The organism is Mariprofundus sp. NF (genome assembly GCF_013387455.1).
GTDB lineage: Bacteria > Pseudomonadota > Zetaproteobacteria > Mariprofundales > Mariprofundaceae > Mariprofundus.
Window position 1 is genome coordinate 173,015 of the sequence record NZ_VWNC01000002.1, and the last position, 57,671, is coordinate 230,685.

Sequence of the window (57,671 nt, forward strand, 5' to 3'; positions counted from 1 at the left end):
TCTACCCTCGAAAGCAGGGTGTGCTTGCTACCACTAGGGCGCCATTTGGTCAAGCATATTGGAGCGCTTTAACCCCATGAAAACTACGGAGAAATTAGCAGGTTATAAATATATTTTTACTATTTTTTGTTGCTAATACTGGTGATAACAACCTGAATTTGTTCGCCTGCAAGATCGGGCCTCTCTTCCCGCAACCAAAGGGCCAACATTCTTACACAATGAGAACCGCAAGATTGTGGCCGCAGGAAATTCAGACCATCACAGCAGGCGTTGTCCGGGGCTCTATATTTGCAGAGCTGTGGGCTGGCGGTCCATTCAGGGAGCAGGGAGAGACTCATAATATAATTATATAGACGAGAAATTTGGGGAGTGCAATTTTTTTGGTTGGTGGGATGAGGGTAATTTGGGCCATTAGTGGGACTACTCGGGGCTCCTGCCCCTCGCCCTTCGGGCCGTCGCTAATGCGACGTTCAATCCTACGATCCTGCTGAATTGTACCTCGAGGATCCTGCCCCTCGCCCTCCTGTCGCAGGCGGCGGGACGGACTGCGGGCATCCTGCCCTTGCCCTTCGGGCGCGGTTTGCGCGTCTAAATCGACAATCCTGTCGATTTATCGAACCGGGCTTCGCAGGCAACTCAGCCCTGACACATCATCCATAAACAAGAAGGGCCTCCCGATGGGAAGCCCTTCTTGTTTATGGTGGAGGCGGCGGGACTCGAACCCGCGTCCGAAAACCATCAGCTCATGGTTCTACATGTGTAGTCCGTTCGAGTAGCACCCTTTGAGAACCAAACGGACAAAATGCCCAAAGGGTCGATTCGTAGCTATTTAACCCTACAGACCACGAGTCTCCGTTCTGTAGTAGCGATTCCATCTAAATGACCCTGGATTCCCAATGGATGGACACCTCAAGAGCAGGGTAACTTACGCAGCGTAAGCTAGTTCTACGTCGTCGTTTGCAATTATTGCAAGTAGCCTTTTTAACGAGAGTGCCATCCCGACATGCCCCACAAGGTTCAGTATCTTCGTCGATACCAAGTCGCCCCCGTGTGAAGCGCGCACTTTATGCCTATTGAATCAGCCAAACAACCCCTGCAACAGCAGGCCCAGTGCAAACAGTGCGCCAACCCAGTGCGCCTTGAGGAAAAATGAGAAGCCCCAGGCTTCACCTTCGCGCAACAGGCGCAGAGAGAGCATCACCTGCAACGCCATGCCAGCCACCCAGCCCACCATCACCCAGAAGCCTCCGGATAGAGAGGTAACCAGCGCCAGCAATACCATCACAGCAAGCCCCAACACCACCACTACCGGCACAGCGCGCTCCCCCAGCCAGATAGCTGTTGATTTCACACCAATCTTCAGATCATCAGCCCGATCCCCGAAGGCATAAGCGGTATCATAGGAGAGCGACCAGCAGACATTGGCCACAAACAGCAACCACGGAATCGGCGAATCAAAGGCTGAACCGGTCTCGGCAGCCCAGGCCATCACCGCACCCCAACCAAAGGCCATACCAAGCCAAGCCTGTGGAAAATGAGTGTAACGCTTCAGGAAAGGGTAGAGAGCAGCCAGCACGGCGCCAACAACGGAGAGAGCCACCACATAGAGCGAGGTCATTGCCACCAGCAGCAGCGCCGCCAGCAGCATTACTACGAAGCCAATCAGTGCCGCACCCGGCGCAATCCGGCCTGCAGCAATCGGACGCGTCTTGGTGCGCTCAACATGTGGATCAAAATTGCGATCGGCATAATCATTTATCACACAACCGGCAGAGCGCATCAGCAACACACCGAGAATAAAAATAACTGAGTTTTTCAGGGAGGGCTGACCACCCGATGCGGCCAGCAGCCCCCACAATGTGGGCCAGAGAAGCAACCAGTAACCCACAGGCCGATCAATGCGCAGCAGCCTGTACCAGTCACCAGCTGAACCAAGCGGCGAAAACTTCATGTCAGGCGATTAACTTTCCCGAACGTTGTAACGACGGGCAGATGATTCCAGACGATTCCACATCTCGGGATGAAACACCTCAACCACAAGTGCGCGCGTTCCGGATGGCGAACGCAATACTGAGCGCCGGGCCCAGCAACCATTAATGCCTCGCTCACTCTCAATCTGTGTCACACAGAGATCTGAACGGGAGAGGGAGAGGCCACGATCCAGCAGCAGGTTACCCAGAGGGCGCTTGCCCTCCTCCAGGTCAGAGATCAGATCGGCAGGCAGGTCTTCCAGTGGCAGTACCGATTCAGCATCAAACAGCACAGAACCACGATGCATCAGAGAGACCTGACGGCGCAGTGATGGCGCATCATTCTCGCAACCCAGCAGAGCCGCCTCTTCTGGTTGCGCCTTATCAACAAACTGATCGTGCAGACGCACCTCCAGTTTGATGCCGAAGTGGCGCTCAAGAAAACGTGTCAATGAACCCGCCGTAGTCAGAACAGCAGCGGGATTACGGCTGAGACCCGCCTCTTCCGCCTTCCAGTAGCGAACAGGTTGCCAGTTTTGTGATTCAAGGGAGCCGAAGAACATATGCGCATCCTGTGGCATGCAGCCTCCGGGTCAAGATGATTCGCACCATCACGTCATGCAACCGACTTGCACATTGCAGACAAATCAGGCCGAATTCCAGCTATGACATGCCGCCTCTATATTGAAGATGAATTAATCCCCGGCAGCAGCATCGAGCTGCCGGCCGATCAGGAACACTACCTGCGCAGTGTCATGCGCCTGGGTGCAGGTGATCCGGTGATTCTGTTTAATGGCTCAGGCGGTGAATACCATGCCGTTGTTAAATCCCTCGCCAGAGGAGAGACCACGCTTGCTATTGAATCTTTTTCAGAGGTGAGCCGCGAAATGGCTTGTCGCATTCATATTGTACAGGCCGCCTGCCGCAGTGAGAAGATCGACTCCATTCTTCAGAAAGGCACGGAGCTGGGTGCGGCCAGCTTTCATATCATGCGCAGTGAGCGCACAGCACTCAAGCTTGATGGCATCAAGCTGAACAGACGCATGGATCGCTGGCAGAAGATTATTATTGAAGCAGCAGAGCAGAGCCAGCGCACCATCGTTCCCGCAATCACCTGGCATGAGAAACTGAGCGACACGCCGGCCCATGGTCTCTGTTATACATTGCATCCTGCAACTGAAACAAGCTGGGCCAATGAGAAGCCAAACATGCTTGCCGCCGATGAGATTACACTGGCCATCGGCCCTGAAGGCGGCTGGAGCGATCGCGACATTGAAACATTGAAGGCAAGCGGCTTTGCCAACCTCACCTTCGGCCCGCGCATCATGCGCACAGAGACAGCCGCCCCCGCCCTGCTGGCTGCAATCGGCTCACTGATCGACAGTTAAGGGTTCAATCTCCTGCAGCGCGTTATTTGATAACAACACCCTTGATCACAACCGGCGTTACAGGCACATCATTGTGACCTCGTGCTGAACTGGTTGGCACCATGGCAATTGCATCAACGACATCCATGCCTGCAGTCACCTTGCCAAATACGGTATAACCCCAACCATTGATATTGCGGGAGCGGAAATTGAGAAAGGCATTATCCTTCAGATTGATGAAAAACTGGGATGTGGCTGAGTGCGGATCTGAGGTGCGCGCCATGGCAACTGTACCACGAAGGTTTTTCAAGCCGTTATCAGCTTCACTATTGATCGGCGCAAGCGTTGTCCTCTCCCTGAAACTGGCTTCGTAACCTCCACCCTGAATCATAAAACCGGGAATAACTCGATGGAAAATGGTGTCATCATATGCAGCAGCCAGCGCATACCTGAGAAAGTTCTTCACACTCTCCGGCGCTTTCTCTGCATAGAGCTCAATCTCGATATTGCCTTTGCTCGTCTGGATTTCAACATGCCTGTTGCCCTCAGCAGCGCCAGCCTGCATAGCCGAAACAGCCAGCAGCGAACAGAAAGCAGCAACCTTAATCAATCGTTTCATACTTACATCTCCTTGTCTGCCAGCCAGCAGAACAGCAAACCTATGGATTAGAGAGAGTCCCATCAATCAGACAAAAAATCTCAAACATCTTGAAAAAGCGTGATCTGGATCACGGTTTGACACCTTTCACTGAGCAGTGTTCCGCGCCCCTTGCCAAGAGGGCAGTAAAATAAAGGAGTAGATCATGATCAAGTTCGACATTGCATACGCAACGCTGACACTCGCCTGTTTTTTCGTAGCCGCCTCAATTTAATAACCTGAAGAGAGGTGTGACCCTGAACACAGCCACACACAACCGATTCATCCGACACTACCTCCATCAACACGACTGGAGGTTTTTTTATGCTTAAATTTGATATCGCCTATACGGCTCTGGCACTAAGCTGCATTTTCATCGGCACATCGATCTGATTTTTCAGAGCACGCTTAACTATTTAACATAGTGTGACATCTGCCACATTGCTGACACGCCAGCACTGCATACTTCCCCCCATCACACGGCTCTGGAGGGAGACATTATGTTTGAATTCGATATTGCTATTTCACTGATTACACTGACCGGTTTTTACGTTGGCGGCGCACTGATCTAAGATGAATGTGGTTAGCTACTGCTAATCATCACAAGGATTCACAACGAGCGCTTGAGGTGGATCGTTAGCTTCCCATCAACAGCAAAAACACGCATGCGATCAGGCACTTAGATGTTGATAACGCGAAGCAAGCGTCTGCAGATCCATCCAGCTTTTCTGTTTCTGGGCTGGTGAGCGCAACAGGTAGGCAGGATGATAGGTCACCCAGACCGGTATGCCCTGATAATCATGCCAGTGGCCACGCAGTGAGCCCAGCGGAGCATCCGTCTCCAGTACAGTCTGTGCTGCCACACGCCCCAACAGACAGATTATCTTCGGCTGCAACAGCTCAAGCTGCTGCTCAAACCATAAATTACAGGATTGCACCTCATCGATACGCGGGTCGCGATTGTTCGGCGGCCTGCATTTGATGGTATTCATAATATAGACCCGGTCCCGATCCAGATCGATTGCAGCCAGCATACGATCAAGCAGCTGACCGGCACGCCCGACAAACGGCTCACCCTTCAGATCCTCATCACGCCCCGGCGCCTCGCCGACAAAGACGATGTCAGCAGTTTCACTACCGACACCAAACACCACCTGCGTACGCGTTTCAGCCAGCCCGCAAAGTCGGCATGTTGCCGCCTTCTCGGCCAGAGCAGAGAGACTGCCAAAGTTCAATTCAGAGGCTGCGGTCTCAGCCTGCGCAACAGGTATAATCGGAAGGTCAACAACCGGAGCTTGCTGTGGCGTTGATGCAGGCAGAGCAGATGCAGCCGCAGACTCCGGCGCTGGAATTTCCGGCCAGGATGTAAAAAGGGAAACCGGTGTCTGCACACCGATTTCCCTCAAATACGTTTTTAGAAATAGCTCGTTTTCGGCCAAAGCCGGAAAACTCTCTTCAGACTTAACCGAGCAGAGCGTCTACATTGGTATTGGAACCAAGATAGACAGGCACACGCTGATGCAGTGCTTCCGGCTCAATGTCGAGCACGTTAATGCCGCAACTCATCGCCTTGCCACCCGCCTGCTCCATCACAAAGCCCATTGGGATCGCTTCATAAAGCAGACGCAGCTTACCAGTCGTGTTTTTCTCATCCGCAGGATAGAGGAATACGCCACCCTTAAGCAGAGTGCGGTGCATATCAGCCACCATAGCGCCAACATAACGCATGCCAAGACCAGTCTCGGATTTCATGTTATCGAGCTTATCACCCATGCCATCCAGCCACTTGTCCTTGTTGGACTCATTGACTGAGTAGTAACCGCCGGTTTCAGGAATACGAATATCCGCATGGCTGAGTTCGAAACGGGCATTGTTAGGGTTAAAGGTGTAACCGTGAACACCTTCACCTACTGAAGCAACCAGCATCAGCGATGGGCCATAAAGCACATAACCTGCTGCGATCACACCCTGACCCGACTGCAGTGTATCAGATACATGCGGACGCTCGGAGTTGGCTGTTTTACGTTTTACAACGGAGAAGATGGTGCCGACCGGACCATCGACATCCAGGTTGGATGAACCATCCAGTGGATCTACCAGCACCAGATAATCGGCGTGGCTATACTCTTCAATCACCAGCAGCTCTTCCTGCTCTTCAGAACCTACCGCACATACAAAACCTGTAGAACGCATCTCATCGAGAAAGATCTCATCGGAGAGCACATCCAGCACCTGCTGCTGCTCACCCTGAATATTTTCGCTACCTGCACCACCGAGTGCGCCTCTGAAAACTGCGCCGCGTAGAACCGCTGCAATCTCAATTGCTGCGCGTCCGACACCTTGAATAATCGGCATCATCGCAGCGCCATTGGCACCCTGTTTGGCAATATTGTTCATTGTCGTTGGCATATCCCCTCCCAATCTTGGCTTTACCGGCCCCCTGTAAGCAGGGTGCCCTGAAGATAAAGCGCGGTCATACTATCCAATCAGAGGCAGAATTACAAAACCCGGAACATCACTGCTGTCAGACCAGCGCCTTCAACAATTTTCCGTGAATCCCCTCGAAACCGCCGTTGGAGAGGACCAGCAGATGATCTCCGGATTCACTTGTTGCTGCGACACAGGCAACAATGGCCTCCACATCTGAGATCATCGATGCATGGCTGCCGATCTGCCGACACACCTCTGCCGCATCCAGCACCTCATCAGCTTGAAGGTTGCGATCTGAGGGGGCTGCAAAAATCACCTTGTCGGCCGCATCGAAACAGAGCGGCAGACGATCCTGATGAATGCGAGTACGCATGGTGTTGGAGCGTGGCTCAACAATCACCCAGAGCTTGCCTTCAGAACCCGCACGCCGCATCGCAGCCTTGGCTGCAGTAACCATATTGGTGATAGCTGTGGGGTGATGCGCAAAATCATCAAACACTTTCACGCCACCAGCCTCACCAACCAGTGTCATACGGCGACGGATACCGGAAAAGCTTGCGAATGCAGCGGCAATATCACTGCGTTCCACACCCATCAACGTGGCCGCAGCAGCAACTGCGCAGGCGTTAGCGGCATTGTGCAGCCCGATCATCTGCCACTCACACTCCAGCCAGGGCTCACCGTTGTGATAGATTCTGAACAGCGCGCCATCGTCACTGAGGGGCTGCCACTGCCACTGGGCGGAAGCATGGGGATAGCGGCCAAAGGTAGTGACCGGCGTCCAGCAACCACGATCCAAGACATCACTGACATCCGGCTCATCAGCGTTAGCAATAATATTGCCGTCAGCAGGCACGGTGCGCAGCAGATGGTGAAACTGTGTTTTGATCGCTTCCAGATCAGGAAATATATCGGCGTGATCATATTCAAGATTATTAAGAATCAATGTGCGGGCATGGTAGTGCAGAAATTTACTGCGTTTATCGAAAAAGGCGGTGTCATACTCATCCCCTTCCAATACAAAGGTTTCGCCCGCACCAAGGCTTGCGCCACCACCGAAATTTTCAGGCACGCCGCCAATCAGGAAACCCGGCTGCCTGCCTGCGATCTGAAGCAGATGCGCCATAATCGAAGCGGTCGTTGTTTTACCATGTGTGCCGGCCACAACCACGGCATGGCGACCCGGCAGAATATGATTACCGACAAACTCAGGTCCTGAGCAGTAGGCCAGACCACGATTGAGAATGGATTCCACCTCAACATTACCACGACTCATAGCATTGCCGATCACACAGAGATCAGGTGCCGGTTGCAGATTTTCGATAGCAAAGGGGGCGATATCAACACCGAGCTCAGCCAGATAATCGGACATCGGCGGGTAAACTCCGGCATCAGAACCGGTGACGCGATAACCACTGGCTTTGGCCAGTGCGGCAATCGCAGCCATGGCGGTACCGCAAACGCCGAGAATATGAATATGTCCTTTTGTTATATCATCTGTCATGAGCAGTGAATCATAGAGGTGTAAGGCAACAAATTAAATCAAAAAGACTTTTAATTTAAAATCGTACATTATTGGCCCATGGTTCTACATACTTTACCGCACATCACAGTCGAAACCGGCCCCAATCCGACCGCCACGATCATCTGGCTGCATGGTCTGGGTGCTGATGGTCACGATTTTGAGCCGATTGTACCGCAACTTGGCCTGCCCTCCGGCCTTGCAGTACGTTTTATCTTTCCACATGCCCCCTCGATGCCGGTAACACTCAATGGCGGCTATATCATGCCCGCCTGGTACGACATCAAACAGACCGATCTCGGCATTGAACATGATCGCAAAGGCATCAAAGAGTCAACTGCCGACATTCAGCTACTGATCGAGCAGGAGCAGATGCGCGGCATTAAAAGCAGTCGCATTATCCTTGCCGGTTTCTCTCAGGGTGCAGCGATGAGCCTGCATGTCGGCCTTAGCCAGAGCCCGCCACTGGCAGGCATCATGGCACTCTCCGGTTATCTGCTGCTGCCTGATCAGATAGAACGATTTAAACCGGCAGCGCTGAACACCCCAATCTTCATGGCTCACGGCATCAATGATCCGGTTGTCCCCTACGCTCTTGGTGACAGCTCACGAAGGAAGCTTATGGCTGCTGGCTGTGCCATTGAATGGCACAGCTATCCGATGCAGCACAACGTCTGCCCAGAAGAGATTCGCCATATCGGCAAGTGGATTAACAGCATCCTGACAACAGAGGATTAACAGACACCGTTAATCCGGGGCTACCTCGTCATGCATATGCCGCTCACCTCTGTAAAAACGGCAGAGCAGAGAGAAGAGAATCGCCGTGCCCAGCATCAGCAGGGTAAAGAAGATAAAGTAGTCGGCACCAGCCAGCAGTGACTCTCCCGTTTCATTGTGAATAAAGAAGTTCACAACACTGGTAAACAGATTACCGACAGAGATCGAGAGCATGAAAAAAGCCATAACAAAAGATTTCATCGATTTCGGTGCCTGCGTATAAGAGAACTCCAGACAGGCGATTGAGATCATCACCTCAGCACAGGTGATGAGAACATAGGCCAGCAGCTGCCAGAGAATGTGCGGACTCAAGCCTTGATCAATCTGCAACTGAATCCAGCAGGGAATAGCAAAAGCAATCACGGTCACAAACATACCAATGGCCATCTTGCCTAGCTCCGTCAGCGCAAAACGAGACTCGATTGCCGGATAAACAAGGTAGGAGAAGATTGGAATCAGCAGCATCACCAGCAGCGGATTGGCCGCCTGCATCTGTGAGGGCAGAATCTCAAAACCAAATAGCATCCGATCCATCTGCTGCGCCTGCAACACCCAACTGGAGCCTGTCTGATCAAACAGTGACCAGAATACCGCCACAAAGAGATAGACCAGCGCCAGTCGCCCCAGTGTCTTAAGCCCAGCGCCACTAAAAGCCTCACGCAGAAAACCCAACCCTGCCGGTGGCAGATGCGCAAAGCGGTTGCGCCCGGACCAGAACAGCAGGGTTGCCACCAGCATCAGAACGCCCGGCACGGCAAAGGCCACCGCTGCACCGTAGTGCTGCAGCAACCACGGCGTGGCCAGCATAGAGAGAAATGCCCCGAGATTAATCGCGAAATAGAACCAGCCGAATACCCGCGAGAGCAGATGTGCATTGGATTTACCAAACTGATCACCCACATGGGATGAGACACACGGCTTTATGCCCCCTGCCCCCAGTGCAATCAACCCCAGCCCAATGGCCAACCCCACTTTGGAGTGATCCAGTGCCAGTGCCAAGTGGCCCAGACAGTAGATGATCGACAGCAGAATAATGGTGCGGTATTTGCCAAGCAGCCCATCGGAGATCAGTGCCCCTAGCAGTGGCGTGAAATAGACCGCCGAAACAAACAGATGAAACCACCCCTTGGCTTGATCCTCACTCATCATTGCAGCCGTTCCATCACCATTGAGCAGGTACTGCGTCATAAAGATAATCAGGATGGCACGCATGCCGTAATAGCTGAATCGCTCAGCCCCTTCATTACCGACAATGAAGCCGATACCCGGTGGCAAATGTTTGATTGCCAGCGGTGCGGCGCGGTATTTATTGCCCTTTGCCATGGCCAGAGAAGCTGCCACTGTAATCAGACATGGGAAGCCCTTGCGATTGCCCACCTTAATCCCTAATATCCGCCGCCCTTGTGAAGCGCACCATTTTCACATGGAACTGGAGAGATGTCTGAGTGGTTGAAGGAGCACGCCTGGAAAGCGTGTGTACGTGAAAGCGTACCGAGGGTTCGAATCCCTCTCTCTCCGCCATTTTATAAACGGATGGCTTTTTGCCATCCATTTATAAAATTTCGGGATCGAGGTCTTGAAGAACCCTCTTGGGTTCGACAAATCGGCACGACAGCCGATTTGAACGCGCATAGCGCGCCCGAAGGGTGGAAGGCATGGATGCCTGACATTAATCCCTCTCGGTGAATAGATCGCCTCTCCCGAGGTTTTAATTGAGACCCCGTCTCGATACCAATTTCCACACCCGTGGAACCCAGGTGTCGTCCGGGTCGGGCCCCGCACGGCGGACCCCTGTGAACCCCGTCAGATCCGGAAGGAAGCAGCGGCAGCAGGACGAAGCGCGTTGCGGATCTGTCCGGCTCGGGCGGCGCATTTTTTTTCAGCGCCCTCAGCCTAAAAAAACAATCCAGCCTGACCTTTTCTATTTGGTAATTTAATTAAGCATCACCAATCAGAATAGCTTCTTCACAAATGCATCAACCTCTGCAGCACTACCCTTCACATAGATCATCTGCTGGTTATTACCCGGATTGATCACTGCTTCTGTCTTGACCTTAAACTTCGTTTCAGTCCTGACTAAACTTATGTCTGAGCGCTTTAAAGTGACTGTGATTTTACGCACGTCAGCGTTTCCTGTGCTGCAAACAAGCGTTGTCTTGGTGACTACACAATCGTTAACGTTGTGCTCTCCATTGGCGAACTCCGCATTAGCCTGCGTAGTCAAAGCAAGAAACATAGGAATAAAGATAATTTTTTTCATGAACGCCCTCCTGGACAGATATGAACACTGTTTTCCAAATGGCGGATCTGGCCGAGAATAGATCCAATCTACGCCTTACTATGATTGTAGACGAGAACGGTGCATTAGCCAAAGTCGATTACCCTCACCTAATGAGTCGAATGCTACTTCCGACCAGACATGGCCATTAAAACCTCGAAAAGCATCAACCATATGAGAGCAACATTTCATTGGAACTAAAGCTTGTGTAGTCGTTATGATGGCTGATTAAGGTGCCATTCTTACACAGTTTTTACCAGCCCGTTTAGCTTCGTAGACACCATTGTCTGCTGCTTTTATCAAGGCATCGCAGTCCACCATGCCTGAGGTTCGCACACCCAGCCCAACACTGATACTTCCACACCAAACACCATCACCCGTTGGCACACGAAGCTCGGACACTTTCAAACAAACTTCCTCTGCAATGCTCGTTGCGCTCTCTTGATCAGTATTCGGGCAAATAATAAAGAACTCATCTCCACCCAGACGACAAACTATATCCATATCTCGCACAGCACGCTGGAGTGTCTTGGCCAACTCACACAGCACACTATCACCAGCATCGTGCCCATAAGTGTCGTTCACTTCTTTAAAGTGATCGGCATCAATCATCATGCAGGCCATAGGAGTGCCATCATACGATGACTTGTCCCACAAAGATTCAAGCTGACGCATGCAGTGGCGCCTGTTAGGAAGCTTGGTTAGCACATCAGTAAGTGAAATCTCCTCCAGATGAATATTTGCTTCTGATAAGGCTTTAGTACGTTCTAAAACCTTCTCCTCCAGAGATTGATTCAATCTATTTAAATCAATGTTTTTTGCCGTTGAGCGACTCAGTAATTCATTAACTGTTTCAAGCAGAGGCTTCATCACGATATTGCTTTGTATCTCCTCCTGGTAAGCATCTGCCGGAGTGACACCCGATTCAATGGATCTAATCTGTCGCGCCAAATTCTGGTCAGTACCAAGAATGTGAAAAGTGAGCCAATGGCACAAGAAGTCTAACAAATAACTGATGGTTTCAGGTTTTTCCAGATCAACTTTTTCACGTATTGAGACTATGCCTTCAAGGAAATCAGTATGTGTTTTGTGATGAACCTCAAGGTATTGCGGATCTAAATTAGACTCACACATGAAATCTTCTTCGCATTGAAAGTGGTAAGCAGAATAGTCTGTCAGCTCTTTGAATATAGGTTCAACTTCTTCCAGTGTAGTAACACCTTCAGCGACCTTCTCCCCTAGCTGGTTAATAATATCCACTAATTTTTTATGCTGCTGGTCTACTTCAGGTAAGCCTGTGATGAAATTTTCATTCCAATAAAATGTATCCATACAGTTATAACCTCACATTGCTACCAATGATGTACTCAGGCAAATGACTGGTCAAAGAAAACCCACTAAGATGATGGCAGATGAACAACGATTTCCCATCCCTTTTCTCCATCTGTTTGTAGCGGAAGTTGGCCGCCAGCAGTCCTTCATACAGCGTATGCAAAACAGGCCGAGTTTTCACCCGACCTGTCTCAATACTGCAATAAACTTTAAACGTTCGAAGCGTTATGCATTGGACATATGCACATCCCTCTGTGGGAACGGGATGGTGATATTGTTGGCATCCAGTGCCATTTTCATCGATTCATTCACTTCAAAGAAAACATCCCAATAATAATCAGGATGGCAGTGTGGTCTGACTGCGAGATTCACAGAGCTATCGGCCAGCTCCAGCACACCCACAAACGGGGCCGGCTCCTGCATCACTTTTTCATGTTTGGTCAGCACATCCATCAACACCGCTTTTGCTTTGCTAATATCTTCGTCATAAGCAATACCAACACTCAGGTCGACTCGAATCTTACCCTCAACGCTATAATTAATAATAGAACCGTTTGAGGTTGCACCATTGGGAATAATGATCTGCTTCATATGCGGGGAGGTAAGGATGGTGTTAAATATCTGCACCTCTTTCACCACACCGAGATGGCCTTGCGACTCAATCAGATCACCCACCTTATAGGGTTTGAAAAACATAATTAACACGCCGCCTGCAAAGTTGGCCAGGCTGCCCTGCAACGCCAGGCCAATCGCCAAACCGGCTGCACCGAGCACGGCCACAAATGAGGTGGTGGCGATACCGATCATCGAGGCAACAGAGATAAACAGCAGCACCTTCAGCACCCATGTCACCAGCCCTGTCATAAATGGAATCAAGGTTGGCTCCACCTTGGACTTCTCCATTGAAAGCTTCATCAACCTGCCAATGCCGCCAATAACCCACAGGCCTACCATCAGCGTGATGATGGTTAACACCAGTTTAGGCGCATACTCCAATCCCAGCTCATAGGCTTTCAGGGTAAGTGCCTGCATCTGTTGCACTGCATTATCTATTTCGTTCATTTGCCACCTCTATCAGTCTGTCATATCTCTTCATTGCTTGATGATTACAGCAACCTTCTGCCTTCACAAGCACCATGACCGAAAGAGTAATCACCCCCTATTTCAAACGCATGTGAAAAAGTTCACACGACATATCCACCTCTCTCCGGCACAATAGCCATTAATTATATCTATTGAGACTGAGGAGCAAGGGGATTCAATGGGGCATCCGCTGATTATAAACTTGATCACCGCACTGCAAATTCCCGGAAACCATTTCCAAACAAACACTGTAACCGGTCTGTTTCGATGAAAAAGGATCATATCAAACACGAATTGATCGTAATATTTGCAATCGTTTCTGTCTCATTTCTTGTTTTTACTCAAATCGATGTTCTTGAAATGATCGTAGCCCTCTCTGCAAAATATGAGCATTATGAAATAGATGAGCTTGTCGCAAGCGCCATCGTTTTCGCAGGCTGCATGGTCTTTTTTTCCATCAGACGCTGGCGAGAGTCGCATCGATACAACAAGCTGCTCACCCTGAAAAACAGTGAACTCCAAACTGCTCTTAACGAGGTTAAAGTACTGCAGGGGATACTTCCTATCTGCTCATACTGCAAAAAAATCAGAGACACAGATGACTCATGGAAACAGCTGGAACATTACATCCACACCCATTCCGATGCCCAATTCAGCCACGGCATTTGCCCGGAATGTAGTGACATCGCCATGAAAGAGTTAAATGAAATGTCCTCAAACAAAGACGAATAAGCTTTCTGCAAAGAATAGTCGTCTCAGCCATGCGGCTTCAACACCTCCCAACCATCGAAATAAACTGTCTCTGACTCCATCGATTACTTGGGATAACAGTCCACGGTAGCGAGAAGAAGACCTTTTTATTCAGACAAAAAAACAGGCCGGGAGGGAAGCCCGGCCTGCTTTATAAACAGAGAAAACAGATTGGAACGTTAAGGAGTTAAGCCTGTTGTACTTCGCCTAAGCCTTCTTCAGCGGTAACTTCATCTGCAATCAACTCTTCGATACGGTAGCTCGAAGGATCGGCAAGCAGTGTGGTTACCAGTTTGTGGTTCATATCATGGCCGGTCAGCTCACCTTCAAAGGCTCCGACAATCGGATAACCTGAAAGGGAGAGATCGCCCAGCGTGTCGAGAATCTTGTGACGAACACATTCATCATCATAACGCAGACCACCTTCGTTAACGACACGATGGGTATCGAGTACGATGGCATTCTCTAATGAACCACCGAGTGCAAGTCCCGCCTTCTGCAGTGCTTCAACTTCATGCAGGAAGCCGAAGGTGCGGGCACGGGAGATTTCACGGGTATAAGCCTGATGGGCAAAATTGATGGCGACTTTGCGTTTGCGCAGCAGCGGATGATCATAGTCCAGCAGATAGCTGATCTTGAAACCTGCCGCAGGATAGAGAGCGCAACGCTTGTCACCCTCTTCAATCTCTACGCGCTTAAGGACACGAAGAACTTTCTTTGCTTTGGTCTGTTCGCGGATTCCGGCACATTGAATCAGAAACACAAACGGGGCGGATGATCCATCCATAATGGGAACTTCTGGACCACTGACTTCAATGCGAGCGTTATCCACGCCCAGACCTGCAAAAGCTGACAACAGATGCTCGATAGTTGAAATCTGAGCACCGTCATGGCCGATGGTTGTGCAGAGTCGCGTATCGGTAACGTATTCGGCCCTTGCAGGGACCTCTACGCCAAGATCGGATCGAATGAAAGTGATGCCTGTGTCTTCAGCTGCCGGGTGTAAGACCAGTTGAATCTTACGACCTGAATGCAAGCCGATGCCACTACATCGAATCGAATGATCCAGTGTTCTCTGTACAATCATGTATGCCTCCTTCTAACAGGGCAAAGCATATGTATGACGTCAATGGTTCGAACATCACCGGAGGGAACTCTATCTAAGATACTGGAATTCAATGTGATTTACCCCACATACCCAGCACTCGCCAGAGTAGACCCCCATCTACAACTGCGTAACCCTGCCATAAAAACCGCAAAAGCCAAATATCCTGCTCAAAAAGGCCGATCAGTCGGCCTGCCTGCGCAGGAATGTTGGTACGGCAAACTCGTCATCATTGAAGTCGATATTACCGAATGGTTTAGGCTGAACCTGTGACTGCCCCTGCGACTGCGGTTGAGCAGCAACAGGTGCCATAACAGGTGCAGGTGCTACCGGCGCCTGAACTGCACCAATATGAGGCGTTGTCATGCGTGGCATGGCAATAGGTTCAGATTTGCTATCGGAGGTCGCCAGATGAATATTGGCTTCAGCGGAGAGACCGGTTGCTACCACTGTCACGCGAATCTCTTCACTCATATCCTGGTCATAAACCATACCACAAATGATGTTGGCCTCTTCATCAGCCATATTATGGATGATGGATACCGCTTCATCATACTCAGCCAGCGTCATATCCTCATTACCGGTCACATTGACCAGAATACCCTGAGCACCGTGGATATCGATATCCTCAAGCAGTGGTGAGGAGATAGCGCGCTCTGCAGCTTCAATGGCACGGCTCTCACCACTGGCAGAACCTGAACCCATCATGGCAACGCCACGGGTTTCACTCATCACCGCTTTCACATCTGCGAAATCTACATTCATGTAACCGGTGTGGGTGATCAGCTCAGCAATACCGCGTACGGCCTGCAGCAATACATCATCAGCTTTGCGAAATGCTTCCAGCATGCTGGTGTTTTTACCCACCGCACCGATCAGCTTCTGATTCGGAATGGTGATCAGAGTATCAACATATTTGCGCAGCTCAGCGATTCCTGCTTCGGCCTGACGCATACGACGCTTGCCTTCAAAGTTGAATGGTTTGGTGACCACTGCCACGGTCAAAACACCCATCTCTTTAGCCGCTTCAGCAATCACAGGTGCCGCTCCGGTTCCGGTACCGCCACCCATGCCTGCAGTAATAAACACCATATCGGTGCCCTGCATAAACTCACGCAGGCGATCCATTTCGGAAGCCGCAGCTTCACGCCCGATCTGTGGATTGGCGCCTGCACCAAGGCCGCGCGTAATATCTGCGCCAAGCTGCAGCTTAATATCAGCATTATTTCTCTCGATCGCCTGTGCATCGGTGTTAGCGACAATAAATTCCACGCCGCGCAGCTTCTGACTGATCATATTGTTCAGCGCGTTACCGCCGCCGCCGCCGACGCCGATCACTTTAATGTTGGCCGATTGGGCCGATGTATCTTCGAATGTAAATAGCGTTGCCATGTTTCTGGTCCTCCTCAGGTTCCCTTTTTTTATTTTCCCGTTTGTGTTTTCACTTCGCTTATTACTACTACTGTTTCCCTTACTTACGTTGTATCACCAAACCAGCCGCGCATCCGCTTCCATAATCGGCCGAACGCATTGCCATCACTTGATTTGATGCTTTGTGAACTCTGACGATAGCGATGTCCGTACAGGATCAATCCAACACCTGTGGCGTACATCGGACTGGATACAACATCCACCAGCCCTCCGACTCCCTGCGGCCGTCCCAACCGCACCGGGATATCAAAAATATCTTCTGCCAGCTCCACCATGCCTTCGAGCAGCGAAGAGCCACCCGTCAGCACCATGCCTGCAGCAACCAGCTCCTGAAAACCGGAGCGCTGCAGCTCATCTCTAATCATCTCGAACAGCTCTTCTACACGCGGCTCGAGAATCTGTGCCATCACCTGCCTCGGCATTGGACGCGGTGAACGTCCGCCAACACTGGGGATCTCAATCTGATCCTCAGGCGGCACGAGGTTGGTCATACATGCACCATATTTGCGTTTAAGTTGATCAGCTTCGCGCGCCGATGTGCGCAGACCGATCACCAGGTCGTTGGTGAGATGATCACCACCGATCGGAATCACATGGGTGTGACGAATCGAACCATTGAGGAAGATGGCGATATCTGTGGTTCCACCACCGATATCAACCAATACCACACCGATATCTTTCTCATCCTGCATCAGTACCGCTTCACTCGATGCCACCTGCTCCAGCACCATGTCGGAGACATCCAGATCACAGCGATTGCAGCACTTAACGATATTCTGAGCCGATGAGACTGCGCCGGTAACCACATGCACCTTGGCCTCAAGACGTACACCGCTCATGCCGATCGGCTCGCGAATACCATCCTGATTATCGATGATGTACTCCTGAGGCAGGATATGCAGAATTTTCTGATCAGCAGGGATATTCATCGCCCGCGCTGCATCCACGACGCGATCGACATCCTCCTGCGTTACCTCATTATTCTTCGTCGCCACCACACCATGAGAGTTGTAGCCACGGATATGAGAACCGGCGATACCGGTAAAGACCGACTGGATATCCACGCCGGCCATCAGCTCCGCCTCTTCAACCGCAAGTCTGATCGATTCAACTGTGCTCTCAATATTTACGACAACACCTTTTCGCAGACCCCGTGACGGGTGTGTACCGATTCCAATGATATCGACTTTTCCATCCGGTGATGCCTCGGCTACGATACAGGCTATCTTGCTTGTACCGATATCCAGACCTACCAGTAGCTGATCTTGCTTGGACATTAGATCACTCCCCCATATTTAGCCGGCCGGATAAACCAGCGCGTCTGCAGACGTGCATCGACTTGCCAGTTACGGTTAGACCAACGCGGTTGTTTTAATAAAGTTGAAAGCTGTGTCATGGCGGATTGCTCCTGACCAAATGGAATCTTCCATGTCACACCTTTCGAAAAATAGATCTGCCAGTAGCGGTTGGCTGCCTTGATCTCACTCAGTGCCGAGATATTTATCATATCCTGCCTGCGCAGTAGCTGCAGCAGCGCATGCGTCTGCGGCAATTGCTCTCTGGCCACACGCAACAGCGGCAGATCCGGTGATTCACCGCGCTGTAGAGCGCGATAGGCATTGCCCTTATCATCAAAGAGCTGCAGCTGACTCTTCTCATCCTGCCAAAGTGCAGCAGGTACACGTGCCACGGCACGAATATGCAGCGCATCGGGCAGCACACGACTGATCTGCACCGAATCCATATCCGGCAGCCGTTGCATCCAAAGCTCACCCAGCGCATCAGGGCGGGTGTTGATAAAATCGCGCTTGGGCATCGCTTCCAACTGCTCGGCAATCGCCAGCTTCAGATCTGCATCACCCTCGATCTGCCATTTAGCGACCGTCATCACGCCATTGAGCCACCAACCGGTAAACAGCGTGGTTCCAATCAGTGCGGTCAGCGCAAACATCTTGCCCAGACGGCCTGCAGTGCGCATGCGTTTGGCCTTCACCACTTCCGGATCAGCACGACGGTGGTTGCTACGGCTCATGTCACCACCTCCGATTCGCGGCTTTGCGGCTGTTGAAGGGCAACATTTTCCAGTGTTGCTGTCTCCAGAATAGCGATGCACAACTGCTCAAAACTGATGCCTGCAGCTGCGGCCGCTTTGGGCAGCAGACTGGTCTCGGTCATACCCGGCAGGGTGTTTACCTCAAGTACCAGCGGCTCACCGCCACTCTCGACGATCATATCCACACGTGGCGCACCACTGCAGTGCAGCGCAGCAACAGCCTCTTCTGCCCGCTGCATGCAGTAACGCAGCGTCTCGGCAGGCAGACGTGCCGGACAATAATAGTCAGTCGCACCACTGGTATATTTGGATGCGTAATCATACACACCTGATTTCGGTGCAACTTCAACCGGCGCCAGCGCTTTGCCATCCAGAACAGAGACAGCGATCTCAACGCCGTGAGCAGGCAGTTCAGCCATCCAGCCCCTGGCATTGTGAATACCCAGCGCCTGCCACTCCAGCTGCGTGGAGAGGCGATGCAGACCAACACTTGAACCCTCAGAGACAGGTTTAAGGAATACCGGATAGCGAATCGGGCCATCTTCAGCGATAGGAATATCCACCGGCGTTTTTAGTCCGGCATGGTTAAGGATCTGCTTGCTCAGCTGTTTGTTCATGCAGAGGGCTGAGGCCATGACACCGGAGCCGGTGTAGGGGATACCCATCACCTCCAGCAGCCCCTGCACACAGCCATCTTCACCAAGCGTGCCATGCAGGAGATTAAAGGCACGATCGATGTCTGCACCTGCAATCTGGTTGCTCCAGTTATCGTTGAGCTCAACCGCCACGGCATCAACGCCCGCGCCTTGCAGTGCATTTAGCACAGCATGGCCAGAGCGCAGAGATATCTCCCGCTCAGCAGAGCTGCCACCCATCAGTACGCCTACGCGGCCGAATCGGGACAACATATTCACAGCCACTCACCCACCATGCGCACTTCTGTCTCCAGTTCGATCTCGAATTTCTCTTTCACCACGCGCTGGGCGCGGTCTATGAGGGCAACAATATCGGCACTGCTCGCCTCACCCTCATTAACAATAAAATTAGCATGCTGGTCTGAGATGCGGGCACCACCGATAGCAAAACCTTTCAAACCTGCCGCTTCAATCAGACGTGCGGCATGGTCACCGTCAGGATTCTTGAACACTGAACCGCAGTTCGGCAGGGCCAGAGGCTGGGTTGCACTGCGACGGGAACGCATGGTGCGCATCCGTTCACGAATCTGATCAGGATGATCCGGACGCAGTTCAAAACAGGCATTGATCACCAGACTCTGCGGCGGCAGCACGGTGTGGCGGTAATCCATCTGCAGATCAGCCGCATCGATCTCAACGACCTCACCACTGCGCAGCATCACCTCAATGTGGGTTAAGACATCGGAAACCTGCTGCGAGAAGCAGCCTGCATTCATCGCCACGCCGCCACCGATATCACCGGGCACGGTAGCCATAAACTCACAACCGGAGAGCCCGTGCTCAGCGCACTGGCGGGCCAGACGACTCATGCGCACACCCGCCTCGGCATGCACCAGACATCCTTCGATATGGGATGCATTAAGCTCACTGAGATCAACCACCAGTGCATTGATGCCGAAATCGGGCACCAGCATATTACTGCCACGTCCAAGCGGCAGAATCGGAACATCCTCAGGGCAGAGCGCTACGGCACTGGCGAGGGCGGCACGATCAGCAGGCCGGAAAAACCAGCGGGCAGGGCCGCCGACACCAAGGGTGGTGTGGCGTGCCATCGACTCCTGTTCACGCAGCGCGCCAAGACCAGCCAACGGTGTCACCCATGCATCTTCTAGCACCGGCGGGACCAGCTGCAGGTCATCAATCTGCGAGGCCATCATGCTGCAGCCTCATCACGCAGCTGCTGAGCCAGAGTGCCGATAGAGCCGGCGCCCATCAGCAGCACAATATCACCACGTTGCAGTGCAGTATTGGCCAATGCATGCCCCTCTTGCAGATCTGCAAGCAACGAAACGCCACGATGACCACGCACAGCCATCCCTTCCATCAGACTCTGACTGCTGACACCTGCGATCTCCGACTCACTGGCGGCATAGATCGGCAGTAGTGCCACATCGTTGGCATTATCAAATGCGCCCATAAACTCATCCATCAGATCACGGGTACGACTGAATCGGTGCGGTTGGAAAATCACTGTCATCTGGCGATCAGGCCAGCAGTCGCGCGCGGCCTGAAGTGTTGCCATCACCTCTTTGGGATGGTGGGCGTAATCATCAACCAGCACACCCTCGCCGATGCGGCTGCGCTGGAAACGGCGCTGAATACCTTCAAAGCTGGCAAGAGAGCTGCGGATGGTCTCAATGTCGATACCCAGATCCAGCAGCACGGTGATTGCGGCCAGCGCATTCTCAGCGTTATGCCTGCCCGGCATAGGCAGTCTGAACTCGCCAAGTGGCCCCAGCTCACGGCTGGCTGCGCGGAACACCTGCCCTTCGCTATCAGCCCTGCTCTCCAGAAGATGGATATCGGCCTGTGGACTGCTGCCATAGGTGGTCACCGGCTTATGCAACCGCTCACGCAGTGCCGCCACATTCGGATGCTCGTGATGCAGAACAACCAGCCCGTAAAATGGTACCAGTGAGACAAAGGTGTGGAACGCTTCCAGCAGTGTTTCAAAATCTCCGTAGTGATCAAGATGTTCAGGATCGATATTGCTGACCACGGCGATGGTAGGACTCAAACGCAGGAAGGAGCCGTCACTCTCATCGGCCTCTGCAACCAGCCATGGACTGGCTCCCAAACGGGCATTGCTACCTGTGGCGGTAAGGCGGCCACCGATAATATAGGTCGGATCAAGGCCTGCCGCTTCCATACCATGAGCAATCAGTGAGGTCATGGTGGTTTTGCCATGGCTGCCTGCCACAGCTACGCCCTGTTTCATACGCATCAATTCAGCCAGCATTTCGGCGCGCGGAATCACCGGAATGCCCTGCAGATGGGCCGCAGCAATTTCCGGATTGCGGCTATCGATGGCAGAAGAGACCACCACCACCTGCGCATCACCCAGATTCTCCGCCGCATGGCCGATGGCAACCTCAATACCGAGGCTGCGCAGGCGCCTGACATTCTGGCTCTCAGCCACATCACTACCCTGCACCTTAAAACCCTGATTAAACAGCAGCTCGCCAATACCGCTCATGCCGATACCGCCGATACCGATCAGGTGAATATGCTGCACACGCATCTTCATAGCTTTTCTCCACAATCGGGCAAAAATTCCGCCAGCACATCCAGTTGCTTCTCTCTGGCATCAAAAGGTGCCCAGGCTCTGGCAGCCTGAGACATGCGGGTAAGTTCGCTCTGATCAAACATCAATGCATCCAGTGCTGCCGCCACTGTTTCGTGAGTCATCTCGGACTGCACCAGCAGACGCGCGCCACCCGCATCAGCCAGGCTCTGGGCATTAAAGCGCTGATGATCATCAGCAGCATGCGGCAGTGGCACAAACAGGCTCGGCATACCGGATATGGCAGCCTCAGTCACACTCATCGCACCGGATCGAGCAATCATCAGATCACCTGAAGCATAAAAAGCGGCCATATCATCACAAAAACCGAGCACCTCGGCTCTGATACCTGCCTCGCTGTATATTCGCTCTGCCTCACTGCGCGCCACTTCATCCTTGCCCGCCACATGACAGACCGTGAACTCGCGCCCCTCTCTGATCAGCTGTGCACATGCTTGCGGTATCGTGCGATTAAGCACCAGCGCGCCCTGGGAGCCGCCCATCACCAGCAGTTTAGGTGGCGTGTGTGGCTGCCACTGCACTTCAGCAATCACATCACGAACAATATTGCCGGTCACCGCGTGACTAACGCCGGATGAGAGATGATGCGATGCCTCGGCAAAGCCGAGCATGATACGACGGCAGAAGCGGGCCAGTGTTCTGTTCACCAGTCCCGGCATCGCATTCTGTTCATAGAGCACAACCGGAATCCGGCTCAGAAGGGCTGCTAAAACACCTGAAATGCTTGCGTAACCACCCACGCCAACCAGCAGGTCAGGCTGCTGATCACGCCATGATCTGCGAATCTGCAGCACCGCTTTGGGAAGTTCCCACAGCAATACACGCAGGCGCTGCACAAAACCGGCACCTTTCACGCCATGCATCGCAAGCAGCAGCACGGACTCACCACGTTCAGGTAACAGTTTCGCCTCAAGTCCACGCTCGGCACCGATAAAGTTCACACGCAAGGCTGGCCAGCGGCTACGCGCCGCATCCGCCAATGCCAGTGCAGGCATGACGTGACCTCCGGTTCCACCACCGGCGATACAGAGAACAGGCGTGTTACTCAAAACAGATGCTCCAGCCCTTCATCCATAGGTTCCATGACTGGCTCCTGGACTTTAGCTTTACGTTTGATCACTGGTTTAGATCTGGATTGTCTCTTCACGGGTGCCTGCCGTGGCAGGCGCTGATTACCCGAGCTGTGGCGCTGCACAGATAGAATCAGACCGATCAACAGACATTCCCCGATCAGTGCACTACCACCATAAGAGACAAACGGCATCGGCATACCTTTGGTAGGCAGCAGCCCCATGGCAGCACCGAGATTAATGATGAAGGCGAGGCCGAGAATCATAACGCAACCGAGAATAAGCAGGCGTGAAAACATCTCCTCACACTGAATTGCCAGCCAGATACCGCGCCCCAGCAGCAGTGCAAAGAGCAGAATCAGTGCTACGATACCAAGCAGCCCCAGCTCTTCGCCAATACTGGCCGAGATAAAGTCGGTAAACACTTCCGGCAGGTAGAAGAGCTTCTGAACACCCTGACCGACTCCGGTTCCAACCAGACCACCACTGCCAAAGGCGATCATCGACTGGATCAGCTGATAACCGCTGCCATAGGGATCATTCCATGGCTCAAGGAAGCTGGTCAGGCGCTGCAAACGGTAGGGTTCAGCAATCAGAACAACCACAGCCAGCGGCAAGAAGGTAAGTAGCAGCAGTGCCAGATGGCGAATCGGCACACCACCGACAAACCACATGGAGAAACAGACGGCAAACAGCAGCGCTGAACTACCAAAATCAGGCTGCAGCAGAAGCATCGCCAGTGAACACATCAGAACTACCAGCATCGGCGCCAGACCACTTGAGAAGCTGTGCAGACGATCTGGAAATGAGCCCATGTAATAGGCCATATAGATGACGATGGCAGGTTTAAGTATCTCAACCGGCTGCAGTGTCAGCCCCAACAGCGAGAACCAGCGCTGGGCCCCGTTGATCTCACGCCCTATTCCCGGTACCAGCACGGCAATCATCATCAGTACAGCAACACCTAGAACCGGTAGGGCAATCGCACGCCACCAGGTCACATCCACACGTGAAACAAACCACATCAACAGCAGTCCTATCGGAATATAGACAAGCCAGTGGCTGATAATGCGCAGCGGATCATTGTAACGCACTTCAGCCACAGAGATGCTGGTGCTGTAGACCATCAACACGCTGAAAGCCAGTAGTGCCAACACACAGCCGGTGAGAATCGGATCGGGCGGCGCAAGGCGTTTGGCTGCTTTCACACTCATGCCTTCACCTCCAGCGCTTTGACAGCATCGACAAAGGCACTGCCGCGTTCGGCATAATCACTGAACTGATCCTGACTGGCCGCTGCGGGAGAGAGCAGAACCGGCAAGCCCTGTTGCGCCTTAGCCGCCTGCTTGACCGCCTGATCAACTGTTTTGACAAAGGTAACCGGCACACCGGCTTTTTCTGCCAGCTCGACAAACGCTTTAGGATCTTTGCCGATAACATAGATATGCTCGACATGGCTAGAGACGGCGTCCTTTAAGACCGAGACATCCAGCCCCTTACGCAGGCCACCACAGATCCAGATCACCTGATGAAAGGATTGAATGGCTGCGATAGCCGCATCCGGGTTGGTTGCCTTGGAGTCGTTAAACCACTCGCGCCCGGCCACAATGCCGAGTGACTGCAAGCGGTGCGGCAGTCCTCTGAAAGAGGTCAGTGCCTGATGTACCACGCTGGCAGAGACCCCGTAATCGGTAGCTGCCTGCGCAGCCACGGCAAGATTGATATGCTGATGCATGCCTTTGGATGGCAGATCATCAGAGGAGATAAACTCAGCAATATGGTAGTGGTGCCAGAACAGACGCCACGAACCATCTTCCAGCAGTTGCACACCGCAATCCAGCATCTCAGGTGCACCAACACCAAAGCGGCGCACATAAACACCGCGCCCCTTCAGCTCTGCAGCCAGCCCATCCCATTCACTATCAGCAGGCAGCATCGCTTTATCGCCTTCACCCTGCCTTGCAAACAGACGCAGTTTGGCTGCCCGGTAAGCGGCCTCATCGACATGCATATCGGCATGGTCGGGTTGAATGTTCAGCAGTGCCGCCCAGCGCGGACGAATCGGGCTGGCGCGCTCAAGCTGGAAGCTGGAGAGCTCCAGAACAATACGCACAGGGTCTTCATCGCCTAACAGATCGAGCATCGGCGTGCCTATATTGCCACCGACTTCAATGCCACCAGCCAGTGTATCAAGCATGGTACTGATCAGGGAGACTGTTGTTGTTTTGCCATTGGTTCCGGTAATGGCAATGGTATCACCACGGTAGTACTCGCAGAACAGCTCCAGATCACCGTATACAGGCATACCACTGGCGCGCACGTCAACCAGCGCCGGATGGTTCCAGTTGATGCCCGGACTGACAATAATGCGGGAGAAACGTTTTAGCGCAGCCGCTTTCAATTTTCCGATATGTAGCGGTATATCCAGCTCCTGCGGCAGCAAGACCTTCTTCTCATCAAAGGCTTCACAGCGCATACCGTGGCGCAGTAGAAAAGCCGCTGCCGCCTGACCGGTTTTACCCATGCCGATGACTGCTGTCAGCTGATCATCACTCATATGCAGATCCTGGGCGTTCATCGAATCTTCAGGGTGGAGAGCGCCACCAGCGCAAGCAGAATCGAGATAATCCAGAAGCGTACGATCACCTTGGGCTCCGGCCACCCCTTCAACTCATAGTGGTGATGGATCGGCGCCATACGGAAAACGCGTTTACCGGTCATTTTAAAACTGGCCACCTGCACCATTACCGATACAGCCTCCAGCACAAACAGGCCACCGGCGATGGCCAGTAGAAACTGCTGGTGTACTGCACAGGCGACAAAGCCGAGCGCACCACCCAGGGATAGGGCTCCGACATCACCCATAAACACCTGTGCCGGATAGGTATTGAACCAGAGGAAACCAAGACATGCCCCGACCAGCGCACCACAGAATACTGCCAGCTCTCCTGCTCCGGGCACAAAAGGGATCATCAGATAGGCAGAGAACTTGGCGTGACCGGCCAGATAAACCACCACAGCCAGAGAGCTGGCAACCATAAAGGTTGGCGCTACGGCAAGGCCGTCCAGACCATCGGTCAGATTCACCGCATTGGATGAACCGACCAGCACAAACACCACGAATACCGGATAGAACCAACCCATATCCCACTGCATATTAAAGAAGGGAATATCGACAATCGGGTCGGTCATCATCCACAAGCCCGCAGCAGCTATGCCGCCGAAGAGTAGTTGCAACAGCAATTTCCAGCGTCCGGCCAAGCCTTTGGGATTACTGCGCATAATTTTCAGGTAGTCATCCAGCCAGCCGATCAGGCCATAACCGAGTGTCACCAACAGTGCCAGCCAGATGAAGCCGTTGGTCAAATCTGCCCAGAGCAGGGTGGTGATGGTTAAAGCGATGAGAATCAGCAGACCACCCATGGTTGGTGTACCCTGCTTGATCAGATGCGTCTGCGGCCCGTCATCACGGATCGGTTGCCCTTTACCCTGCTGTGATTTCAAATGTTTGATGAACCACGGGCCGAATACCCAGCAGATCACCAGCGAGGTGACCAGCGCATAAACGGTACGGAAGGTGATGTACTGAAACAGATTAAAGAAAGAGAACTGATCGGCCAGCGGATAGAGGAGATTATAGAGCATGGGCGGCCTCCTGCCTGCAGAGCAGACGCACAATCGATTCCAGTGCCATCGAACGCGAAGCTTTAATCAAAATTGTATCTCCCGCCGCAAATGACTCATCTGCCAGTGCCAGTACGGCATCGGCTGTGGTGGCAAACCAGCGGGCCTGCGGACTCTTCTCAGCCAGCAATCGCATAGAACTGCCAATCAGGTAGACCCGGTCAAGGCCATCAAGATTGATAGCGGCATGTGCATCATCCGAGCCTGCACCCAGTTCCGCCATATCGCCGAGAATGGCAATACGACCACCATCAAGCCCGCGCAGCGTATCAATCGCCGCCTGCATCGAAACAGGATTGGCGTTGTAACAGTCATCCAGCACAAGTGAGCCATTAACACCTTCGCACGGTTGCATGCGGCCCGCTGGCGGTTGCCAGTCGGAGAGGGCAGTGACGACTTCAGCAAGAGAGAGCTCCCGACTGCAGTTGATATGGCGCAATATAATTGAAGCGGCAAAAGCGATATTGGCAGCCCAGTGCAGTGCGGGCAGTACCAACGTCATTGAAGCCTCCTGTCCCTGCCAGCTCATCAGCAGTTCACGGCCAACCAGCTGCCAGCAGACCGCATCAGCGCTGGATTCATCATCCATCGAGAGGCTCTCTGCCGGCCTGTTAATATTGTTGGTTTCAAGCAATACAGAAACACCGCTACCCAAACCGCACCAGCCGCCCTCTTTCAGCTGCCCAAGCAGCAGCGATTTCTCTCTCACCACACCGGCAAGTCCGCCAAGCCCCTCTGCGTGGGCAGCAGTCATACCTGTCAGGATGGCAATATCGGGCTGTACCATCGCTGCAAGCCGCGCCATCTCACCGGTTTCACTGATGCCGCACTCAATCACTGCAACATCGGCATCAATAGGCACCGCCAGCAACGTCTGTGGCACACCGATCAGATTATTCAGATTGGCACGCGTTGCTGCGATCTTCACGCCCAGAGCAGTGAAACCACTCTCCAGAAGCGAGCGCAGACTGGTTTTGCCAAACGAGCCGGTAATGGCAATCACGGTCGTCTGCGCAAGGCGGTTGCGCCATGCATGGGCAATATCACCGAGTGCCTGCAGGGTATCATTCACCTCAAGCTTACTGTTATCCAGATCACGCCAACGTTTTACACCTTCACTATCACCGATCAGAGCCACCGCCCGATCAGCCACAGATGCAGCAAAGTTATGGCCATCAAAGCTCGGCCCACGCAATGCAAGAAATGCCTCACCCGCGGCAAAACTGCGTGTATCAGTCACAACCGAGCTGATCATCTCGGGCACAGCGCCGTGCCAGCTGCCGTTAGTGGCATGTTGAATCTCAGCTCCGCTCAGGCGCATCAGTTGGCCTCCGCGCTACGAAGATCCGGGCTCATGTTTTTCTTCTGCAGATAGGACTCGGCGATATCGGCATCACTCCATGGCTGGCGCCTGCCGCATACCTCCATGTAGGCCTCATGCCCCTTACCGGCAATAATCAGAATATCACCCTCTTCGACAGCTTCGATCGCCTCGGCAATCGCCTGCTCCCGATCCAGCTGCAGATGCACTTCGGCATGGTATGGCTGCACCATGCCGAACTCGATCTCCGATGCGATGACTGCCGGCAACTCGCCACGTGGATTATCCGAAGTAATCCAGACCACATCAGCCAGTTCAGAGGCAATTTCACCCATCTGCGGCCGTTTTTCACGGTCACGTTCACCACCACAGCCAAAGGCTACAATCAGGCGATTGCGTGCCAGTTTGCGTGCTGCTTTCAGACAGCTCTCCAGTGCTTCAGGGGTATGTGCATAATCGATAAAGACCTGTCCGAATCCGGCCAGCACATCCTGCATGCGGCCCGGAGGCGCGGTGATGCCGGTGAGCAGTTCAGGCAACTCCTGCAGCGCAACCCCCTGTGAAGTCATCAGCGAAAGTGCCGTACAGGCCACATTTTCGGCATGAAAATCACCCAGAGGGACATCCTCAATCACCACCTCTTCGCCATTGCTACGCAGACGCAGCAGACCGGGCAGCTCCTGCTCCCAGGCCAGGTCAACATCATCACGAAACAGGCCGTGGCCATACCAGCAGGCCAACTCCGGTGCCAGTTCGCGGATATCGGCATGATCGGCATTGGCAATCACATTGCCGCCATGCGCTGCGGCATCACGGATAAAACCGGCCTTGGTTGCCAGGTAGGGGCCATAACCACCATGATCCTGCAGATGATCGTGACCCATATTGGTCCAGATCGCCGTTCTGAAATCCATGCCTGCAATACGCTGCTGGGCAATGCCGTGTGAAGAGACCTCACACACCACCGAGTGCACATCCTCAAGGCAGGCGGCAGTCAGCATTGCATGCATGGTCAATAGTGACGGCGTGGTATTACCGATATCACAAATATCATCAGGTGAGCGCATCCAGCCCAGTGTGCCGGTGCTCCAGACCGGGCGCGTCTGATAGCGAGTGAGTGCCTCACGCAACATCCAGGCCACACTGGTTTTGCCATCGGTGCCGGTCACACCATAAAGGTGGGCGCCAGCCTGTTCGGTTTTAAACAGCCGGCGAAGCAGTGCGCCTGCCTGCTGCATCGATTCAAGATGAAGCTGAGGAAGCTCTGTTTTTACGCTCATGCCAACACTGATAATGGCCGTTGCACCCTGCGCATTGGCCGCTTCGGCATAAGCATCGGCCTGTGCAGCGGCGCGTGGCAGACATAACATGGCATAACCCGGCTTGGCCTGACGTGAGTCATCACAGATACCCATGATCATCACATCATCAGCGCCATCGAGTTCAAGGCTGCCAAGCCCCTCAGCCAGCTGCTGCAATGAGAAGCCCTCTTCCAGAGCTGTTGCATGGGGTTGATTACTCATTTAACCACACCTCAAGTGATTCGTTGCTATTCAACGCCACCACATTGGCAGGCTTCTGGCGTGTTACCCAGCCTGAACCGTGCACATGCAGACGCAGGCCGCGGCTGGCGGCAAAACGGCGCACCTCACGCATCGACATGCCATAGGTGCTTTCAGCTTCATAAGCGGGCGCTGCAACAGCAACCTCCATAGCTTGCCATGGACCATGGTTTTTCATCTCTGCAGGCACACCGAGATAAGGCAGTGCACTCTCTGCCACCTGTCGGAAAATAGGTGCGGCAACCTGGCCGCCATACATGCTCTTCTGCGGCTCATCGATCACCACCACAATGACCAGCTGCGGATTATCAACCGGTGCGACGCCTGCAAACACCGCCGTATATTTGTCCTTACTGTAACGACCCCGCTCATCCGGCTTCTGGGCGGTGCCTGTTTTGCCAGCTACACGATAGCCTACCGGCACGGCCTTTGAACCTGTGCCATCTGCACTTGTGGCATACTCAAGCATGCTCATCACCTGGCGTGCTACCGATGCCTGCATCACTCTGTGCGATGCGTTTTGCGCAGCCTGCATATCATTTGCAAGCAGCCTTGGCGCCACGTACAGACCCTCATTCGCTAAAACGGAAAAGGCCGCTGCAAGTTGCAACGGCGTAACGGCGATACCTTGTCCGAAAGCGATGTTGGCCGTTTCAACAGGACCCCACCGCTCAGAGGATAGTACAATGCCAGGCGATTCTCCGCCTAACCCCATCCTGCTTCGTTGCCCGAATCCCGCACTGCTTAACATCTCATACAGCGGTTCGGGGCCGATATCGAGTGCCAGCTTGGCCACTCCGATATTACTTGATTTAACAATGATGCCGGTCAGATCGAGCCACCCCTCAGGGTGATCATCCTTAATAGTATAATCGGCAACCTGCATCGACCCCTTTTCACAATAGACAATGGAGTCGGGTTTCCATTTTCCGGAGGTGAGTGCCGCCGCGACAGAGAATGGTTTCAAGGTTGAACCGGGTTCAAAGACATCGGTGACGGCACGGTTACGCCACTGTCCGGGTTTGAAATTGCGGAAATTATTAGGGTTATATCCGGGCCAGTTGGCCATCGCCAGAATCGCCCCATCCGCAGGACGCAGCACAACTACCGATCCGCCCTTGGCATTCTGATGGCGAACACCATCAGCAAGTGCAGCATAAGCAACACTTTGAATCGATGCATCGATGGTCAGCTTAATAGATTTTCCAGGCGCAGGTTCACGTAACCATGAACCATCGGGCAGAGAGTGGCCGCGCGCATCGCGGCGCACCTGACGAATGCCCGGCTCTCCGGTTAAAGTACTATTCCAGCTTAGCTCAGCCCCCTCCAATCCTTTACCATCAATACCGACAAAGCCGAGCAGATGACCGGTTTCAGGGCCAAGTGGATGATAACGGCGCCACTCTTTCTCCATGCGCACGCCGGGAATATTCAGAGCCATCACCTTTTCTGCGATCATCGGTGGAACCTGACGCGCCAACCAGACAAAGCCGTGACGCTTTTTCAGCTTGCGCTCTACTTTTTTGCTCGACAGACCCAGCGCACGAGCCAGATCCGCTATGCGCTCTGCAGGCACTTCATCGGCCATGGCAGCAATCGATGGTGTCTCCACACTCTCAGCAAGGGTGCGGCTTTTACTGTCGAGGATGGCACCACGAGGCGCAACCGCGGTGAATTGGCGATAACGCTGCTTCTCAGCCAGTGATGTCAGATAATCAGCCTGCAACCACTGCAGATCAACTGCACGCACCAGCAGCAGCACCATTCCCAGCGCCAGCAGCCCTGCTACCGCTTCGATGCGGCGGCGAACAAAAACCTGCTGCTTGTCGCTCACGGATTCACCACCTGATCTGGTTTGGGAGGCGCCATGCCCAGCTTCTGCTGCGCCAGCTGACGCAGCCGCTCTGGGCGGGTCATGCTGGCAAGCTCAAGACGAAGCTTGCTGGCCTGCCCAAGGGCATCCTGCTTTTCGGCATTCAAACGCTGCGTCTCCAGAGATAACTCATAACGAAGGTGAGAGACCCATATCTGACCTGCGGAGAGCACTCCGGCGAGAACCGGCACCAGCAGCCACGGTTTGAGAAAGGAGGCCATCAGAGATCAGCCACGCTGTAACCGGCCAACTTCTTGCCTTCGGATTCGGAGAGACGCTCAGCCACACGCATCAATGAGGAGCGTGAACGCGGATTGAGATCGATCTCGTCCTGACTCGGGCGAACAGGTTTCTTCTGCAGCCAGCGCATGGAGGGCGTTTTCCCACACACGCACATCGGCATCTGTGGTGGACATTTACATGGATGCACCTGATCTTCGATAAAATCACGTACGCGACGATCTTCACCTGAGTGAAACGAGATCACCGCCAGTCGGCCGCCCGGTTTGAGGTGGGCAACAGCAGCCTTCAACCCCTCATCAATCTGATTCATCTCTTCATTAACCCAGATGCGCAGCGCCTGAAAGGTTCGCGTGGCAGGGTGTGCGCCGCCGTGGCGCCCCTGCTTCGGCGTAGCATGGAAGCAGATATTCTCCAGATCGGAGGTTGTATTGAGCTTACCCTCTTGTTTTGCCTTGAGGATAGATCTGGCGATGCGGCGCGAGTGGCGTTCATCACCAAAGCGATAGATAATGTCAGCCAGTTCACGCTCGGAGATGCGCTCCAATAACCTGGAGAGCGGCTGACCTGAGGATGAGTCCATACGCATATCCAGCGGCCCATCCTTCTGGAATGAAAAACCACGCTCTGCATTGTCCACCTGCGGCGAAGAGACACCGAGATCGAAACCGATACCACTCACTTGGGACCACCCCATCTCATCAAGGGTTTCACCAAGGCGTGCGAAATCTGCATGTACGATGGAGAAGCGGGAGTCCTCGGCTGCAAGCCTCTCTCCCTCTGCAATAGCTTCAGGATCGCGGTCGATGGCAAGCAAGCGCCCTTTTTCTGAGAGTCTTGCAAGCAGCTCGCGGCTGTGTCCGCCGCGCCCGAAGGTGCAATCAACGTAAGATCCATCGGCATCGGTAAGCATCGCTTCAATAAAGGCGTCGCGGAGGACTGGGATGTGTTCGGCATAGCTGTTGTCGCCGCCCACATTACATATCCAGTGCGAAATTCTGCACTGCCTCAAAACTGGATTTCATCTGATCATCCAGTTTATCCTTATCCCAAATCTCGAAAGTTCCACCGATTCCGGCAAAATGAACAACACGGGACAGACCGGCATGCTCACGAAGTACGCCTGCCAATAAAATACGTCCCTGTCTGTCAGGCGTAAACACCTGTGACGGCATGACAACTATTCGTTTGAAATGGGGTCTAACCTCTGCAGGCATCTCATTAATCACGGATTGCAGACGTTTCCATTCACGCGTTGGATAGGCGACTAAACACGGTGTGTTATGCGAACGCGTAATAATCAACTGGCCATCTGCATGAAATTTATTCAGCGCATCACGAAATGCAGCAGGGATGCTTACGCGCCCCTTCTCATCCATGTTATTACTGAACTCACCCTGAAACATCTGTTTCTATCCTCTCCCTTACCACTGATTGGAAACCTTACCCACATTTCCCCACCAATCGCCAATATTGTCCACCATTCAACCCTTGTCAACCCCGCCTGAGCCCTTGCCACACCGGAAGAACCATTGAGCCACACCCCTGCGAGCTACAAATAAATAAATGTATTTAGAGAAGAAAAACGCGGAAGCTATTGATCTGCAACGAAACTCTTCCATTTGGTTTTGTTGGTGGGGGATTGTGGGTAGTGTTGGCCGCCAAAGGTGGGCTATCATGTTCTGGAAAGAGAAAAGTGCGGCTGAAATGAGTGATGACGAGTGGGAAAGCCTCTGTGATGGCTGTGGACGCTGCTGTGTATGGAAATTTGAGGATGAGGATAGCGCTGAAATCCTCTACACCGATATACGCTGCCATCTGTTTAACGACAACACCTGCCGCTGCACCGATTACCCGCAGCGCACCACCATTGTGCCCGACTGCATGGATATCCGCACTTTTTCCGATCAGCAGTACAGCTGGCTGCCAGAGAGCTGTGCCTACCGCCTGCTGCATGAAGGTAAACCACTGTTTGCGTGGCATCATCTGATTTCAGGCAGCAAGGACTCCGTACATGCGGCGGGCATCTCCCTGCGGAAGAAAACGGTATGCGGCGAAAATTTCACTGAAGAAGATATTGTCCGCCATATTATCGATCCGGATGAGGCAGATGCCTGATTACCAAGTCTGTCCCTGCGGCAGCGGCAACACCTTTGCCAACTGCTGCGAGCCGATCATTGCCGGCGCTACTGCCCCCACTGCCGAGGCACTGATGCGCTCACGCTACGCAGCCTATGTGCAGGGTTGCTGGAAATATCTTCACAGCAGCTGGCATCCCGATACTCGCCCATCGAAAGTTTCACCAACCAGCAGTGACTGGCTCGGGCTTACTATCGTCCATGCTACTACTGACACAGTCGAATTTATTGCCGGATTCCGTGAGGGATCAAAGATTATGGCGCTGCATGAAACCAGCCGCTTTGCGCAGGTTGATGGCCACTGGCGTTATCTGGATGGAGCATGTGATGTCAGTGAAGCTGGCCGCAATAGTCCATGCCCCTGCGGCAGCGGCCTTAAGAGTAAACGCTGCTGCGGCAAAGCAGTCCGGTAGTGGCAAGTCACCCATGAAAAAGTTTTTGCTCGGTTTGATTGCGGTGATTCTGCTAACTGTCACCGCAGGCATCTATCTGTGGAACAATCTGGATGGTGTGCTGCAAACCATTATCCAGAGCCATGGATCTAAAGTCCTCACCACGGAGCTCACTGTTGCAGAGATCCGAACAGACCGGCAGCGAGGCAGAGGTAGTATTGCAGGCATTAAAGTTGCCAACCCACCAGGCTTTAGTGATACCAATATTATTCAGCTTGGCAAAATCACATTCAGAATCAACACCGAGAAAACAGCCATCAATCCCATTATTCTTAATGAGGTCGTGATTCGCGGGGCGGATGCAGTTTATGAGATCAATGATGCCGGCATCTCCAATGTCGACACATTGAAACGCCAAATTCATGCGCAGCGCTACCGTAAGTCAGAGCACAGCTCTCCGCTAAAGTTCATCATCCGCAAGCTCATTGTTGAAACATCGATGGCCAGACTACGCACCCCGGCGACAGGCAAAGGCCCCAAACGCATACGACTGCCAAAAATTATGATGCATAATGTCGGAGTCTCAAGCGAAGGAGTCACTGCTGGAGAGATAATGCGGCAGCTCACCAGCAGAATACTTGGTAATATGAGTAACGCTGTTGCCGGAACCGGGCAGCAGATGCCGGGCAGATCACCTTCCGACTGAATTCGGACTGTTTATTTCATCAAAAAGTCCCTATTCACAACAACATACAGGGTCTGGCATGCATTAAAACCACTACACTTAGTAAAAAACAGCATTGGCAGAACGGCAAAGAGAGCTATACTGCCGCCATGCGATTGATCATGCTTGATACTGAAACGACAGGACTTTCACCCTTGAATGGCGACCGCATGGTTGAGATCGGTGCGATTGAAGTACTTAATCGCAAAGTACTTTCCGGCGACAACCATGTCTTTCACCACTACATCAATCCTGAGCGGAATATTCCGGCAGAAGTAGTACGCATCCACGGCATTGATAATGCCAAGATCAAACATGCACCGAAATTCCGAGACATCGCCCAACAGTTCCTCGACTTTATTGAGGGAGCTACACTGGTGATTCATAACGCCTCATTTGACCTTGGTTTCATCATGCATGAGCTGCACCTGAACGATTTACCGAACATTCAGGATATTCAGGTGATCGACACACTCGCCTTTGCCCGTAAAAAACATCCGAATCAGCGTAATAATCTGGATGCACTGTGTGACCGTTACGAAATAGAGCGCGGCCATCGTGAGTTGCATGGCGCTCTACTTGATTCCGAGCTACTAGCTGAGGTCTATCTCGGCATGACCGGTGGCCGCCAGTTCTCACTCGGCATGGATATTCCAAGCCTGCCAGCCTCAAGCTTTGTTCAGCTTCCCGAGCACTCCAGAGGCCGCGATGAGAAAGCAGAAACAGCAAATCTCATGAAGCGTAGCACACCTCCTATCGCTGACCATGAGCATGAAGCCCACATTTCGATGATGCAGCGCATCCACAAGGAGAGTGACGGACAGACGCTCTGGCACCATCCTGAACTGGCCTGATACACATTTAACATTTTTTCAATGCCTTAAGCGGGTGTCTTACAATGGTAGTTCATTGGACACCATCATTGGAAAACTAGCACCCGCCAAGAAAAACTCTTTATTATCAACAGTCTATAAAGCACCATAAGAAACCCTGATTTAGGCGGGTCAATTGTTCATTGGGACATTGATATCAATCACCCGCATCTTGAGCTCATGCGAATGACTGCTTTCGACCAAAAAGGGGCATTCATCCATATTTTATTTGTATTTAATAATTTTGTGAGGGCCTGGCTGATATAGTGTATGATAAGCGTCCAGCTACGCGATAAAGAAACCAGGATGACGTTAATGTCTAATAAGAAATCACACGATTTATACAACTTCATGAATCAAATAAGCACTGACATGAATGCAGAGTACAACCGCATACAGATGCGTGCGACTGAGGACCCTGGTACAGCGGGAGATCAGGGAGAAGAGAATTGGGCGGAACTTCTACGAGACTGGCTTCCACGTACCTATGAAGTGGTCACCAAAGGGCGAATTATTAGTGAAACCGGTGAAACGAGCCCCCAAATTGATGTGCTTGTTTTGAAGGGTTCCTATCCAAAGAAGCTCCTAAATAAGAAACTCTATCTTGCTGCTGGTGTCGCTGCCGCATTTGAATGTAAAACAACACTGAAAGCGTCACATATTTCTAAAACAATGGAGAACTGCGCGAAAATCAAGAACCTCTATCAAATGCGTACTGGAACACCGTACAGGGAATTACATACACCTATTGTGTATGGTCTACTAGCTCACTCGCATGCGTGGAAAGGCGAGGGCTCCACACCCGAGGAAAACATCAAGAAAAATTTAATAGAAACTGATGATTTGCATGTCACTCATCCTCGCCAATTGCTAGATATTCTGTGTGTCGCAGATCTTGGTGCATGGAGCTCTAAGAAGATTACTTTTATTGGGCCGCATCATGATCCTGACTGGGCAACTATGGCACCGATATATGGTCCGAATGGATCAGCAACCACAGTTTATGTCGGACACACTAGTGCGCATGAACAACAGATCGAGCAGTTTACCCCCATTGGGGTTCTTATCTCAAAGCTCTCACAAATGCTTGCGTGGGAGAATCCTTCATTTCGTGATCTTGCTGACTACTACCGAATTACGGGCATTGCTGGTTTTGGCAAGGGGCACATGCGAAAGTGGCCCAGTTCAATTTATAGTGTTGAAACACGCACGCGCGTCGAATCGGGCATGCTGTCAAATGGAAAGCCATGGGATGAATGGAGCTGTAGCTTTTAAAAATGGCAAAAGGTCTTGCCTTAGCAGGCCGTCAATAGGCGCAATGAATATCCTCTTTTGGTCTTTAGCCGTTGTTCGCCAATGACCGCTTGCGGCCGAAAGTAGACATCTAGCGGGAACAAATAAACGTAGTTTCCAAATATTCAGGGATAGGCCATCATGCCGCCTACTTTCAAGATGATTCGCGGATATCGTATAATGGTATTACCCAAGCTTCCCAAGCTTGTGACAGGGGTTCGATTCCCCTTATCCGCTCCATTTGGTTTTGCAAAACCCCAATGAAATCAAAGCGGGTGCTTACATACCAATGATAGTAAAGCAGCTTCCCAAGCTGAGAACGAGGGTTCGATTCCCTTCACCCGCTCCATCTTTTGTGACAACCTGCGCAATAGACCATGACTAGTGATCCATTATCAGAAGAGAACCTTCTTACACTTCGCGATGCCAGCCAACTGCTGGCAGCAGAAGCTGGTGAGGTTATTTTGCTCACCGGCAGTGTCGGAAGTGGTAAAAGCCTGTGGCTGAAACGACTGGCCGGGCTGATTGATCTGCCCAAGAACACTTCAGCCACTATTGCTGGTAAAAAACCGGGCAGAGCGGCTGGTGAGACGTTAATGCTGTTTGATCGACAGCCTGCGCTCTGGCTCGGTCAGCGTGTGGCTGAAGAGCTCTGCTTTGGCCTGAAAAAGGCTCCTTCCAGCGAATCTTTAACTACAATTTTGGCGGACTGGAGACTAGGGCGCCTCTCTCCAACTTCTGATCTCTCCACACTCAATCGACTACAGGCGGTTCGCTTACACTTGGCTGCAATGGCTCTGGCAGCACCAAAACTGGCCTTGCTGGATAGTCCTACCGATAGTCTGCCTGAAGCAGATGCCATCACACTGCGTGATGATATATCTGCATGGGCAGAGGCATCCAAGACAACCGTAGTCGTTGCCTGTAATCGCTGGCAGGATTGGCAATCGGTAGCTACGCAACACTGGCAGGTCACTACTGCAGATGATCTACCGCAACGGGGAGAGCAGGCATGACTAACATGGTTCAATTCTCATTTGCTCTGAGTGGGCGCATGCGCTCATTTATTGAGCTGCGAGATGCACTTGCCTGCCTTGAAACAGCTTATGTCTCCCAGAATGGCTCAGCATGGCTGCATGCAGCCTGTGATCTGCGCAGCTCTCTGGTCGGTGAACATGGCCGCAAACCGGTGATACCTGAAGTAATCGGACTACTTCAGGATGTGGAGAGCTTTATCAAAGGGCTGAGTGAGGGTGTCCCCCACTATCAAAGTCGCATTCAGACTGCCTGCGAACAGATTCAGAAGCATATAAAAGCGCTGGCTCCGGGTATTCCTGAGGTGGCACGCATCCTGAGTAGTGATGCACTGCTTACCGCCTATCTTAACGCCCAGAAGAAACATGACTGGCTGGGACATAAACTCTGTCTGCAGCAGAGTATTAAAGCGATATGGAAACACCCTGATGCACGCACCCTGCCACTGCACCATGCACTGGTGCCGCTGTGTGATGCGGTGAACACGCTCGACAGCATGCTCAATGATTTTGTCAGCTGGAAAAAAGAGATTGCCATTGATGGCAGCGGCCATATCACACCGGATAGAAAAATATCATACGGACTGCTGGTCATCGCACTACCTGAAGAGGCTGTGGAGAACGGCATCATTCCAGATATTTCCGGCAACCGACTGGCAGTTCGGGTGCGCTTCCAGCAGTGGCTGCCCGGAGAACCACCCAAAGATTACAAAGAGGATCAGCCATACTCGATGATGCTGGTTCCGATTGGCGCATAGTCATGACATCCAAGACACCAAGCGACTCCCCTTTCCGCTGTCCCACCTGTAAAAAGCCGGTAGCCAGAGGCGCTGAACAGTTTCCCTTCTGCAGTGAGCGCTGCCGTATCACCGACCTTGGCCGCTGGGCTGCAGGGGATTACCGCATAGCTGGCGAACCAGCAGTGATACCTGATGAAACTGAGGGTTATGAGTGACTCAGCCAAAGCGCTGATCTCACCTCTGCTGAGTTATTCAGCAATTAGTGTTGCTCTGCTGATCCCTGTTCTGGTCTGGCCTCTACAGAGCATCAATGACGGTGGTCTGGATCCTTCAATCGATTATCACGCCATATGGCTGGTTACAGCCAGCGCACTGCTACTCTGCGCCGTAACCGCCGACTCCATTCTCTACCACCAGCCAGGTACATTCTGGCCCTTTTTTGCGACCGCATGGATACTGATCTCCAGTATGGGCGTCTCACTTGCCCTGCGTCTGGATTCAGGCGCATTCATTCTGGCATCCATATTCACACTGCATGCTATTCGTGCCGGCTCACGAATCTGGCAAGATCAAAACAGCTGGTGGTTATGGCCTGCCTGTATACGTGATGCCGCTGCAGCCATGGCAATGTTTGCCTGGATCATCGCTCTCTCCAGCGGAGCAGTATGATGAGACTGATTCTTGCATCAACCTCCCCCTATCGAAAACTACTGCTGGATCGACTAGAGCTACCGTTTATTCAGATTGATCCTCCGTTTGAAGAGGCAGCGCCCGGCAGCATGCCGGTAGCCGAGCTTGTTCTGCACAATAGCATGGGTAAAGCTCAGAGCGTGTTGAACCAGCATCCTGATGCAACTGTTATTGCCTCTGATCAGCTTGTTGCTTGCGGGGACATCGTGCTGGGCAAACCTGGCTGTGCAGAAAAGGCTCGTGCCCAACTTGCTATGTTGTCCGGCAAAAGTGTGACTTTTCTAACCGGGCTGGTCCTGCTCAGCAGTGGGCAGCGCCATTTCGAAACAATCCCGTATACAGTCACCTTTCGCGATTTGAGTGAGCGGGAAATCAGAAACTATATTGAAAAAGAGAAGCCCATCGACTGTGCAGGCAGCTTTAAATCCGAGGGGCTCGGTATTGCTCTGTTTGAGAAGATGCAGGGTGATGATCCAACCGCACTGATCGGCCTGCCTTTGATCCGTTTAAGTCAGTGGCTCAAGCCACTTTTATAATAGCAACGACCTGAAATTCTGAACGAATCTTAAAGAATAAAACTCGCAATTACCCAGCTGATTGCACCAAGAATCAGTGACACTGCGGCCAAGCCAGCCAGCCACTCCCAGGCGCGAAATGCCAGCGTCCAGGTAAGAATAATACTGAATATAGTAACTGCAATATTGATGTTTGAACCATCATACCACCATATGCCCAGCACAAAGGAGAAGAACTCAGGTGCCATAGCTCCCGCAATGGTTGCCAATACGATCATCGAGAAGATAAACGCTCCGACCCGTTCAATCACTGCTTTGTTTCTTTTACTGTCAGCAAAAAAATATGCTGCTGCAATGAATACAACATAAAAGACAATCCATATGACCGATACGAGCTCTGAACCTTTCACTGTTATCTCCCCGCAAACTTTATAACAATATCACCAAGCTGGAAAATATAGTCAATGAATATATCTCACCTCAACCACTTCTGTTTTGATCAAGTAACTATAAGTGAACCAACAATGGCCTTTAGACATTATAAGCAACAATCGCCGCAATTGCAGCATGAAGAAGTGCAGCTCCTGCAATCATTTTAAAGAAGAAGCGGTTGAAAGCTTTCAACTCATCACCATCAGCATGCATTGAACTCATAACAGACTCCTGTGCGAAGCATCGCGCAGATGAAGTCTGCTGAGCTCATTGATATACATCAGTGACTTCTACCACAATCCGGCAGGAGAGCCGGATTCATGTTGCATGTCCGTATGCAACACCCTTACAGGGTGTTAAACGGGCATTGTACTTTCCTGTACAATTGTGAACGAGCTTCAGCTCGCCCAAAGGGTGAGAGCTACGGATAGCCCGCATCACAAATCTACAGGATAGTAGATTTGGACGGCGCACCGCCGCCTGAAAGGTGAGAAGCAGGATGCCTCGAATCACAATCCGACAGGATAGTCGGATTGGACGGCGAATAGCCGCCCGCAGGGTGAAGGGCATGGATGCCCTGAATCACAAGAGCTTAACTTCCAAACAAACGCGCCCACACACCCTTAAATTGTGAGCATAAAAAAAGCCCCACCGGAGATTTCTCTCAACGGTGGGGCTTTGTAGTAAATTCCTGGCATCGACCTACTCTCCCATAGCGAACGCTACAGTACCATCGGCGCAAAGGAGCTTAGCTTCTGAGTTCGGGATGGGATCAGGCGTTACCTCCTCGCTATAAACACCAGGAAACTGGTGGATTAAAGCGATTATCTGCTTCAATCAATAACAAGTATTTTGTGATAATCAGTATATACATTCCAATGTCTTAACGTTGCATGGTCAAGCCACACGGGCAATTAGTACTGGTCAGCTCCAAGTATTGCTACTCTTCCACACCCAGCCTATCAACGTGGTAGTCTTCCACGGCCCTTTAGGGAGCTTAAAGCTCCGGGAGAATTTATCTCGAGGCTGGCTTCCCGCTTAGATGCCTTCAGCGGTTATCCATTCCAAACGTAGCTACCCTGCAATGCTCTTGGCAGAACAACAGGAACACCAGAGGTTTGTCCATCCCGGTCCTCTCGTACTAAGGACAGATCCTCTCAATTCTCCAACGCCCACGGTAGATAGGGACCGAACTGTCTCACGACGTTCTAAACCCAGCTCACGTACCACTTTAATCGGCGAACAGCCGAACCCTTGGGACCTGCTCCAGCCCCAGGATGTGATGAGCCGACATCGAGGTGCCAAACTCCCCCGTCGATATGAACTCTTGGGGGGAATCAGCCTGTTATCCCCGGCGTACCTTTTATCCGTTGAGCGATGGCTCTTCCACTCGAAACCACCGGATCACTAGAACCGTCTTTCGACCCTGCTCGACTTGTCAGTCTCGCAGTCAGTCACACTTATACTCTTGCGCTCAATGGCTGATTTCCGACCAGCCTGAGTGTAACTTCGCGCGCCTCCGTTACTCTTTAGGAGGCGACCGCCCCAGTCAAACTACCCACCAGACAATGTCCCAGACCCGGATAACGGGCCTTGGTTAGAACCCAAGCATGTTCAGGGTGGTATCTCAAAGTTGGCTCCCCGATAACTGGCGTCATCGGTTCAAAGCCTCCCACCTATTCTGCACAAAACATACCTAGATCCAATGTCAAGCTATAGTAAAGGTGCACGGGGTCTTTCCGTCTAGCCGCGGGAAAGCTGCATCTTCACAGCTAATTCAATTTCGCTGAGTCTCTGGTTGAGACAGTGGGGAAGTCGTTACGCCATTCGTGCAGGTCGGAACTTACCCGACAAGGAATTTCGCTACCTTAGGACCGTTATAGTTACGGCCGCCGTTTACTGGGGCTTCGATTCAGAGCTTCGCCTTGCGGCTAACCCCACCTCTTAACCTTCCAGCACCGGGCAGGCGTCACACCCTATACATCGCCTTACGGCTTAGCAGAGTGCTGTGTTTTTAGTAAACAGTCGCTACCCCCTGGTCACTGCAACCCTCTTCTGCTTCACGAGCGAATCGCTACACATACAAAGGGCACCCCTTCTCCCGAAGTTACGGGGCCAATTTGCCGAGTTCCTTAACCAGAGTTATCTCAAGCACCTTAGGCTTCTCGCCTCACCCACCTGTGTCGGTTTACGGTACGGTCAACTTTAGACTGAAGCTTAGAGGATTTTCTTGGAAGCATAGGATCACTGACTTCGCTCGAACCTAAGTAAGAGCACGACATCACACCTCAGCGTTAGAAAGAGACCGGATTTACCAAATCTCTCCGCCTACATGCTTGTACCGGGACAACCAAACGCCCGGATCAGCTACCTTTCTCCGTCCCCCCATCGCATCTAAAGTCGGTACAGGAATATTAACCTGTTTCCCATCGACTACGCATTTCTGCCTCGCCTTAGGGGCCGACTAACCCTGCCCTGATTAGCATGGTGCAGGAATCCTTGGGTTTTCGGTGAACGGGTTTTTCACCCGTTTTATCGCTACTTATGCCAACATTCTCACTTCTGATACCTCCACCACTCCTTACAGTATGGCTTCGCAGGCTTACAGAACGCTCTCCTACCGTGCATAAATGCACCCGTAGCTTCGGTGGTATGTTTAGCCCCGTTATATCTTCCGCGCAGACCGACTCGACCAGTGAGCTATTACGCTTTCTTTAAAGGATAGCTGCTTCTAAGCTAACCTCCTGGCTGTTATTGCCTTTCCACTTCGTTTTCCACTTAACATACACTTGGGGACCTTAGCTGACGGTCTGGGTTGTATCCCTCTTGACCATGGACGTTAGCATCCAAGGTCTGTCTCCCATGATTGCACTCCTCGGTATTCGGAGTTTGGTTAGGTTTGGTAAGTCTCGCGACCCCCTAGCCCATCCAGTGCTCTACCCCCGAGGGTGATACATGAGGCGCTACCTAAATAGCTTTCGGAGAGAACCAGCTATTGCCAGGCTTGATTGGCCTTTCACCCCTATTCACAAGTCATCCCGATCGTCTTCAGCCGATGTGGGTTCGGACCTCCACGATGTCTTACCATCGCTTCATCCTGCTCATAAATAGCTCGCCTGGCTTCGGGTCTATGCCCAGTGACTATGGTCGCCCTATTAAGACTCGCTTTCGCTACGGCTCCTGCTGACGCATTAACCTTGCCACTGAGCCATAAGTCGTTGGCCCATTATACAAAAGGTACGCTGTCACCCTGTCCGAAGACATAGGGCTCCAACTGCTTGTAGGTCCATGGTTTCAGGTCTATTTCACTCCCCTCAACGGGGTACTTTTCACCTTTCCCTCACGGTACTGGTTCACTATCGGTCGCTGAGACGTATTTAGGCTTGGAGGGTGGTCCCCCCAGGTTCAGACAAGGTTTCACGTGTCCCGTCCTACTCAGGATACTACTAGGTCGAATTAGAATTTCGCATACGGGGCTATCACCCACTACGGCCGCACTTTCCAGAGCGTTCTGCTATCCTTCATCATACCATGTTGTAGTCCTACAACCCCGGCAAGTAAACTTACCGGTTTGGCCTGTTCCCGTTTCGCTCGCCGCTACTCAGGGAATCTCTTATAGATTTCTTTTCCTGTGGTTACTAAGATGTTTCAATTCACCACGTTAGCTCTACACATCCTATGTATTCAGATGTGAGTGACAGTCGAAACTGCCGGGTTTCCCCATTCGGACACTCCCGGATCAAAGCTTACTTACCAGCTCCCCGAAAATTTTCGCAGGTAGTCACGTCCTTCATCGCCGCTCAGCGCCAAGGCATCCCCCATGGACCCTTGTTCACTTGACCAATGCAACGTTAAAGCATTGGAATGTTTGATCTAATCTGCTGCTACAAACACCAACAGATTAAACCAGCGATTTGATGTCATATGCAGGAAGCGATTCCCACCCATCAAATCTTTGTACTGATTATCACAAAATACCAAATTGTAAAGAACAACAACTATTATCGGTTACACCAAAAACTGGTGGAGGATAGCGGGATCGAACCGCTGACCTCCTGCGTGCAAGGCAGGCGCTCTCCCAGCTGAGCTAATCCCCCAGTTTGGACGGTTAGACTTAACTATCCTCAACCCGTATCTACCTATCTTGAGTAGTGCGTGTCGCCACTGATATGGTGGGCCCGGGTGGATTCGAACCACCGACCTCACGCTTATCAGGCGTGCGCTCTAACCAACTGAGCTACGGGCCCGTTGTCATATTAGAAACACAGCACGATTGCTCGTACTGCGTCTCTTAGTGATTTCTATCTGAACTGTGAACGCGCCGGATCTCGACCTTGGGATATATTCCCTAAAAGGAGGTGATCCATCCGCACCTTCCGGTACGGATACCTTGTTACGACTTCACCCCAGTTACCGACCACACCGTAGACGCCTGCCTCCCCGAAGGGTTAGCCCGGCGGCTTCTGGTGCAACCAATTCCCATGGTGTGACGGGCGGTGTGTACAAGGCCCGGGAACGTATTCACCGCGGCATGCTGATCCGCGATTACTAGCGATTCCAACTTCATGTAGTCGAGTTGCAGACTACAATCCGAACTGAGATGGACTTTACAGATTAGCTCCGGGTCGCCCCATTGCAACTTGTTGTATCCACCATTGTAGCACGTGTGTAGCCCTGGACATAAGGGCCATGATGACTTGACGTCGTCCCCACCTTCCTCCGGTTTGTCACCGGCAGTCTCGCTAGAGTGCCCAACTAAATGATGGCAACTAACAATAGGGGTTGCGCTCGTTGCGGGACTTAACCCAACATCTCACGACACGAGCTGACGACAGCCATGCAGCACCTGTCTTACGGCTCCCGAAGGCACTTCTCTATCTCTAGAAAATTCCGTAGATGTCAAACCCAGGTAAGGTTCTTCGCGTTGCGTCGAATTAAACCACATGCTCCACCGCTTGTGCGGGCCCCCGTCAATTCCTTTGAGTTTTAATCTTGCGACCGTACTCCCCAGGCGGTCAACTTATCGCGTTAGCTTCGCCACAGCAGGGGTCGATACCCGCTACGGCTAGTTGACATCGTTTAGGGCGTGGACTACCAGGGTATCTAATCCTGTTTGCTACCCACGCTTTCGATCCTCAGTGTCAGTATTGGTCCAGTAAGCCGCCTTCGCCTCAGGTGTTCCTCCGTATATCTACGCATTTCACTGCTACACACGGAATTCCGCTTACCCCTCCCAAACTCTAGCCTGCCAGTATCGAATGCAGTTCCAAGGTTGAGCCTTGGGATTTCACATCCGACTTAACAAACCACCTACGATCTCTTTACGCCCAGTAAATCCGAACAACGCTTGCACCTTTCGTATTACCGCGGCTGCTGGCACGAAATTAGCCGGTGCTTCTTCTAAAGGTACCGTCAAATCAGAGCGATATTAGCGCTCATCTCTTCTTCCCAATTGAAAGCGGTTTACAACCCGAAGGCCTTCTTCCCGCACGCGGCGTCGCTGCATCAGGCTTTCGCCCATTGTGCAATATTCCCCACTGCTGCCTTCCGTAGAAGTCTGGACCGTGTCTCAGTTCCAGTGTGACTGATCATCCTCTCAAACCAGTTACTGATCATCGCCTTGGTAAGCCATTACCTTACCAACTAGCTAATCAGACGCGGACTCATCTATCAGCACAAGGCCCGAAGGTCCCCTGCTTTCCACCGTAGTGCGTATGCGGTATTAGCTTGGATTTCTCCAAGTTGTCCCCCACTAATAGGCAGATATCCACGCGTTACTCACCCGTGCGCCACTAACTTTAAATCCGAAGAAATAAAGTCCGTTCGACTTGCATGTGTTAGGCACGCCGCCAGCGTTCGTTCTGAGCCAGGATCAAACTCTCCAAAGAAAGTTGATACTATTGTATTACTTAATCCCAGCATTGATCACTAGATCAAACTCAAATATTAAACGTTAACGTTCATTGCTGAACTGTTTAGTATCAGAGTCGATCCAATCAATGCTTGGAAAGATCCGACACGTCCACAGTTCAAATAAAAATCACTAATTGTAAAGAACAAAACTATCTTTCCGCTGCCTTCAAGCTTGCGCCCTAAGGTGCGCTATCTGGCTGCGGGCGGCGAACTATAGGCCCGCCGTTCGAGGTGTCAACCTCTATCTGTGTCACTCAAACCCTTGCGGGTGTGTAACTCAGATCCACCCTCTCAATGCAGTTGCCTGTCTTGCGAGGGCGGCGAACATTAGCGGCGAGAAAGCTACCGTCAATGTCTTTCTTTCTACGCCTCAGATCACTCCGATTTGTAGTAAGAAACCATCCACTTTCAGCAAAGCTTCTTGCGGAGGGCGGCGAACAATAGCGGCAGATCAGACACCGTCAACAGATATATTTTGATAACTTTTCATGCCTGGAGATACCCCAGTAATAGCACCAAAAAAACTCTTTCGATCTGAGCCGAACACTCCTTGGTTCGAGTTCCACATGGCTCCCCGTGCAGGACAAAACTGGGCACCATTGGAATGAGGTGGTTCTTCTCAACTTCTGACTGTCTCAAAACGGCCAAACCCGGACGGTCAGCAATTCTATAAAATCCACTCTGTAACTAGATTTCTGTCTACAGTTTTGACGGTAGTCCAATTATCAGAAACCTCACTAGCGCAGATGGGACAAATCATTTCACTCACTGATATATATGCCCATTAACTTAAACAGGTATTTTACTTCAAAATTTCTTTAATTTTTTTACCCAAGACGACCTTGGAATGCCTGTCAAACCATGAAGAGTTTTCATGTAATACCTCGCGACCCAACTCGAGAAGAACAGAGGCACATTTATCTTTGCCAAAATCGGATTCTGGCGAAATGAGTGACTTATATTTGGTCAAAACCTTATCTGCATTTTGAAATAAATATAATGAATGAGAACACCATTCCAAGTCCTCTTCCAGCAACATTCTTTCCATGTACATTTTAATTGTAAGCGATACAGCAACAGATACTAGCACCAAGAAGATTATAGAGTCCTCATTATCAGCCACAAGATTAGCTTCGATATACCCCTTTTCAGATGCATATCCCAGCACGGTCAGAAAAAAACTGGCGACCATTCCCAAAAGCATTAAACCTGACGACCATAACTTTGCCCTGCCAATCAATGGAGATAGGCCTTTAATATAGGGCTTTGCCTTCTCTATAGAAGTTTTCTCGGCTTCACATTCAGGGCTCGATGAAAATAATCCAGTTAATAATTTATGGAATGCCTTAACATAACCACCATCCCGGTTTATTTTAGATTTTTCATAATAATCACGTTGATCTTCAACCCATTGAAGCCGCGTTCGCTCCAAAGCATCAGGTAACAGAGCTTCACCAACACTAGAGACTGCTCCAACATGCAGCCCCCTCAAAGCGTGCCTTACCCAGCCAAGGTTACATCTATGTTTTTGAGGATATTTAGAAAAAACTGTTGAATGCAGCCCAGCAATTCTCCATGCAATTTGCACTCTCAACCCTTCAGCAATTACTCTGTTATGTGAATGCTGTTGCTGGTTACGCTTCTTAGAAAAATACCAGCTAAGTAAATATGTGAACGATAACAACAACGAATAGATAGCAGTACTCACCCAGGATTCATCACTCATCCTGTCGTTATAAAGAAAAACACCAGCAGTCAGCAGCGATAAAACTGCCAAAACATTAAAGTCCTTAAACGCTGTTTCCTGCCTGGATATTGCCATCGCATCAGCAGCAGCAGCCACACTCCTTAAGTGTGAAACCACTACATTATTTTTTATATTTTCTTCATCATCTTGATACAACCAGGCAAAACTTTTCTCATATCGAGAGGCGTCTTTCTCATCAAAATGTTCTACTTTCAAATTGAACATATTTATGCGCGATAGATTGTCTTTAATAAATGCGGCGGTTGAAACATACGAATCACTTTCGCTTTGCTTTTCAGAAATCGATTCAGGGCGACGCATTAGAAAAAACGGAATGTTTCCCTCTGAAAGATAACATGTTGATGTCTTTACCGATTCATCAGTTCGATGGGCATGAATATGAACAGTCGGACCGCTATCGGGACTTTCCAATAATGGGAGTGCAGGAAGCAATGAATCCTCAAAGCTAACTCCTGTCCTCCTCTTTTGAATCAGATCCGAAAAACCATCTCCGAACATCCGATCGCGAATCACATGATATGTACCGCCTTTCTTTTCAATTTTATCACCATCCCATGCAGCCAGAAGAATATGGCTATAGCGAGATAGGTAAGCACCTAGCAACGCATATCTGTTATTACGTTCTGACCCTTCATCAAATTGAATTTGAGCTATTCTTTCAGAAACCAGCAACTCTCTAATTTCATCACATTTCTCAGGCGTTGATGCCAAAGGCAATTCAAAAACATGGTCCGCCGCATCAAGCAGTTCATTATATTTGCTACATTCAGCCTCGTTGAAATCATATTCGTATTCTTCCTTTCCCATAGGAAGCGGACAGAATAACTTCAGCCTCTCTTCATAATCTTGACTACTATTCCTTATTTCAATCACAACTTCGGCAGCAATGCTATCTGCCCCAACTGCCAAAGCTGACATAAGTATCACAGGAGAATCTGGAAACGAATTCAAGATTTCTATTAATACATTAAAAATCTCTTTTCTGACAAAATCAGCATTAGCAAGTTGCCTATGCCCAGTTATCCCAACGACAATCGGAATTTTCTTTTCCGGAAGGTAGCCCATCTTTTCCCCTAACATGTAATATATGTTCATTTATACCAAGAATTCAGCCAAGCTTACAATATTTAGTGAAGTATAACGTATAAAACCAAAGTCCAATCCAAACTTATCTGTCATACCTGACGAACATTCACAAGTGCAACCTCTAGAAAAACTCCACTCACAAATAGAGAATAAAAACAGATGCCGCATTCCTTCTTGATTAGATTTAGCAACTGAATTCCTACAAACTGATATCTTCAAGATTTCAAATGGCGATAATGAACAAGCCTCTCAGTAAGAGACATTTCTCTTCTATAACTCACCCAACGGAATCTTTAAAGTCAATTCGCTTATTACCTTGCCATGGATGCAGGACCTTTACTTTTTTTCCTCCATCTCTAATGATCCATGATCCTGATTCAGAAACCCCCATCAGCTTCGGGTGGTTTCCAAACCAGATAGTAGGTATCGCGTCGTTCCATACAGCAACTTGTAAATTCGCATCCAGTTTTTGAAGCTGCTTCCCAGATTCAACATTCCAAAGGAGAAGTGTTCCATCTATTGATTTCGAAAGGACTAGATCATCTGATAGAACCTTAACTCTATTAATCCAATTTATGTGCCCTTCAAGCTTCTGAATGCATTCACCAGCATTCAAATTCCAGACTCGAAGGGTTTTATCACTTGAGCACGAAAGCACCCGATCATCTGATAGAAGGTGAACCTCATCAATCCCTCCTGTATGCCCTTCAAATACCTGAATGCATCCACCAGTATATAAATCCCAGACTCGAAGCATTCCATCTTTTGAGAACGATAGCACTTGGGCATCCGGTAGAATTTCAACTCCTGATATCGCCCCGGTATGCTTATCCAGTACTTGTAACTGTTTCCCAGATTTCAGGTCCCAAAGGCGAAGCGTTCCATCTTCTGAAAACGACAGCGTCTGGTTATCAGGTAGAATTTCTACTCCTGATATTGCCCCCTCATGTTTATCCAGCACATGCAATTTCTTCCCAGATTCCAGATCCCAAAGGCAAAGTATTCCATCTTCTGCCCACGAGAGCGCCCGATCATCTGATAGAAGGTGAACTCCTTTAACCTGCTTTGTATGCCCCTCAAGCACATGAATGCATCTGCCAGCATTTAAATCCCAGACACGAAAGGTTTGATCACTTGCCCACGAGAGCGCCCGATCATCTGATAGAAGCCGAACTCCTCCAACGTTCCATGTATGTCCTTCAAACAGCTGAATGCATTTGCCTGTGATTAAATCCCAAAGGCGAAGGATTCCATCATATGACCACGACAGCGCCCGATCATCTGATAGAAGGTGAACTCCATTAACTTCCCATGTATGCCCTTCAAACAGCTGAATGCATTTGCCTGTGATTAAATTCCAAAGGCGAAGAACTCCATCATATGACCACGACAGCGCCCGATCATCTGATAGAAGGTGAACTCCTTTAACCTGCTTTGTATGCCCCTCAAGCACATGAATGCATCCACCAGCATTTAAATCCCAAATACGAAGTGTTTCATCCTCTGAGAATGAAAGAGCCCTATTTCCATGTAATACCCTAACATATAGCACCGTGTCAGTATGGCTGTCATTAAGCTCTTGAGGGCCAATCAACTCTAAATCCCACAACCTTATCGTTGTATCAACAGAGAAAGAAAGCACCCTATTATCCGTCAATAGCAATGCATCCTTTAAATAATCAGCATGACCATCCAATACGGCTAGGCATTCTCCACTTTCCAGATTCCAAACACGTAAGTCTTTATCCTTTTCCGACCAAGATAACGCTCGATTATCTGACAGGATTTCAACTCCAGATATAGCCCCAGCGTGCTTATCCAGTACGTATAACTGCTTCCCAGATTCCAAATCCCATAGATAAATCGCAACATCATTCTTTGCCCAAGACAATGCTCTGTTATCTGGCAGAATTTCAACTCCAGATATAGCCCCAGCGTGCTTATCCAGTACGTATAACTGCTTCCCAGATTTCAGGTCCCAAAGGCGAAGCGTTCTATCTTCTGAGAACGATAGCGCTTGGTTATCAGGTAGGATTTCAACTCCAGATATTGCCCCATCATGTTTATCTAGCACATGCAATTGCTTCCCAAACTCCAAATCCCAAAGGCGAAGCGTCGCATCTTTTGAGAACGATAGCATCTGGGCATCCGGTAGAATTTCTACTCCTGATATGGCCCCTGCATGCTCACCCAGTACATGCAACTGCATTCCCGACTCCAGATCCCAAAGGCGGATCGTCGCATCTTTTGAAAAGGACAGTGCCCGGTTATCCTGCAGAATTTCAACCCCAGATATCGCCTCGGCATGCTCATCCAGTACATGTAATTGCTTCCCTGATTCGAGATTCCAAAGACAAATACTTGCGTCCGCTGAGAACGAAAGCGCCTGATTGTCTGGTAATAGCTTTACGCCTCTTACACGCCTATGTCTTAGCACATGTAGACACTTACCTGTTTCCAAGCTAAAAACACGAAGCGTATTATCGTGAGAATAAGATATTGCGTTTAGGCAATCAGGAGATATCTGGACATCAAAGATTCTTAAAAGATGCCCCTCAAGCTCTATATATTCACCCGATTCCAAATTCCAAACTAAGATTTCTCCATATTCAGACCAGGAAAGTGCCCGGCCATCTGGCAGAACTTCAACTCCATGTACATCACAAGTATGTCCAGTAAGTACACGCAAGCATTTGCGTAACTTTAAGTCCCAGACACGAATATCGTGCTCTATCCCCATCGACCAAGAAAGCACTGCATTATCAGATAACACTTTAACACCCGAAACTGGTCCAGTGTGCCCATCCATTACATATAATGATTGCGTAGGAATAAATTGTTCTGGCCTATTCGACCTTCTCATCCAGAACCAGTCACAATGCCCCTCTTTTAGCCACTGCTCCGCTTGAACCGTAATTGGACTAACATCTGCATATTCTGTTGCCAGCTGTAGTAAAATCTGATTTGCGGGCCATATATCTTTACCACGTGTCAATAAGTGTGAACTTCCCTGAATGAATCTTACCCAATCTTTCCACTGCAACTCATTGCGCCTTACTTCAGAGACATGACTCTCCAGTAGACTATATTCGTCAATATATCCATTGATCTCACTGCTAGAAAGTGCATCAAACCGGGCCATGAGATAACCAAAGCTGGTTAACCTTCCGCACGCTTTAAACGCATCTGTCTCACCCAATTTGATAGCATTGGATGCTCCATGCCGAAATAGAAAATTCCTGAGTCCTGATTGAGGCATATTGTCCCAATCTGCCGCAAGAGCCTCAACCTTCTCGCGGCAGTCATTCAAGACTTCTACATCCACCCATGGCTTGTCACCTTCTGTAACGACACGTCTGAATTGGGCATGATAAAAATCTAAATACTCTTCCCCGAAAAATGAACGACGGGAAAGAAATGGCTCTAAATCATGGTACAACCTTGACCAGACTATTTCTGGTAAACGGTCTTTCCCCACATTAGGTGAATTAGGAGAGCGCTTGCGAAATGATGTTATGATTTCATCATCATTTCTGAGCAACCCTATCAGTACATCCTCTGGAACTCCGAGCGGTGAAGAAGCCAGGTAAGTCAGAGTACGCTTAACCATCACCTCTCCATGTTCTTCTTCTCTAGCTAAATAGTTATATAGGTCAGAAATGGCGTCTTCAGTGGACTGCTTTTCTCCACCAAGCCAGTCAGGTACTCCATCAAATGACCGAAGGCTGATTGCTCGCTCATATAAAACTCGCAAATGCAACGGCCTGCCATTGTATTCCTTGAGCAAAGCATCTTTCTGAACTTCTTGAAGCATGCGTTTTCCAGATCTAATTACTCCAAACCATTTATCAAGCAAACTTGTGGATTCAATATCACCAAGCTCAGATACTGTAATAACCGCGGATTCAGATACCATGGAGCTGAACTGCATTTTCTGAGGATCATCAAGCGTGGAAAGCAGAACAGGTGCTTCAGAGGATAACCAGCGCAGGTTCCTTGCTGCGTCACCTTCAGGCAACTGGTCAATGGCATCAATAATAACTCTGCAGGAACTGGCCAGGCTTTGCAGAGTTATTTTCACAAATTCTTCTAGCTTCTGGTAGTCCATAGACACCAGTTCATCCATTCTGAATTCTTCGGATGCCTCGACAAATCCCTTGGCATTCAAATCACTGATGATGGCCTGCAGAAGCCCCATGCCAGATGCGCATCGGCTATCTCTGCCAATCCAATAAGTGAAAACAGTATTGTCTGAAACCATTGAGTTTTCTGCTGCTGATAACAGCGTACTTTTACCTGTGCCAGCCTGACCATAGAGCAGCAAAGGTTTATCACCCTCCCATGCCATCAATTCATTTAATTCTTCACGATCTACAAAACAACTTAAATCAGGAGCATCTACGACATCTGCCTCACCTGATTCGGCTAGTATTTTAAACTCATAAGCAATGGTTGATTGAAGAGCTGTTCGAACATCGTCACCAAATTCTTCAAGGTAGTTATCACCATGCTTAGGTGCAGCATCCAGATCATAAGTGTGAATCGGGAATCCCTTCTCTGTAATATCTTCTTTTAATCTACCAAGAAGCTTTGGACTTATATGTTCATCTTCACTGAGAAAACCAGCAGTTGGATTCTTTATCTCACGATTGAATATATGGACATGCTTCTCCGCATCCTCTGCCTGAAATGCTCCGCGAACAATTTCCTGCTCTGTGACGGAACCCACCAGAAAGGCCAGCTCCTCAGATGTAAATTGTTTTTTCCATTCAGCTTCATTCGAAAGATAGGAGTTATCCAATCTTTTACGAAGTCTCTCTTCTTTATTCTGCCAGTCGCCATCTACAGCCTTGAGCACCCACTCTGATGGAAGCGCATTTAAATCCTCTTCATAACATGCATGAAACAGATCATTGATAACGCCAAAGTCGGTCAATTTCTTCCAGTGGTCCTGTGATACTTTGGGAGGTACCGGACGCCAGCCATAACGCTGACCGAGGAATACCAAGAAGTTTGGTTTGATGACCTCATCAGGTCTATTTGCCTTTTCCTGGCATCGACGAACCTCATCCAGACATATATCAACTGTGGCATGGGTTTTACCAGCCTCTTCACTTACTCCCCAGCGCAGATCAACAGGCAGAAATCTGGCATTAATACCGAGTCGGTGAGCTTCACCCTCAACCCACTGAGCCAACTCAGGAAAAACATGATGACGCAAATGCTCGCGCTCAACTGTCCAGTCTTGAAAAGTTGAACTAAGAAAAACCCGAAATACTCGAGACATAATTTTATTCCCCCTCAGAATACCCGCCCACTCTTTAGCGAGCTTCAGTCAGCTATTTCAACCAGCAAATCAGACCTAAACTCAGCGTTATCCCACCCACCAAAAGGATGCGGATAACCTCTTGGATTACACACTACTCTCGTACCCTTCACTTCATAATCAAAGTTATTGTGCGTGTGCCCATGAATCCAAAGATCAACGTTCTCTCCCATTAAATGCTCGAGATCAGAAATAAAAGCTGCTGCCATTTCACTGCTGGCATATTGCTGATGTTGGCTTTTCATGGAGGGTGCGTGATGGGTTATAACCACTGTCTTGCCTGAGTATGGTGTTTCAAGCTGCGCTTGAAGCCATTCAAGATTATTTTCATAAATGGACTGGACAATTTCAGTACTTAGTAGACCACCCTTTGCCATTAGAATTTTCGATTGATCCACTTCTAATATTTTTATGGCTTTTCCATTGACTGGCTCTCGTTGCAAATCAGTCCAAAGCGTTGTGCCAATAAAACGAACTTCGCCAGAATCCCAAACGCAATTATCCAGGAGATGAATACCTGCTCTCTCTGCAACCACTTGCATAGATTCGTTGGTCTCTTCCATGCTTCTAGGAAAATCCCAATACTCATGATTTCCAGGCACATAAATTACAGGCTTATCAAACTGCTCCGATGCCCAAAACACACCTCTGCTACCCACATCAATATCACCAGCAAGGATGACAACATCCGCATCAGTATTAGGCGGGGTAAATGGAGCATGTTCCAAGTGTAGGTCTGATAAAATATGTAGTTTCATCTGTTCTACATTGCCATAGAGATAAGCTGGCTTCCTCTGCCTGCCACAAAATTCACATATCCTGCTCTAAACTCTTTATCGAGAGCACCGCGATAATTTGGCATATAGCCATTAATTTCGAAAACTTTCTCAATCAAAAAAACATTCTCAAATAGCTGTTCATGATAAGGATCTTTTTTAAGGTTCCACGCTTTAAGCCTATATAAGAGGTAGATCGCTATTATTATCTTCTCCAAATATAGATTGGATTGCATCAATGCATATTCTTTAGATAAAACAAAATAAGTCATAGAATCATCTTCAACAAAGACATCGCCATCAGGAAGTGAATAAATAACGTCTGCTACTATATCGCCCATTTTGTCTACTTGTTCTTCTAAATTAATAGATGTTTCTGAATTGACAGATTCGGAATTTTTATTAGAGCATGCCTCTGTCATGTATTCAGCACCAATAAATCTTTATAGAGAAAATTAGGTTTCATATACCTTACGATAATCATTATCCTACCATTCTCATAATATCCAATAGTTCATTTTTTATGTGTTCTTGGGTGACACTGAATTTCTCGCATTCAGGGGAAAGATCATCATCTAAATAAATATTATAGCAGTGTTCAATTTGGATTGTCTGAACTTCATCTGAGCAGTGCTTTCTGATTATTTGACCTCCGACATACTTTTCATTTACTGCCACTTCAAAATATTTCGAAAAAGCACCATGAAACATATCTATTATTTCAGGGATACAGGTCATGCCGTTGGCATTACCAAGTTCAATATCAGCGTCGACACCACCCGCGAAAGAGTGAATATCCATGAGAACAGCAAAGCCAAATTGATTGACTGTTTCAGAAATGAGCTCATTTAATCTCTGATGATATGGGTCGTAGTATTTTCTAATTCTACTTTGTAAGTCTGCAGGTGGTTCATCATAGATTTTATTTCCATGAGAATCAGTTTCAGCAATACATGACGTATAGAAATCACCATAAATAGAACCTGCTAAACTACGGTTTAAATCCACCACATAGCGACTGTAGTTCGCCTTTAAAGTAGTTACACCAATCGAGGGTAAGAAATCATAAAGCTTGTCTATATGCCAATCATGGTTCGGTAATTTTGATAAATCGGGTAACCCTTCAGGCACAAGTAAACCAGCATGAGGGATGCTGGCTATAAAGGGGGTTGGGTTGCCTGCTGTTATCAGCGTAAAACTCATAAGCAATTCAACCTTCAAACTCTTTGGCAAAACATATCACCGCACCTTGGAAGCACGACCCTCGAGTTTCATCGTTTAAAGGGTGGCCGTCTTCCAGTGCGGAATTAAGGATGGAAAAGTAGATCTCGAAAAACCAATCCGGGAAAACTGCCGCAACAGATTTTTCTGCAACAATTACCATTTCCATCTCCTCGTCATATTTGCCTTCTTTCTCATAAGTCTGAATTAAGGCTATAGTCTTCTCTAACGGAGGCGTGTTTGGCATTAGGTCTCCATGGACAATAACTTTTTGGACCCTATATCAAAAGATATAAGCGACGATTTAAACTTTACCACTATTCTGGCTCCAAATCGAATGACTGGTTGTGGCCGGAAGCCGCCACTCATACATATCTTTTCGAGTCCCTACTGCATCCCCGTCTGGGACTCGAACGAGGCAGGATAAGTGCCGACTCAGATTGGGGAAATCTGATCATTTTAGGTAACTAGCAAAAAGAAAAAGTATCCAAACGAAAAAAGCCCCACCGGAGATTTCTCTCAACGGTGGGGCTTTTCGTAACAAATTCCTAGCATCGACCTACTCTCCCATAGCGAACGCTACAGTACCATCGGCGCACAATTCGATAGGACTGTCGAATTGGACGAGCTTCAGCTCGCCTGAAAGGTGAGGCACATGGACGTGCCGAATCAAAGGAGATTAGCTTCTGAGTTCGGAACGGTGTAAAACAGACATAAAAAAAGCCCCTTTGGAGATTTCTCTCAACAAAGGGGCTTTGTAGTAAATTCCTGGCATCGACCTACTCTCCCATAGCGAACGCTACAGTACCATCGGCGCAAAGGAGCTTAGCTTCTGAGTTCGGGATGGGATCAGGCGTTACCTCCTCGCTATAAACACCAGGAAACTGGTGGATTAAAGCGATTATCTGCTTCAATCAATAACAAGTATTTTGTGATAATCAGTATATACATTCCAATGTCTTAACGTTGCATGGTCAAGCCACACGG

Annotated in this window: 48 protein-coding genes, 5 tRNA genes, 5 rRNA genes and 2 other RNA genes (1 of these 60 cut by a window edge); 17 read left to right on the plus strand and 43 right to left on the minus strand. The window is 50.3% G+C overall.

Annotated elements, in window-relative coordinates:
* Positions 1-698 precede the first annotated feature (698 nt).
* From ssrA to F3F96_RS03700, 3 genes are all read right to left on the minus strand, one after another.
* Positions 699-1,048, minus strand: a transfer-messenger RNA (tmRNA) gene (ssrA, locus tag F3F96_RS03690).
* A gap of 30 nt (positions 1,049-1,078) precedes the next feature.
* Positions 1,079-1,951 carry a 4-hydroxybenzoate octaprenyltransferase gene (locus F3F96_RS03695; protein ID WP_176961911.1) on the minus strand — a complete coding sequence of 291 codons (873 nt, stop codon included), beginning with the start codon at positions 1,949-1,951 and terminating at the stop codon, positions 1,079-1,081.
* A 9-nt stretch (positions 1,952-1,960) separates the two neighbouring features.
* Positions 1,961-2,551 (minus strand): chorismate lyase, encoded by a 591-nt coding sequence (locus F3F96_RS03700; protein ID WP_241697639.1) that lies wholly within the window; start codon positions 2,549-2,551, stop codon positions 1,961-1,963.
* Between the two features lie 84 nt (positions 2,552-2,635).
* On the opposite strand from F3F96_RS03700, the gene F3F96_RS03705 reads away from it, so the two are divergent.
* A complete protein-coding gene (locus F3F96_RS03705; RefSeq protein WP_176961912.1) occupies positions 2,636-3,358 on the plus strand; it encodes a 16S rRNA (uracil(1498)-N(3))-methyltransferase in 723 nt (240 codons plus the stop codon).
* A 22-nt stretch (positions 3,359-3,380) separates the two neighbouring features.
* Here F3F96_RS03705 and F3F96_RS03710 read toward each other — a convergent pair whose 3' ends face one another.
* From F3F96_RS03710 to mpl, 4 genes are all read right to left on the minus strand, one after another.
* The gene (locus F3F96_RS03710; protein ID WP_176961913.1) at positions 3,381-3,956 is read right to left on the minus strand and encodes a peptidylprolyl isomerase; all 576 of its coding nucleotides are present in this window, start codon (positions 3,954-3,956) and stop codon (positions 3,381-3,383) included.
* 689 nt (positions 3,957-4,645) lie between these two features.
* Positions 4,646-5,365: a uracil-DNA glycosylase gene (locus F3F96_RS03715; RefSeq protein ID WP_370465495.1), complete on the minus strand. Its 720-nt coding sequence runs from the start codon at positions 5,363-5,365 to the stop codon at positions 4,646-4,648.
* Between the two features lie 70 nt (positions 5,366-5,435).
* The gene (locus tag F3F96_RS03720; protein WP_176961915.1) at positions 5,436-6,383 is read right to left on the minus strand and encodes a class 1 fructose-1,6-bisphosphatase; all 948 of its coding nucleotides are present in this window, start codon (positions 6,381-6,383) and stop codon (positions 5,436-5,438) included.
* 115 nt (positions 6,384-6,498) lie between these two features.
* The gene (gene mpl / locus F3F96_RS03725; protein ID WP_176961916.1) at positions 6,499-7,908 is read right to left on the minus strand and encodes a UDP-N-acetylmuramate:L-alanyl-gamma-D-glutamyl-meso-diaminopimelate ligase; all 1,410 of its coding nucleotides are present in this window, start codon (positions 7,906-7,908) and stop codon (positions 6,499-6,501) included.
* A 78-nt stretch (positions 7,909-7,986) separates the two neighbouring features.
* Between mpl and F3F96_RS03730 the strand changes: the two genes are divergently transcribed.
* On the plus strand, positions 7,987-8,664 hold the full coding sequence (locus F3F96_RS03730; RefSeq protein WP_176961917.1) for an alpha/beta hydrolase: 678 nt from the start codon (positions 7,987-7,989) through the stop codon (positions 8,662-8,664).
* Between the two features lie 9 nt (positions 8,665-8,673).
* Here the strand turns inward: F3F96_RS03730 and F3F96_RS03735 are convergent, their stop codons facing one another.
* The gene (locus F3F96_RS03735; protein ID WP_176962192.1) at positions 8,674-10,026 is read right to left on the minus strand and encodes a POT family MFS transporter; all 1,353 of its coding nucleotides are present in this window, start codon (positions 10,024-10,026) and stop codon (positions 8,674-8,676) included.
* 108 nt (positions 10,027-10,134) lie between these two features.
* Between F3F96_RS03735 and F3F96_RS03740 the strand changes: the two genes are divergently transcribed.
* Positions 10,135-10,224 (plus strand) — tRNA-Ser (locus tag F3F96_RS03740).
* A 246-nt stretch (positions 10,225-10,470) separates the two neighbouring features.
* An RNA gene (ffs, locus tag F3F96_RS03745) (signal recognition particle sRNA small type) lies at positions 10,471-10,567 on the plus strand.
* 87 nt (positions 10,568-10,654) lie between these two features.
* Here the strand turns inward: ffs and F3F96_RS03750 are convergent.
* The 3 genes from F3F96_RS03750 to F3F96_RS03760 form a co-directional block, all read right to left on the minus strand.
* Positions 10,655-10,963: a hypothetical protein gene (locus F3F96_RS03750; protein ID WP_176961918.1), complete on the minus strand. Its 309-nt coding sequence runs from the start codon at positions 10,961-10,963 to the stop codon at positions 10,655-10,657.
* Positions 10,964-11,209: 246 nt separating this feature from the next.
* Positions 11,210-12,313 (minus strand): GGDEF domain-containing protein, encoded by a 1,104-nt coding sequence (locus F3F96_RS03755; RefSeq protein WP_176961919.1) that lies wholly within the window; start codon positions 12,311-12,313, stop codon positions 11,210-11,212.
* Positions 12,314-12,538: 225 nt separating this feature from the next.
* On the minus strand, positions 12,539-13,375 hold the full coding sequence (locus F3F96_RS03760) for a mechanosensitive ion channel family protein (RefSeq protein ID WP_176961920.1): 837 nt from the start codon (positions 13,373-13,375) through the stop codon (positions 12,539-12,541).
* Between the two features lie 288 nt (positions 13,376-13,663).
* Here F3F96_RS03760 and F3F96_RS03765 point away from each other — a divergent pair, with 288 nt between their 5' ends.
* Complete coding sequence (locus tag F3F96_RS03765) at positions 13,664-14,128, plus strand: hypothetical protein (protein ID WP_176961921.1); 465 nt, start codon at positions 13,664-13,666, stop codon at positions 14,126-14,128.
* A 205-nt stretch (positions 14,129-14,333) separates the two neighbouring features.
* On the opposite strand, the gene lpxC is transcribed toward F3F96_RS03765, so the two are convergent.
* From lpxC to F3F96_RS03850, 17 genes are all read right to left on the minus strand, one after another.
* A complete protein-coding gene (lpxC, locus tag F3F96_RS03770; RefSeq protein ID WP_176961922.1) occupies positions 14,334-15,233 on the minus strand; it encodes a UDP-3-O-acyl-N-acetylglucosamine deacetylase in 900 nt (299 codons plus the stop codon).
* A gap of 201 nt (positions 15,234-15,434) precedes the next feature.
* The gene (ftsZ, locus tag F3F96_RS03775; protein WP_176961923.1) at positions 15,435-16,643 is read right to left on the minus strand and encodes a cell division protein FtsZ; all 1,209 of its coding nucleotides are present in this window, start codon (positions 16,641-16,643) and stop codon (positions 15,435-15,437) included.
* An 83-nt stretch (positions 16,644-16,726) separates the two neighbouring features.
* Positions 16,727-17,959 carry a cell division protein FtsA gene (ftsA, locus tag F3F96_RS03780; protein ID WP_176961924.1) on the minus strand — a complete coding sequence of 411 codons (1,233 nt, stop codon included), beginning with the start codon at positions 17,957-17,959 and terminating at the stop codon, positions 16,727-16,729.
* The gene (locus F3F96_RS03785; protein WP_176961925.1) at positions 17,959-18,714 is read right to left on the minus strand and encodes a cell division protein FtsQ/DivIB; all 756 of its coding nucleotides are present in this window, start codon (positions 18,712-18,714) and stop codon (positions 17,959-17,961) included. The genes ftsA and F3F96_RS03785 overlap by 1 nt, the downstream gene beginning before the upstream one ends.
* Positions 18,711-19,643, minus strand: coding sequence for a D-alanine--D-alanine ligase (locus F3F96_RS03790; protein ID WP_176961926.1), 933 nt, complete (start codon positions 19,641-19,643; stop codon positions 18,711-18,713). Before F3F96_RS03790 ends, F3F96_RS03785 begins: the two co-directional genes overlap by 4 nt.
* Positions 19,644-19,645: 2 nt before the next feature.
* Positions 19,646-20,587, minus strand: coding sequence for a UDP-N-acetylmuramate dehydrogenase (gene murB / locus F3F96_RS03795; RefSeq protein WP_241697640.1), 942 nt, complete (start codon positions 20,585-20,587; stop codon positions 19,646-19,648).
* Positions 20,584-21,957 (minus strand): UDP-N-acetylmuramate--L-alanine ligase, encoded by a 1,374-nt coding sequence (gene murC / locus F3F96_RS03800; protein WP_176961927.1) that lies wholly within the window; start codon positions 21,955-21,957, stop codon positions 20,584-20,586. Before murC ends, murB begins: the two co-directional genes overlap by 4 nt.
* Positions 21,954-23,063 (minus strand): undecaprenyldiphospho-muramoylpentapeptide beta-N-acetylglucosaminyltransferase, encoded by a 1,110-nt coding sequence (gene murG / locus F3F96_RS03805; RefSeq protein WP_176961928.1) that lies wholly within the window; start codon positions 23,061-23,063, stop codon positions 21,954-21,956. The genes murC and murG overlap by 4 nt, the downstream gene beginning before the upstream one ends.
* The gene (ftsW, locus tag F3F96_RS03810) at positions 23,060-24,298 is read right to left on the minus strand and encodes a putative lipid II flippase FtsW (protein ID WP_176961929.1); all 1,239 of its coding nucleotides are present in this window, start codon (positions 24,296-24,298) and stop codon (positions 23,060-23,062) included. Before ftsW ends, murG begins: the two co-directional genes overlap by 4 nt.
* Positions 24,295-25,746 (minus strand): UDP-N-acetylmuramoyl-L-alanine--D-glutamate ligase, encoded by a 1,452-nt coding sequence (gene murD, locus F3F96_RS03815; protein WP_370465496.1) that lies wholly within the window; start codon positions 25,744-25,746, stop codon positions 24,295-24,297. The genes ftsW and murD overlap by 4 nt, the downstream gene beginning before the upstream one ends.
* On the minus strand, positions 25,659-26,729 hold the full coding sequence (gene mraY, locus F3F96_RS03820; protein WP_176961930.1) for a phospho-N-acetylmuramoyl-pentapeptide-transferase: 1,071 nt from the start codon (positions 26,727-26,729) through the stop codon (positions 25,659-25,661). Before mraY ends, murD begins: the two co-directional genes overlap by 88 nt.
* Complete coding sequence (gene murF / locus F3F96_RS03825; protein ID WP_176961931.1) at positions 26,719-28,089, minus strand: UDP-N-acetylmuramoyl-tripeptide--D-alanyl-D-alanine ligase; 1,371 nt, start codon at positions 28,087-28,089, stop codon at positions 26,719-26,721. Before murF ends, mraY begins: the two co-directional genes overlap by 11 nt.
* On the minus strand, positions 28,089-29,612 hold the full coding sequence (locus F3F96_RS03830; protein WP_176961932.1) for a Mur ligase family protein: 1,524 nt from the start codon (positions 29,610-29,612) through the stop codon (positions 28,089-28,091). Before F3F96_RS03830 ends, murF begins: the two co-directional genes overlap by 1 nt.
* Entirely contained in the window at positions 29,605-31,485 is a 1,881-nt protein-coding gene (locus F3F96_RS03835; protein ID WP_176961933.1) for a penicillin-binding transpeptidase domain-containing protein, read from the minus strand. Before F3F96_RS03835 ends, F3F96_RS03830 begins: the two co-directional genes overlap by 8 nt.
* Entirely contained in the window at positions 31,482-31,745 is a 264-nt protein-coding gene (gene ftsL, locus F3F96_RS03840; RefSeq protein ID WP_176961934.1) for a cell division protein FtsL, read from the minus strand. The genes F3F96_RS03835 and ftsL overlap by 4 nt, the downstream gene beginning before the upstream one ends.
* Positions 31,745-32,740 carry a 16S rRNA (cytosine(1402)-N(4))-methyltransferase RsmH gene (rsmH, locus tag F3F96_RS03845; RefSeq protein WP_370465497.1) on the minus strand — a complete coding sequence of 332 codons (996 nt, stop codon included), beginning with the start codon at positions 32,738-32,740 and terminating at the stop codon, positions 31,745-31,747. The genes ftsL and rsmH overlap by 1 nt, the downstream gene beginning before the upstream one ends.
* A 1-nt stretch (position 32,741) precedes the next feature.
* Positions 32,742-33,170, minus strand: a complete 429-nt coding sequence (locus F3F96_RS03850; RefSeq protein WP_176961935.1) for a division/cell wall cluster transcriptional repressor MraZ — start codon at positions 33,168-33,170, stop codon at positions 32,742-32,744.
* A gap of 271 nt (positions 33,171-33,441) precedes the next feature.
* On the opposite strand from F3F96_RS03850, the gene F3F96_RS03855 reads away from it, so the two are divergent.
* The 12 genes from F3F96_RS03855 to F3F96_RS03910 all read left to right on the plus strand — a co-directional run bounded on the left by F3F96_RS03855 (position 33,442) and on the right by F3F96_RS03910 (position 40,183).
* Positions 33,442-33,882: a YcgN family cysteine cluster protein gene (locus tag F3F96_RS03855; RefSeq protein ID WP_176961936.1), complete on the plus strand. Its 441-nt coding sequence runs from the start codon at positions 33,442-33,444 to the stop codon at positions 33,880-33,882.
* Positions 33,875-34,315 carry a YchJ family protein gene (locus tag F3F96_RS03860; RefSeq protein WP_176961937.1) on the plus strand — a complete coding sequence of 147 codons (441 nt, stop codon included), beginning with the start codon at positions 33,875-33,877 and terminating at the stop codon, positions 34,313-34,315. The genes F3F96_RS03855 and F3F96_RS03860 overlap by 8 nt, the downstream gene beginning before the upstream one ends.
* Positions 34,230-35,000 carry a hypothetical protein gene (locus F3F96_RS03865; RefSeq protein ID WP_176961938.1) on the plus strand — a complete coding sequence of 257 codons (771 nt, stop codon included), beginning with the start codon at positions 34,230-34,232 and terminating at the stop codon, positions 34,998-35,000. Before F3F96_RS03860 ends, F3F96_RS03865 begins: the two co-directional genes overlap by 86 nt.
* Positions 35,001-35,128: 128 nt before the next feature.
* Positions 35,129-35,872 carry a DNA polymerase III subunit epsilon gene (dnaQ, locus tag F3F96_RS03870; protein ID WP_176961939.1) on the plus strand — a complete coding sequence of 248 codons (744 nt, stop codon included), beginning with the start codon at positions 35,129-35,131 and terminating at the stop codon, positions 35,870-35,872.
* 333 nt (positions 35,873-36,205) lie between these two features.
* Positions 36,206-37,165, plus strand: a complete 960-nt coding sequence (locus F3F96_RS03875) for a DUF6602 domain-containing protein (RefSeq protein WP_176961940.1) — start codon at positions 36,206-36,208, stop codon at positions 37,163-37,165.
* Positions 37,166-37,349: 184 nt separating this feature from the next.
* Positions 37,350-37,423: transfer RNA gene (locus tag F3F96_RS03880), tRNA-Gly, on the plus strand.
* Positions 37,424-37,454: 31 nt separating this feature from the next.
* Positions 37,455-37,532 (plus strand) — tRNA-Gly (locus tag F3F96_RS03885).
* A 28-nt stretch (positions 37,533-37,560) separates the two neighbouring features.
* Positions 37,561-38,199: an ATP-binding cassette domain-containing protein gene (locus F3F96_RS03890; RefSeq protein WP_176961941.1), complete on the plus strand. Its 639-nt coding sequence runs from the start codon at positions 37,561-37,563 to the stop codon at positions 38,197-38,199.
* Positions 38,196-38,975 carry a hypothetical protein gene (locus F3F96_RS03895; protein WP_176961942.1) on the plus strand — a complete coding sequence of 260 codons (780 nt, stop codon included), beginning with the start codon at positions 38,196-38,198 and terminating at the stop codon, positions 38,973-38,975. The genes F3F96_RS03890 and F3F96_RS03895 overlap by 4 nt, the downstream gene beginning before the upstream one ends.
* 2 nt (positions 38,976-38,977) lie before the next feature.
* Positions 38,978-39,172: a DNA gyrase inhibitor YacG gene (locus F3F96_RS03900; RefSeq protein ID WP_176961943.1), complete on the plus strand. Its 195-nt coding sequence runs from the start codon at positions 38,978-38,980 to the stop codon at positions 39,170-39,172.
* Positions 39,150-39,626: a hypothetical protein gene (locus tag F3F96_RS03905; RefSeq protein ID WP_176961944.1), complete on the plus strand. Its 477-nt coding sequence runs from the start codon at positions 39,150-39,152 to the stop codon at positions 39,624-39,626. The genes F3F96_RS03900 and F3F96_RS03905 overlap by 23 nt, the downstream gene beginning before the upstream one ends.
* Positions 39,623-40,183: a Maf family nucleotide pyrophosphatase gene (locus F3F96_RS03910; RefSeq protein ID WP_176961945.1), complete on the plus strand. Its 561-nt coding sequence runs from the start codon at positions 39,623-39,625 to the stop codon at positions 40,181-40,183. The genes F3F96_RS03905 and F3F96_RS03910 overlap by 4 nt, the downstream gene beginning before the upstream one ends.
* A gap of 29 nt (positions 40,184-40,212) precedes the next feature.
* On the opposite strand, the gene F3F96_RS03915 is transcribed toward F3F96_RS03910, so the two are convergent.
* From F3F96_RS03915 to F3F96_RS03980, 15 genes are all read right to left on the minus strand, one after another.
* Positions 40,213-40,572 carry a hypothetical protein gene (locus F3F96_RS03915; RefSeq protein ID WP_176961946.1) on the minus strand — a complete coding sequence of 120 codons (360 nt, stop codon included), beginning with the start codon at positions 40,570-40,572 and terminating at the stop codon, positions 40,213-40,215.
* A 121-nt stretch (positions 40,573-40,693) separates the two neighbouring features.
* Positions 40,694-40,816, minus strand: a complete 123-nt coding sequence (locus F3F96_RS12520; protein WP_255461192.1) for a hypothetical protein — start codon at positions 40,814-40,816, stop codon at positions 40,694-40,696.
* A 467-nt stretch (positions 40,817-41,283) separates the two neighbouring features.
* Positions 41,284-41,398 (minus strand): 5S ribosomal RNA (gene rrf, locus F3F96_RS03920).
* 89 nt (positions 41,399-41,487) lie between these two features.
* Positions 41,488-44,436: ribosomal RNA gene (locus F3F96_RS03925) — 23S ribosomal RNA — on the minus strand.
* A 179-nt stretch (positions 44,437-44,615) separates the two neighbouring features.
* Positions 44,616-44,691 (minus strand) — tRNA-Ala (locus F3F96_RS03930).
* A 73-nt stretch (positions 44,692-44,764) separates the two neighbouring features.
* Positions 44,765-44,841 (minus strand) — tRNA-Ile (locus F3F96_RS03935).
* Positions 44,842-44,945: 104 nt separating this feature from the next.
* Positions 44,946-46,482, minus strand: a 16S ribosomal RNA gene (locus F3F96_RS03940).
* Together the 16S, 23S and 5S rRNA genes with 2 tRNA genes alongside form the textbook arrangement of a ribosomal RNA operon.
* An 827-nt stretch (positions 46,483-47,309) precedes the next feature.
* Positions 47,310-49,340 (minus strand): hypothetical protein, encoded by a 2,031-nt coding sequence (locus F3F96_RS03945; RefSeq protein ID WP_176961947.1) that lies wholly within the window; start codon positions 49,338-49,340, stop codon positions 47,310-47,312.
* 298 nt (positions 49,341-49,638) lie between these two features.
* Positions 49,639-54,648, minus strand: coding sequence for a DUF4062 domain-containing protein (locus F3F96_RS03950; protein ID WP_176961948.1), 5,010 nt, complete (start codon positions 54,646-54,648; stop codon positions 49,639-49,641).
* 44 nt (positions 54,649-54,692) lie between these two features.
* Positions 54,693-55,445, minus strand: a complete 753-nt coding sequence (locus F3F96_RS03955) for a metallophosphoesterase (protein WP_176961949.1) — start codon at positions 55,443-55,445, stop codon at positions 54,693-54,695.
* A 5-nt stretch (positions 55,446-55,450) separates the two neighbouring features.
* On the minus strand, positions 55,451-55,885 hold the full coding sequence (locus F3F96_RS03960) for a hypothetical protein (protein ID WP_176961950.1): 435 nt from the start codon (positions 55,883-55,885) through the stop codon (positions 55,451-55,453).
* 61 nt (positions 55,886-55,946) lie between these two features.
* On the minus strand, positions 55,947-56,666 hold the full coding sequence (locus F3F96_RS03965; RefSeq protein ID WP_176961951.1) for an N-formylglutamate amidohydrolase: 720 nt from the start codon (positions 56,664-56,666) through the stop codon (positions 55,947-55,949).
* 7 nt (positions 56,667-56,673) lie between these two features.
* Entirely contained in the window at positions 56,674-56,931 is a 258-nt protein-coding gene (locus F3F96_RS03970) for a hypothetical protein (protein ID WP_176961952.1), read from the minus strand.
* Between the two features lie 519 nt (positions 56,932-57,450).
* A 5S ribosomal RNA gene (gene rrf, locus F3F96_RS03975) occupies positions 57,451-57,565 on the minus strand.
* Positions 57,566-57,654: 89 nt separating this feature from the next.
* Positions 57,655-57,671: ribosomal RNA gene (locus F3F96_RS03980) — 23S ribosomal RNA — on the minus strand (it continues 2,932 nt past the right edge of the window).

Bases quoted from the DNA above. Each gene is read 5' to 3' on its own strand.
- F3F96_RS03700 (WP_241697639.1), bottom strand. From the start codon at position 2,551: ATGCCACAGGATGCGCATATGTTCTTCGGCTCCCTTGAATCACAAAAC.
- F3F96_RS03850 (WP_176961935.1), bottom strand. From the start codon at position 33,170: ATGTTTCAGGGTGAGTTCAGTAATAACATGGATGAGAAGGGGCGCGTA.
- F3F96_RS03910 (WP_176961945.1), top strand. From the start codon at position 39,623: ATGATGAGACTGATTCTTGCATCAACCTCCCCCTATCGAAAACTACTG.
- F3F96_RS03760 (WP_176961920.1), bottom strand. From the start codon at position 13,375: ATGAACGAAATAGATAATGCAGTGCAACAGATGCAGGCACTTACCCTG.
- murF (WP_176961931.1), bottom strand. From the start codon at position 28,089: ATGCGCCTGAGCGGAGCTGAGATTCAACATGCCACTAACGGCAGCTGG.
- F3F96_RS03860 (WP_176961937.1), top strand. From the start codon at position 33,875: ATGCCTGATTACCAAGTCTGTCCCTGCGGCAGCGGCAACACCTTTGCC.
- lpxC (WP_176961922.1), bottom strand. From the start codon at position 15,233: ATGATTGTACAGAGAACACTGGATCATTCGATTCGATGTAGTGGCATC.
- F3F96_RS03955 (WP_176961949.1), bottom strand. From the start codon at position 55,445: ATGAAACTACATATTTTATCAGACCTACACTTGGAACATGCTCCATTT.
- F3F96_RS03765 (WP_176961921.1), top strand. From the start codon at position 13,664: ATGAAAAAGGATCATATCAAACACGAATTGATCGTAATATTTGCAATC.
- F3F96_RS03970 (WP_176961952.1), bottom strand. From the start codon at position 56,931: ATGCCAAACACGCCTCCGTTAGAGAAGACTATAGCCTTAATTCAGACT.
- mpl (WP_176961916.1), bottom strand. From the start codon at position 7,908: ATGACAGATGATATAACAAAAGGACATATTCATATTCTCGGCGTTTGC.
- dnaQ (WP_176961939.1), top strand. From the start codon at position 35,129: ATGCGATTGATCATGCTTGATACTGAAACGACAGGACTTTCACCCTTG.
- F3F96_RS03900 (WP_176961943.1), top strand. From the start codon at position 38,978: ATGACATCCAAGACACCAAGCGACTCCCCTTTCCGCTGTCCCACCTGT.
- F3F96_RS03790 (WP_176961926.1), bottom strand. From the start codon at position 19,643: ATGTTGTCCCGATTCGGCCGCGTAGGCGTACTGATGGGTGGCAGCTCT.
- F3F96_RS03945 (WP_176961947.1), bottom strand. From the start codon at position 49,340: ATGGGCTACCTTCCGGAAAAGAAAATTCCGATTGTCGTTGGGATAACT.
- F3F96_RS03720 (WP_176961915.1), bottom strand. From the start codon at position 6,383: ATGCCAACGACAATGAACAATATTGCCAAACAGGGTGCCAATGGCGCT.
- F3F96_RS03705 (WP_176961912.1), top strand. From the start codon at position 2,636: ATGACATGCCGCCTCTATATTGAAGATGAATTAATCCCCGGCAGCAGC.
- F3F96_RS03950 (WP_176961948.1), bottom strand. From the start codon at position 54,648: ATGTCTCGAGTATTTCGGGTTTTTCTTAGTTCAACTTTTCAAGACTGG.
- F3F96_RS03865 (WP_176961938.1), top strand. From the start codon at position 34,230: ATGTCAGTGAAGCTGGCCGCAATAGTCCATGCCCCTGCGGCAGCGGCC.
- F3F96_RS03855 (WP_176961936.1), top strand. From the start codon at position 33,442: ATGTTCTGGAAAGAGAAAAGTGCGGCTGAAATGAGTGATGACGAGTGG.
- F3F96_RS03730 (WP_176961917.1), top strand. From the start codon at position 7,987: ATGGTTCTACATACTTTACCGCACATCACAGTCGAAACCGGCCCCAAT.
- murC (WP_176961927.1), bottom strand. From the start codon at position 21,957: ATGAAGATGCGTGTGCAGCATATTCACCTGATCGGTATCGGCGGTATC.
- F3F96_RS03960 (WP_176961950.1), bottom strand. From the start codon at position 55,885: ATGACAGAGGCATGCTCTAATAAAAATTCCGAATCTGTCAATTCAGAA.
- F3F96_RS03785 (WP_176961925.1), bottom strand. From the start codon at position 18,714: ATGAGCCGTAGCAACCACCGTCGTGCTGATCCGGAAGTGGTGAAGGCC.
- ftsZ (WP_176961923.1), bottom strand. From the start codon at position 16,643: ATGGCAACGCTATTTACATTCGAAGATACATCGGCCCAATCGGCCAAC.
- mraY (WP_176961930.1), bottom strand. From the start codon at position 26,729: ATGCTCTATAATCTCCTCTATCCGCTGGCCGATCAGTTCTCTTTCTTT.
- F3F96_RS03710 (WP_176961913.1), bottom strand. From the start codon at position 3,956: ATGAAACGATTGATTAAGGTTGCTGCTTTCTGTTCGCTGCTGGCTGTT.
- murB (WP_241697640.1), bottom strand. From the start codon at position 20,587: ATGATGGCCTCGCAGATTGATGACCTGCAGCTGGTCCCGCCGGTGCTA.
- F3F96_RS03750 (WP_176961918.1), bottom strand. From the start codon at position 10,963: ATGAAAAAAATTATCTTTATTCCTATGTTTCTTGCTTTGACTACGCAG.
- ftsA (WP_176961924.1), bottom strand. From the start codon at position 17,959: ATGTCCAAGCAAGATCAGCTACTGGTAGGTCTGGATATCGGTACAAGC.
- F3F96_RS12520 (WP_255461192.1), bottom strand. From the start codon at position 40,816: ATGAGTTCAATGCATGCTGATGGTGATGAGTTGAAAGCTTTCAACCGC.
- F3F96_RS03905 (WP_176961944.1), top strand. From the start codon at position 39,150: ATGAAACTGAGGGTTATGAGTGACTCAGCCAAAGCGCTGATCTCACCT.
- F3F96_RS03755 (WP_176961919.1), bottom strand. From the start codon at position 12,313: ATGGATACATTTTATTGGAATGAAAATTTCATCACAGGCTTACCTGAA.
- F3F96_RS03830 (WP_176961932.1), bottom strand. From the start codon at position 29,612: ATGAGTAATCAACCCCATGCAACAGCTCTGGAAGAGGGCTTCTCATTG.
- F3F96_RS03875 (WP_176961940.1), top strand. From the start codon at position 36,206: ATGTCTAATAAGAAATCACACGATTTATACAACTTCATGAATCAAATA.
- F3F96_RS03965 (WP_176961951.1), bottom strand. From the start codon at position 56,666: ATGAGTTTTACGCTGATAACAGCAGGCAACCCAACCCCCTTTATAGCC.
- F3F96_RS03735 (WP_176962192.1), bottom strand. From the start codon at position 10,026: ATGGCAAAGGGCAATAAATACCGCGCCGCACCGCTGGCAATCAAACAT.
- ftsW (WP_176961929.1), bottom strand. From the start codon at position 24,298: ATGAGTGTGAAAGCAGCCAAACGCCTTGCGCCGCCCGATCCGATTCTC.
- F3F96_RS03895 (WP_176961942.1), top strand. From the start codon at position 38,196: ATGACTAACATGGTTCAATTCTCATTTGCTCTGAGTGGGCGCATGCGC.
- F3F96_RS03890 (WP_176961941.1), top strand. From the start codon at position 37,561: ATGACTAGTGATCCATTATCAGAAGAGAACCTTCTTACACTTCGCGAT.
- F3F96_RS03695 (WP_176961911.1), bottom strand. From the start codon at position 1,951: ATGAAGTTTTCGCCGCTTGGTTCAGCTGGTGACTGGTACAGGCTGCTG.
- ftsL (WP_176961934.1), bottom strand. From the start codon at position 31,745: ATGGCCTCCTTTCTCAAACCGTGGCTGCTGGTGCCGGTTCTCGCCGGA.